Source organism: Oscillatoria salina IIICB1, from assembly GCF_020144665.1.
Lineage (GTDB): Bacteria > Cyanobacteriota > Cyanobacteriia > Cyanobacteriales > SIO1D9 > IIICB1.
This window is the reverse complement of sequence record NZ_JAAHBQ010000027.1, coordinates 1-57,671: the sequence shown is the minus strand read 5'-3', so window position 1 is coordinate 57,671 and position 57,671 is coordinate 1. Positions and strand designations below refer to the sequence as shown.

Annotated in this window: 52 protein-coding genes (1 of these 52 running past the window's edge); 25 read left to right on the top strand and 27 right to left on the bottom strand. The window is 42.0% G+C overall.

Annotated elements, in window-relative coordinates; translation table 11 throughout:
- The 4 genes in view from G3T18_RS10025 to G3T18_RS10010 are tightly spaced (at most 51 nt apart) and all read right to left on the bottom strand, a layout consistent with a single transcriptional unit that may run on beyond the window.
- Positions 1-2,542 carry the 5' portion of a tetratricopeptide repeat protein gene (locus G3T18_RS10025; RefSeq protein ID WP_224410412.1) on the bottom strand. The gene continues 26 nt to the left of window position 1, outside the view, so the window shows 2,542 of its 2,568 coding nt (coding positions 1-2,542); its start codon is at positions 2,540-2,542; its stop codon lies off the left edge, out of view.
- 18 nt (positions 2,543-2,560) lie between these two features.
- Positions 2,561-2,953, bottom strand: coding sequence for a hypothetical protein (locus G3T18_RS10020; protein WP_224410411.1), 393 nt, complete (start codon positions 2,951-2,953; stop codon positions 2,561-2,563).
- Positions 2,954-2,964: 11 nt separating this feature from the next.
- Entirely contained in the window at positions 2,965-5,202 is a 2,238-nt protein-coding gene (locus G3T18_RS10015; RefSeq protein WP_224410410.1) for an Hsp70 family protein, read from the bottom strand.
- Between the two features lie 51 nt (positions 5,203-5,253).
- A complete protein-coding gene (locus G3T18_RS10010; protein WP_224410409.1) occupies positions 5,254-5,772 on the bottom strand; it encodes a low molecular weight protein-tyrosine-phosphatase in 519 nt (172 codons plus the stop codon).
- A 353-nt stretch (positions 5,773-6,125) separates the two neighbouring features.
- Between G3T18_RS10010 and G3T18_RS10005 the strand changes: the two genes are divergently transcribed.
- Positions 6,126-7,493: an SGNH/GDSL hydrolase family protein gene (locus G3T18_RS10005; protein ID WP_224410408.1), complete on the top strand. Its 1,368-nt coding sequence runs from the start codon at positions 6,126-6,128 to the stop codon at positions 7,491-7,493.
- Positions 7,494-7,562: 69 nt separating this feature from the next.
- On the opposite strand, the gene G3T18_RS10000 is transcribed toward G3T18_RS10005, so the two are convergent.
- From G3T18_RS10000 to murC, 3 genes are all read right to left on the bottom strand, one after another.
- Complete coding sequence (locus tag G3T18_RS10000) at positions 7,563-7,907, bottom strand: YbaB/EbfC family nucleoid-associated protein (protein WP_224410407.1); 345 nt, start codon at positions 7,905-7,907, stop codon at positions 7,563-7,565.
- A 168-nt stretch (positions 7,908-8,075) separates the two neighbouring features.
- Positions 8,076-9,044, bottom strand: coding sequence for a UDP-N-acetylmuramate dehydrogenase (murB, locus tag G3T18_RS09995; protein WP_224410406.1), 969 nt, complete (start codon positions 9,042-9,044; stop codon positions 8,076-8,078).
- 123 nt (positions 9,045-9,167) lie between these two features.
- Positions 9,168-10,709: a UDP-N-acetylmuramate--L-alanine ligase gene (gene murC / locus G3T18_RS09990; protein ID WP_224410405.1), complete on the bottom strand. Its 1,542-nt coding sequence runs from the start codon at positions 10,707-10,709 to the stop codon at positions 9,168-9,170.
- A 583-nt stretch (positions 10,710-11,292) separates the two neighbouring features.
- Here murC and G3T18_RS09985 point away from each other — a divergent pair.
- Positions 11,293-12,306, top strand: coding sequence for a type I glyceraldehyde-3-phosphate dehydrogenase (locus G3T18_RS09985; RefSeq protein WP_224410404.1), 1,014 nt, complete (start codon positions 11,293-11,295; stop codon positions 12,304-12,306).
- Positions 12,307-12,527: 221 nt separating this feature from the next.
- Here the strand turns inward: G3T18_RS09985 and thiL are convergent, their stop codons facing one another.
- The 3 genes from thiL to G3T18_RS09970 form a co-directional block, all read right to left on the bottom strand.
- Positions 12,528-13,532 (bottom strand): thiamine-phosphate kinase, encoded by a 1,005-nt coding sequence (gene thiL, locus G3T18_RS09980; RefSeq protein WP_224410403.1) that lies wholly within the window; start codon positions 13,530-13,532, stop codon positions 12,528-12,530.
- Between the two features lie 186 nt (positions 13,533-13,718).
- Complete coding sequence (locus G3T18_RS09975) at positions 13,719-14,861, bottom strand: peptidylprolyl isomerase (RefSeq protein WP_224410402.1); 1,143 nt, start codon at positions 14,859-14,861, stop codon at positions 13,719-13,721.
- A 290-nt stretch (positions 14,862-15,151) separates the two neighbouring features.
- Positions 15,152-15,289: a hypothetical protein gene (locus G3T18_RS09970; RefSeq protein WP_224410401.1), complete on the bottom strand. Its 138-nt coding sequence runs from the start codon at positions 15,287-15,289 to the stop codon at positions 15,152-15,154.
- Between G3T18_RS09970 and efp the strand changes: the two genes are divergently transcribed.
- From efp to G3T18_RS09955, 3 genes are all read left to right on the top strand, one after another.
- Positions 15,288-15,848, top strand: a complete 561-nt coding sequence (gene efp, locus G3T18_RS09965; RefSeq protein ID WP_224410400.1) for an elongation factor P — start codon at positions 15,288-15,290, stop codon at positions 15,846-15,848. The two genes, G3T18_RS09970 and efp, sit on opposite strands and share 2 nt — an antisense overlap.
- Positions 15,849-15,948: 100 nt before the next feature.
- Positions 15,949-16,449, top strand: a complete 501-nt coding sequence (gene accB / locus G3T18_RS09960; RefSeq protein WP_224410421.1) for an acetyl-CoA carboxylase biotin carboxyl carrier protein — start codon at positions 15,949-15,951, stop codon at positions 16,447-16,449.
- Positions 16,450-16,514: 65 nt separating this feature from the next.
- Positions 16,515-16,868, top strand: a complete 354-nt coding sequence (locus G3T18_RS09955) for an ArsR/SmtB family transcription factor (protein ID WP_224410399.1) — start codon at positions 16,515-16,517, stop codon at positions 16,866-16,868.
- A 51-nt stretch (positions 16,869-16,919) separates the two neighbouring features.
- On the opposite strand, the gene G3T18_RS09950 is transcribed toward G3T18_RS09955, so the two are convergent.
- The 10 genes from G3T18_RS09950 to G3T18_RS09905 all read right to left on the bottom strand — a co-directional run bounded on the left by G3T18_RS09950 (position 16,920) and on the right by G3T18_RS09905 (position 27,801).
- Positions 16,920-17,525, bottom strand: a complete 606-nt coding sequence (locus G3T18_RS09950; protein ID WP_224410398.1) for a GerMN domain-containing protein — start codon at positions 17,523-17,525, stop codon at positions 16,920-16,922.
- Between the two features lie 124 nt (positions 17,526-17,649).
- Complete coding sequence (locus G3T18_RS09945) at positions 17,650-18,462, bottom strand: LmeA family phospholipid-binding protein (RefSeq protein ID WP_224410397.1); 813 nt, start codon at positions 18,460-18,462, stop codon at positions 17,650-17,652.
- A 53-nt stretch (positions 18,463-18,515) separates the two neighbouring features.
- Complete coding sequence (locus G3T18_RS09940; RefSeq protein WP_224410396.1) at positions 18,516-19,976, bottom strand: hypothetical protein; 1,461 nt, start codon at positions 19,974-19,976, stop codon at positions 18,516-18,518.
- Between the two features lie 251 nt (positions 19,977-20,227).
- Entirely contained in the window at positions 20,228-21,046 is an 819-nt protein-coding gene (locus G3T18_RS09935) for a class I SAM-dependent methyltransferase (protein ID WP_224410395.1), read from the bottom strand.
- Between the two features lie 68 nt (positions 21,047-21,114).
- Complete coding sequence (gene proS, locus G3T18_RS09930) at positions 21,115-22,923, bottom strand: proline--tRNA ligase (protein ID WP_224410394.1); 1,809 nt, start codon at positions 22,921-22,923, stop codon at positions 21,115-21,117.
- A gap of 233 nt (positions 22,924-23,156) precedes the next feature.
- A complete protein-coding gene (locus G3T18_RS09925; RefSeq protein ID WP_224410393.1) occupies positions 23,157-23,567 on the bottom strand; it encodes a PIN domain-containing protein in 411 nt (136 codons plus the stop codon).
- Complete coding sequence (locus G3T18_RS09920; RefSeq protein WP_224410392.1) at positions 23,564-23,842, bottom strand: hypothetical protein; 279 nt, start codon at positions 23,840-23,842, stop codon at positions 23,564-23,566. The genes G3T18_RS09925 and G3T18_RS09920 overlap by 4 nt, the downstream gene beginning before the upstream one ends.
- A gap of 100 nt (positions 23,843-23,942) precedes the next feature.
- Entirely contained in the window at positions 23,943-24,527 is a 585-nt protein-coding gene (locus G3T18_RS09915; RefSeq protein WP_224410420.1) for a Uma2 family endonuclease, read from the bottom strand.
- Between the two features lie 183 nt (positions 24,528-24,710).
- Positions 24,711-25,352 (bottom strand): acetoacetate decarboxylase family protein, encoded by a 642-nt coding sequence (locus G3T18_RS09910; protein WP_224410391.1) that lies wholly within the window; start codon positions 25,350-25,352, stop codon positions 24,711-24,713.
- Between the two features lie 370 nt (positions 25,353-25,722).
- Positions 25,723-27,801, bottom strand: coding sequence for a S8 family serine peptidase (locus G3T18_RS09905; RefSeq protein ID WP_224410390.1), 2,079 nt, complete (start codon positions 27,799-27,801; stop codon positions 25,723-25,725).
- A 143-nt stretch (positions 27,802-27,944) separates the two neighbouring features.
- Between G3T18_RS09905 and G3T18_RS09900 the strand changes: the two genes are divergently transcribed.
- The 3 genes from G3T18_RS09900 to grxD all read left to right on the top strand — a co-directional run bounded on the left by G3T18_RS09900 (position 27,945) and on the right by grxD (position 29,351).
- Entirely contained in the window at positions 27,945-28,568 is a 624-nt protein-coding gene (locus tag G3T18_RS09900) for a hypothetical protein (RefSeq protein WP_224410389.1), read from the top strand.
- Positions 28,569-28,714: 146 nt separating this feature from the next.
- Positions 28,715-28,972, top strand: a complete 258-nt coding sequence (locus G3T18_RS09895) for a BolA family protein (RefSeq protein ID WP_224410388.1) — start codon at positions 28,715-28,717, stop codon at positions 28,970-28,972.
- A gap of 55 nt (positions 28,973-29,027) precedes the next feature.
- Positions 29,028-29,351 (top strand): Grx4 family monothiol glutaredoxin, encoded by a 324-nt coding sequence (grxD, locus tag G3T18_RS09890; RefSeq protein WP_224410387.1) that lies wholly within the window; start codon positions 29,028-29,030, stop codon positions 29,349-29,351.
- A gap of 65 nt (positions 29,352-29,416) precedes the next feature.
- Here the strand turns inward: grxD and G3T18_RS09885 are convergent, their stop codons facing one another.
- A complete protein-coding gene (locus G3T18_RS09885) occupies positions 29,417-29,668 on the bottom strand; it encodes a DUF6761 family protein (RefSeq protein WP_224410386.1) in 252 nt (83 codons plus the stop codon).
- Positions 29,669-29,932: 264 nt separating this feature from the next.
- Between G3T18_RS09885 and G3T18_RS09880 the strand changes: the two genes are divergently transcribed.
- Positions 29,933-30,706, top strand: coding sequence for a response regulator transcription factor (locus G3T18_RS09880; RefSeq protein ID WP_224410385.1), 774 nt, complete (start codon positions 29,933-29,935; stop codon positions 30,704-30,706).
- A gap of 80 nt (positions 30,707-30,786) precedes the next feature.
- Here the strand turns inward: G3T18_RS09880 and G3T18_RS09875 are convergent, their stop codons facing one another.
- The 4 genes from G3T18_RS09875 to glpX all read right to left on the bottom strand — a co-directional run bounded on the left by G3T18_RS09875 (position 30,787) and on the right by glpX (position 39,064).
- Positions 30,787-33,009 (bottom strand): APC family permease, encoded by a 2,223-nt coding sequence (locus tag G3T18_RS09875; protein ID WP_224410384.1) that lies wholly within the window; start codon positions 33,007-33,009, stop codon positions 30,787-30,789.
- A 287-nt stretch (positions 33,010-33,296) separates the two neighbouring features.
- Complete coding sequence (locus G3T18_RS09870) at positions 33,297-36,293, bottom strand: UPF0182 family protein (RefSeq protein WP_224410383.1); 2,997 nt, start codon at positions 36,291-36,293, stop codon at positions 33,297-33,299.
- Positions 36,294-36,436: 143 nt separating this feature from the next.
- Positions 36,437-37,723 carry a glutamyl-tRNA reductase gene (locus tag G3T18_RS09865; protein WP_224410382.1) on the bottom strand — a complete coding sequence of 429 codons (1,287 nt, stop codon included), beginning with the start codon at positions 37,721-37,723 and terminating at the stop codon, positions 36,437-36,439.
- A gap of 303 nt (positions 37,724-38,026) precedes the next feature.
- The gene (glpX, locus tag G3T18_RS09860) at positions 38,027-39,064 is read right to left on the bottom strand and encodes a class II fructose-bisphosphatase (protein WP_224410381.1); all 1,038 of its coding nucleotides are present in this window, start codon (positions 39,062-39,064) and stop codon (positions 38,027-38,029) included.
- A 266-nt stretch (positions 39,065-39,330) separates the two neighbouring features.
- Between glpX and G3T18_RS09855 the strand changes: the two genes are divergently transcribed.
- From G3T18_RS09855 to G3T18_RS09795, 13 genes are all read left to right on the top strand, one after another.
- Positions 39,331-39,891, top strand: a complete 561-nt coding sequence (locus G3T18_RS09855; RefSeq protein WP_224410380.1) for a mechanosensitive ion channel family protein — start codon at positions 39,331-39,333, stop codon at positions 39,889-39,891.
- A 188-nt stretch (positions 39,892-40,079) separates the two neighbouring features.
- On the top strand, positions 40,080-40,397 hold the full coding sequence (gene grxC / locus G3T18_RS09850) for a glutaredoxin 3 (protein ID WP_224410379.1): 318 nt from the start codon (positions 40,080-40,082) through the stop codon (positions 40,395-40,397).
- Positions 40,398-40,492: 95 nt separating this feature from the next.
- Positions 40,493-40,834, top strand: a complete 342-nt coding sequence (locus tag G3T18_RS09845; protein ID WP_224410378.1) for a hypothetical protein — start codon at positions 40,493-40,495, stop codon at positions 40,832-40,834.
- A gap of 92 nt (positions 40,835-40,926) precedes the next feature.
- Positions 40,927-41,406, top strand: coding sequence for a nucleoside deaminase (locus tag G3T18_RS09840; protein WP_224410377.1), 480 nt, complete (start codon positions 40,927-40,929; stop codon positions 41,404-41,406).
- A 339-nt stretch (positions 41,407-41,745) separates the two neighbouring features.
- The gene (locus G3T18_RS09835; RefSeq protein WP_224410376.1) at positions 41,746-42,465 is read left to right on the top strand and encodes a lysophospholipid acyltransferase family protein; all 720 of its coding nucleotides are present in this window, start codon (positions 41,746-41,748) and stop codon (positions 42,463-42,465) included.
- Positions 42,466-42,533: 68 nt separating this feature from the next.
- Complete coding sequence (dxr, locus tag G3T18_RS09830) at positions 42,534-43,730, top strand: 1-deoxy-D-xylulose-5-phosphate reductoisomerase (protein ID WP_224410375.1); 1,197 nt, start codon at positions 42,534-42,536, stop codon at positions 43,728-43,730.
- 182 nt (positions 43,731-43,912) lie between these two features.
- Positions 43,913-44,128, top strand: a complete 216-nt coding sequence (locus G3T18_RS09825; protein ID WP_224410374.1) for a hypothetical protein — start codon at positions 43,913-43,915, stop codon at positions 44,126-44,128.
- A gap of 293 nt (positions 44,129-44,421) precedes the next feature.
- Complete coding sequence (gene ppsA / locus G3T18_RS09820) at positions 44,422-46,857, top strand: phosphoenolpyruvate synthase (protein WP_224410373.1); 2,436 nt, start codon at positions 44,422-44,424, stop codon at positions 46,855-46,857.
- 143 nt (positions 46,858-47,000) lie between these two features.
- A complete protein-coding gene (locus G3T18_RS09815) occupies positions 47,001-48,002 on the top strand; it encodes an L-lactate dehydrogenase (protein ID WP_224410372.1) in 1,002 nt (333 codons plus the stop codon).
- 106 nt (positions 48,003-48,108) lie between these two features.
- Entirely contained in the window at positions 48,109-48,252 is a 144-nt protein-coding gene (locus G3T18_RS09810; protein WP_224410371.1) for a hypothetical protein, read from the top strand.
- A 51-nt stretch (positions 48,253-48,303) separates the two neighbouring features.
- Positions 48,304-49,194 (top strand): mechanosensitive ion channel family protein, encoded by an 891-nt coding sequence (locus tag G3T18_RS09805; protein ID WP_224410370.1) that lies wholly within the window; start codon positions 48,304-48,306, stop codon positions 49,192-49,194.
- Between the two features lie 125 nt (positions 49,195-49,319).
- Positions 49,320-51,503, top strand: coding sequence for a serine/threonine phosphatase (locus G3T18_RS09800; protein WP_224410369.1), 2,184 nt, complete (start codon positions 49,320-49,322; stop codon positions 51,501-51,503).
- A gap of 110 nt (positions 51,504-51,613) precedes the next feature.
- Positions 51,614-52,819, top strand: a complete 1,206-nt coding sequence (locus tag G3T18_RS09795) for an FHA domain-containing serine/threonine-protein kinase (RefSeq protein ID WP_224410368.1) — start codon at positions 51,614-51,616, stop codon at positions 52,817-52,819.
- A gap of 278 nt (positions 52,820-53,097) precedes the next feature.
- On the opposite strand, the gene G3T18_RS09790 is transcribed toward G3T18_RS09795, so the two are convergent.
- Positions 53,098-53,322 (bottom strand): DUF4327 family protein, encoded by a 225-nt coding sequence (locus G3T18_RS09790; protein WP_224410367.1) that lies wholly within the window; start codon positions 53,320-53,322, stop codon positions 53,098-53,100.
- Between the two features lie 280 nt (positions 53,323-53,602).
- Positions 53,603-55,291, bottom strand: a complete 1,689-nt coding sequence (cimA, locus tag G3T18_RS09785) for a citramalate synthase (protein ID WP_224410366.1) — start codon at positions 55,289-55,291, stop codon at positions 53,603-53,605.
- 107 nt (positions 55,292-55,398) lie between these two features.
- On the opposite strand from cimA, the gene G3T18_RS09780 reads away from it, so the two are divergent.
- From G3T18_RS09780 to G3T18_RS09770, 3 genes are read left to right on the top strand one after another with little or no spacing between them, the layout of a single operon-like run.
- A complete protein-coding gene (locus G3T18_RS09780; RefSeq protein ID WP_224410365.1) occupies positions 55,399-55,977 on the top strand; it encodes a hypothetical protein in 579 nt (192 codons plus the stop codon).
- 43 nt (positions 55,978-56,020) lie between these two features.
- Positions 56,021-56,839, top strand: a complete 819-nt coding sequence (locus G3T18_RS09775; RefSeq protein WP_224410364.1) for a Uma2 family endonuclease — start codon at positions 56,021-56,023, stop codon at positions 56,837-56,839.
- A gap of 7 nt (positions 56,840-56,846) precedes the next feature.
- Positions 56,847-57,614 (top strand): ABC transporter ATP-binding protein, encoded by a 768-nt coding sequence (locus G3T18_RS09770; protein ID WP_224410363.1) that lies wholly within the window; start codon positions 56,847-56,849, stop codon positions 57,612-57,614.
- Positions 57,615-57,671 lie beyond the last annotated feature (57 nt).

The following is a 57,671-nucleotide window of genomic DNA, read 5'->3' as shown; positions in this document are numbered from 1 at the left end:
AAACTTGTTGAAAAGCTGGTTCGTGAGGACAAAGTTGGTAAGCCCAATTTGCTAGTTGCTGAACTGCTTCTTCTGATAAATGATTGTTTTGCGAACCATTAACTAAAATTGAAATGCAAATTTCGGCGACAATATAGGGAATTTGTTCATAATGAGATCTCGCAGCTAATTTAACAGCTTCTTCGAATTTATTTACTTTCATGAGTTGATGTAATTGTTCGGCTTCTCGCGCAAATTCCACTTTGGCGATCGCGTCGGTAATGGTAGGATGATCGGGAACTAATTTTGCTAATCCTGCTAATTCATTGAGAGCTTGAGTAGGTGTAATAATTTGATTAGTTAATTTTTGCTTAATTTGTTCTACTCTTAGTTGAGCTAAATAACTTCTCGCAGTTTCGCTTCCGGTTAAGTTACACCAAAACTGAGCAAAGTCTAAATGTTCGTAAAAATGCGAGATGATTTGACGCTGATTTTGGCAAAGTTTTTCTATTTCTGCATACCATTGAGGAGAAGCTTTAATTTCTACCTCTGCTTGTTGTAAAGGAGTTACTGCTAAACGCCAATGTTGGTTACTGAGGTGATAACATCCTTCGTAATAAGCAACTAATGATTCTGCAAATAAATTGGTGCTGTGTATGTCAAGTTCAGAAAAATTGTTGGTTTGGGTTAGCACAGAAGTTAAATTTTCCTGAAATAAATCAATTTCTGCTCGATCGTTATTAACTGGTTTAATTTGGATAGCGCGAAGAGTATCTCCTGCTAAACAAGCAGCAACTGCTAATCCCCAAGAGGAGTGTAATGCTTGTTGGATTTGGATCTCCCTAGCGGGAATGAAGCTGATATTTTTGAGTTTTTCTCGATAATTTTGATAAAAACTGGGAGTTAAAAAAAGTTCGTCTAATTTCAGTCCAAATTGAGGCGGTTTTCCCATAATTTCTAAGGAAGCTAATTCTAAGCGGTAGCGATCGCGTAATTGATAATATGTTTCTAAGTCTCGATCTTTAACTTCATCAATCGCTGTTTCTAGTAGTTGCAATAAGTTCGAGTATAAACTATCTCGATCTACTTTTGCCGCTCCTAGCCACGGGATATCATCGAGAAGAGGATTAATATAAAGATTAGCTAAATTAGAACACCAAATTGGAATTAATTTTGCTAAATATTTAGGATTAATTTGCGAGTAATAATAAGCGGCAATCATTAAGTTATGCAGAGAAATAATATCTTGTTGCTTTAACCAGTTATTTTCTGCTAATTCAACTAATTCTTGCCAAGCTAAATTCTGCCATAAATCTGTTTCAAAAGCAGGGCGAATATGTTCGTCTAAATTTCTTTGTACGATCGCACAAGTTCCGAATTGCTGCATAAATGAAAGACTGGCTGATTTGGCTTGCTCTAATTTTCTTTCCTGGACAAATTCTTGAATTTCTTTCATTGCTTGCAAGCGTTTTCGTCTGGCTAATATTTTTAGAGCTTTGCGCTCTTGTTTTACCTGACTACGATCGATAGTTTGCCATTCTAAATCGGCTTGTTGTAAATTATTTAATTGCACAAAAGCAAAGCCACGAATATAAGCTGCTCTTTCGCCATTAATACCTTGTAAATAGTCAATTACCTGCTCCCAATTGTTCATTTTAACTGCCACGATCGCAAGACGCAGATAAGCTTCTTGATATTCTGGTAAAATATTGATTGCTTCTTGATAATTGGCTTCGGCTCGTTCTAAATTACCTGCTTTTTCGGCTAATATTGCCGCACGAAAATACTTTTTCGCCTTGACAGTTTTCCTAAGTTGTGCATAGAGAATTTTGCCATCAGTGCGAGGAAATTTCGCCAAAGCAGGTTCGAGTAAGGCGATCGCCTGAGCGAATTTACCTGCCATTGCTATTTTACGCGCTGTGGTGAGTACCGCCTCAAAATTTTCCTCTGGCTGAATTTTCGCGGAGCAAGTCGCGATCGCTAAATCCAATTTTTTCGTTGCAAATAAAGTTTTTGCCTGTAAAAAATTGCTTAAAGCTTGTTTGAAAAAGCCTTGTTTTGCCTCTTCTTTTCCTTGAGTAATTAACAATTGAAATTGCTGTCGGCGATAAATTTCTTCTTGCAAACGAGCAATAGCTTCTAAATAAAGAGAATCATTAATTTGATAAGCACAATGTTGATAAAATTTCAACGCACTTGTTAATAGTTGAATAGCTAAAGGATTATTACTAGCTTGTTTTTCCAGAGAATCAGCATAAGCCGCCAAACGATCGATTTCTTCAATTTTTTGCTGCCATTCAGCTAACTGTTTACTCAGAGATTGAAGCGACGTTCCCATCGTCCAAAGATAAAATTGTCGCCGGAAAAAAGAATTGGGTGGAGACACCAAACTAATAATTTCTGAACCAACTCGCACCGCTTCGCGCAACTGTTTATTTCTTGCTAATTCTGCCATTTCCAAGGACATTTTTTTTGATTCAGCCCCTTGACAAAATAACAAAAATAAGCTGTTATTCCGAACAATTTTATTCAATTTATGCCACCCATCAACAATAACTTTCATTACTTTTTATCCTCCCAGTTACGCACTTTTTGCCAGAAAAGTTTGCTTTCCTGCCGGCATAATTTCAGTTTGATTACTCGCAGACAACCAAACTAACATTCGAGGAGAAACTGAAGGCGTTTGGGGTAAAAGTGGCATTTGTCGAGAGAAAAAAAAATTAGCAGTAAATCCTAAACTAATCCCGATAATTATTAAGAGAATAGCCAAACCAACTGCTAGCCAATTAAAACTAGTTATTTTTTTTGTATAAAAACGCCAAAAACTGCTTTTAGGAGAGTTCAAATTTTCCTCTTGAGCGGGCAATTCCATTAACATTCGGACTAACGATAAATTAGTTTCACAATTAGGACAAATATCGCCTTCAATATTCGGGCGATCGCAGACTGGACAAATTAGTTTTTCGTCGTTCATTTTTGATGTCCTCAGCGAGTCAACCCTGTAGAAATATTAACAGTAGGCAACTCCTGAGCCAAATAAGGGCGGAGAGTAGGTAGTAGCTCGCGTAAGAGTTTTTCAGATTCATAACTATTATCTTGTTCCAAGTAAGCTAAAATTTCTTCTAGCTTACCAGCCATAACTCTAGCTTGATTAGGATCGGTAATTTGCACGCGCGCGATCGCATCTTTACAGAATAAAATAGTTCTGACTTGTTCGGGAAGATTATCGGTCTCAGTTTTGGCATTTGCGGACAGTTTTTGCATTGCCACGAGATTATCAGTAGCGATCGCGTCACGCAATTGTTGTGCTGAATTTTGCAACCTCGTCTTTTGTGCGTGAGGAAGCAAAAAGTCACAGCGAGAGTTAATAAATTCAAATTCGCTGGCAAAAAACTCGGCTAAATCGTAATCTTCAGAAGCAAAAGCTTGTAATTTTCTTAGCTTCTCTTCAGCAAGCTTAAGTTGCTCTGGCTGTACTTTACCATCAAGACCGAGAATTTGATTAGCTGCGACAATTACTTCACTCGCCAGTCTGTTAGCTTCGGCAACCCCTTTATCAGTCAAGTTACCAGCTTGATTTAAATTTTGAATAATTTCTTCAACTTGCTTACAAATTTTCTCATCCAAACCCCCTCTAGAAAACAAACAACTAACTCGAATTGAAGGGTCATTTTTCAAAGTCGCCGTCGCTTGGAGATAGCCCATTTTTTCATCTAATTCCAGAGTAACCAACACCTCTGTTCCTTGAGGATAATATCGGTCCAAAGGCAGCCACATTTCGCCAATTAGCTCATCATGAGCAACAAGATCGAGAACTTCTTTCACGCGATCGGGACTAAAAAATTTAAAATGAATTAGCCTTTGTCCATTCGCTTCAGTTCTAAAAGTACGCAATTGTTTAACCGGAAGAATCGCTCCCCGTTCAATTAATTTGTATCTTGGTTCATCTACTAACTCAATACAATAATCGCGAGAAACCGTTTCCACTTTTTCCGTCAATCCCGCCGCCACAATTGCCGCCCCTTCAGCCACAGCATACAGGGGACGCGGATGAACAACCACCTTATGAGCGCCAAAAGTTTCGCGCATTTTCCGTTGTACCAGAGGAATTTGGGACGAACCCCCCACCAACAAGAAAACATCCACCATTTCCTCTGGATATTCCGAATACTTAATCGCATCCTGACAAATAGCGATCGCGCGATCCAGCAAAGGCGAAATCATCTGCTCAAACTCTTCTCGTCTCAACTCCACATCCACATAAACCGTCGCCCCAAACTCATCTAACAACGGCGTAGAAGGCAAAATATGAGCCACAGGAGCACTACTGAGTTGAATTTTGGCTTGTTCCACAGCCAACTTCAAATCCCCCTCAAAACGAACCCGTTGATAATAAGGCATTTTCGCGATCGCGCGATCGATATTCTCTAACCCTTCCTCAATCGCCACCTGCTCTTTAACAAAATCGATAATGCGATTATCCAAGTCATCGCCACCCAACCACAAATCTCCAGCCTTACCCGACTCAATAAATTGATTTCCACTGGTAGTAATAATCGAAGAATCAAAAGTGCCCCCACCAAAATCAAACACCAGAATCGTTTTCACATCATCAGCATCCGGCTTAAACCCATAAGAAATCGCCGCCGCAGTGGGTTCGGGTAAAAGTTCTGGTAGCGCCAATCCTGCCCTCGTTGCGGCGGTTTGGGTAGCGTGTCTTTGTTTATCGTTAAAATAAGCCGGAATCGTAATTACCGCTTGAGTAATCGTACTTTTTTGCCCTCTTTGGATTTGGAAATTTTGGGCATTTTCCACAACCTTCTTAATAATTGCCGCCGAAATATCTTCCGGTTGATACTCCTTACCTCCCAGCCACACCGAAATACTATTGTCTGTTCCCTGAGTCGATTTCGTCACCTTGTACAAATAACGAGAATGGTGTTCTTGCACCACCGGATCGCTAAAACCCCTCCCCATCAAACGTTTAATCGAAACGATCGCATTTTCCGGATCGTGTTTTAGCTGGTTATAAGCTTCTTGACCAACTACTTGTTGACCACAATCATCTCCCCCAAGACCAAGGCTAGTAGCTCCCACCACCGAACGAGTTAACTTCCGCTCCGGCGGCGTATTATCATCAGCAGTCACCACCTCAACTTCAGCAAACTTAAACGCCGCCACCGAATTTGTGGTTCCGAGGTCAATTCCGACTACATTTCCCATTTTTTTTCCTAATCTCCCTCAGTACGAGCTTAGTCTCCAAACCTCTGCCGCTTATTTGCTCTCAATTTGCTCTTGAACGACATAATCCAAAAGACCTTGACAAGCATCCAAAAGTAAATCAATTACGCGATCGAAACCTTGAGAACCGCCATAATAGGGATCGGGAACATCGCGATCGCCGCTTGCGGCGCTGGCGCTACCGCGCCAATCGCTATGCTCAGAAGCAAAATCACACATCAGTCGTACCTTATCTTGATATTTTCCTAAGCGATCCAACTCGAGAATATCCGCATAGTTTTCTCGATCCATCGCCAAAATTAAATCAAACTCAGCAAAATCAGACACATCAAACTGTCTAGCGCGACCTCGAAGTTCAATTCCCCGCTTTTTAGCCGCAGCCCTCATGCGTGAATCCGGAGGAGAACCCAGGTGATAACTAGAGGTTCCAGCAGAATCACAAACAATACTATCGCTCAAATCAGCTTGCTTTATCAGGTGATTCATAATATTCTCTGCTGATGGCGAGCGACAAATGTTACCTAAGCAAACAAAAAGTAATTTGTAAGGCATTGATTTTCGATCTAGGTTGTACTCAGTTCAGGCGAGCGAATCATTTGGATAGGGGTGGATCGTTCAGATCGCCCCTACTGTACCGCGATCGCGATCTGGACGCTGAGGATCGGTTACTCTTGAAGGTCGATCCTACCGATAATCTAGGTACAGTTGCACGCCATGTATCAGTTTCGCTCATTAATTTACCTTCTAGTTGGCTCTTGTGGAAAACAATCTAGTTGAGTTGCAAGGAAAAAATTGGCGAGATCCTGTGAGGGCGCGCTAAACCTAGCTTAATCGCTCGGTAAAAAGCGCGGGTGCGATTGTGGTGCGATCTACCACTGAAGATAAAAAGATGAGGAAAATACTTGATGTTTAAATCTCGGCGTAGTCCTTATTACAGCAAACGAAGGAGGCAAAGTCTTTCACCCCTTTGGATAATACTTTCAATTCCTTTGTCATTAATTATTTTGGAGCTACTGACCAGGATTTTTGTCGGAATTGCAGGAAAAGGTCAACAGTTGGCAGAATATCAAGGAGTGCCACCGATTGTTAGTGCTTATCGCTTGCAGTTTCTCTCGGAAAATAATCAACCCTACGACGGTCTTGCTTGGGAGGGAAATTTAATCGCTCGTCAGCATTTAGCTGGAGGTTATCAACTAGCAGGAGAACAAACCAGTGATTTTTGGTCAATTAACGAACAAGGTTTCCGAGACGAAGAACCTGTTCCTCTGGAAAAACCCCAAGGTGAAATGCGAATTTTTCTTTTGGGTGGTTCAACTGCTTTCGGTCAATGGAATCGAAGCAATCAGGTAACGATCGCCCACAAGCTCGAACAGCGACTGAATGAAAGAGTAGCTCAACAAAGGCGATCGCCAGAAAAATACCGTCCTGATGCACTTCCTTTTTATCGACCCGAACGAGTTAAAGCTTTGGCAAAACCCCCCAAAATTCGCGAAGGTAAGTATCGGGTGATTAATGCCGCCGTTCCTGGCTATACTTCAGGCAATGAATTGGCTCAATTAGCACTGCAAATCTTACCTTATCAGCCGGATCTAATTATTGTTTTGAACGGCTATGGCGATTTGATGCTACCCAGCAGCGAAGCGGAAACAGAAATTCCTAAACTGGAAGATTTTCTCAACAATGCTCCGGGACATTTCTGGGCTTACTTAACTCAGCCTTTCCAAAACTGGCTTCGAGATACCTACTTGGTTAAATCGGTACAACATTGGGTGTTGAACCCCGAACCTTCACTCGCACAAATGAGCTTAGTTGTGACAGAAGACATGAAATCTCTAGCCGAACATCTACCCGCCGATGAAACTGAATTAGAGCGTCGAGTCGCACGCTACTTTAACCATCAAAAACAAATGGTGCGTCTCTCAGCCGGAGCAGGAATTCCTTTCGTTGTCGCAGTGCAACCGGAAATTACTGGTCGTCCCAGCGACCAACTTTTGCCCTCAGAGGAGGAGATTATTCAACAATTAAGCCCCGATTACATTCAGAGGGTCAAACAAGGTTACAGCCAGTTAATCGAAACTAGCGAGATCCTCGAAAAAGCTTTTCCCAATAATGTCAAAACGATGAATTTGTACAATCTCTATGAAGATTTTCCCAATCTAGCTTTTACAGATACAGTTCACCTGAGCGAGGAAGCCAATCAGGAAATGGCTAAGAGCCTTTACTATACAGTGACAGCTTTACCCAAAATGCAGGTTATTCCCGATAATCTGTAAACGATCGAAAAATCCCCGATAATACCGTTTTTGAGATTATCAGGGATTTTTCTTGACTGGGAGGTAAAGTTACATACCCGGAATATTCAAACCACTAGTGAGTTCTTCCATACGGCTACGCATGGTTTCTGTCGATTTATCATAAGCGTCTTTCATCGCCAGAGTCACCAATTGAGAAAGAGATTCTGCTCCTTGGGCGATCGCGTCAGGAGATATTTCCACCCGACGAGGTTCTTGGTTCCCACTAACTACTACTTTGACCAGTCCATCGGGGCTTTGTCCTTCAATTTCCATTTGCTCCAATTCTTGTTGGAGTTGTTGCGCCCCTTGTTGAACTTGTTGCGCTTTTTTAAATGCTTCGGTAAGTTCTTTCATTTTCCCCAAACCGAAACCGAATCCTTTTCCTTCACTCATATCTAAAATTAATTAACTGTGTTTAACTTGAATGCGTATTTAGGCGCTGATGTTTAAGCGAAAGTCTTGCTCGCTTGTTGCCAATGGGCAGCATACTCCCAAACTGAGAGTCTCGACTTTAACCATCTAGTATTAAACGCCCAGCGTTTAACAGTGGAAGTACGTCAATTAAAACTCACCTATTAGTCTAACCTCTGGCTTCAAAGTTAGAGACCAATGATGTTCTACTTGCTCCTGAACGTGACGAATTACCTTAAAAATATCGTCAGCTTTCGCATTGCCACAGTTAAGGATAAAGTTAGCATGGCGGTGAGAGACTTGAGCGCCTCCGATTTGATAGCCTTTCAATCCAGTTTGTTCGATTAACCATCCCGCAGTACGTTCTTGGGGATTGCGGAAGACGCTACCGCAACTTGGCAAGTGATAAGGTTGAGAGCTTTTACGCTGCCTCAAGTTTTGGTTAGTAGTTGCCATCACTTCTGCTTTGGTTGACCCTGGAGTTAGTTGGAACCTTGCCTGAGTAACTAAACGCCGGGATTTTTGCAAAATAGAAGTGCGATAGCTATATTGCAAATCTTCTTTAGTCAACTGTTCGATCGTGCCATCAGCCGAAATCGCTTCAGCCTTAACCAAAATATCGGCGATGCAACTGGTATGCGCTCCTGCATTCATTACTACTGCACCACCCACTGTACCCGGAATACCTACAGCCCATTCTAGTCCTTGCCAACCACGTTTAGCTGCTTGCCAAGCGAGACGGGCGATCGGTTCGCCAGCACCAGCAGTTACTTGACCTGTTTCGGGGTCAAAATCGTAATGGCGGTAATGACGGGTACTAAGGACTAAACCAGGTATACCGCGATCGCTGACTAACAAGTTTGAACCTGCTCCTAATAAAGTTAAGGGTAAATTTTGGGCTTGCGCCCATTCAAAACTTGCTTGCAGTTGTTCGCTGTTACGAGGGGCTACATACCACTCGGCGGGTCCTCCAACACGAAATGAGGTCAGGTTTGCCAACGAAATATCGGGTAGTATTTGGCAGTTGCTCCCAGGTAAATAAATTGGATTTCGCTGAATTTTCGCTGGCACTGATAAGACATTTTTCGTTACGCTGGGAGGGTCCAAGGAAAGTGTCATAGGAAGTCTGAGGTTTTAAGTTTTTAGTCTGAAGCAAGTTTGAAGTCTGAAGTAACCCAAAAATTTGTCGATTTTTGGCGACAAAGCAACTTTTTTATGCACCCCGAATGAAGATTTTTTCCTTCACACTTCAGTTTTGAGAGTTGTTTGCGAACAAAGAGCGGCGATCGCTTCGGGAATAATTTGATTAAGATTACCTGCTCCTAAAAACAAAGCGAGATCGCCCGGTTGCAGAATTGAAGGTAAGAAACTGCTCAAGTCGGAAACAGAGGCTTGGTAAAACACTTGTGGATGATGTGCCGCGATCGCTTCAACAACATCTTTGCCACTAACTTCGCCTAAGTCTGGTTCACCAGCACTGTAAATGTCTGTAACAACTACCACATCAGCATCGCTAAATGCTTCACCAAACTCGGACAAAAATGCCCAAGTACGGCTGTAACGATGAGGTTGAAAAATTGCCACCACTCGCTGTCTCGATTCTGGTTGATTTTTTTCTACTTGTAAACGAGCCGCCGCCAAAGTTGCCCTAATTTCACTAGGATGGTGAGCATAATCATCAATGAAGGTAACGCCACCAGACTTACCTTTCAACTCAAAACGCCGTTTAGCTCCTTCAAATGTAGCGATCGCTGCCGCAATTTCGGCAAACTCTAAACCTATTTTCCGTCCGACCGCGATCGCTGCTAAAGCGTTACTTAAATTATGAGTTCCCAGTAAGGGGAGTTCCAACTCACCCAAAACTTTGCCTCTTTCGATAATTTCTGCTTTTGTCCCGCTAGCGCCATAATTAACTTTACTTACCGTATAATCTGCTTGGCTTTCTGGATTCAGACTGTAGGTAATTGAAGGATTTAGTTTTTCCCGCACTATGTCGCAATCGAGGCATCCTACCAAAGTTTCGCATTTACCAGCAAAGATCTGAAAAATACCTACTACTTCTGCCAAACTCTGATAGTGATCTGGATGGTCGAGTTCAATATTGGTGACTACACCAATATTGGCAGCTAACTTGGATAACGAACCATCCGATTCATCAGCTTCAGCAACTATATACCTACCCTCGCCTAAACGAGCATTTCCTTGCCAAGCATTAACTTCACCACCAACTACTACTGTCGGATCTAAACCTGCCTTAAGCAAAACATATCCTATTAAACTACTGGTTGTAGTTTTACCATGAGTTCCAGCGACAGCGATACTGTAGTAATCCTGTATCAAAGCAGCTAACAAATCCGAGCGATGAAAAATCGGACAGCCTAAGCCTCTAGCTGCCAAATACTCTGAATTCGTTGGGCTAATTGCTGTCGAACAAATAACTTGAGGCAAACCCGGTTCAAATTTGAGTTTGCTTGCATAACTATTGGATTGGGAACCGGTAACACTCGTCGGTGCAACTTTAGTTCCACCCACAGTCACTGTTGGTAAAGCAACCTTCTGTGACTCAAACTTTGCTTGAAAGAATTCTAAATTACTCCCTTCTTGAGAGCTAAAAATATGAGCGCCTGCGGAATGCAAGCGTTCGGTAATGTGCGTCGAACGAAGATCGGAACCCGATACAGGTAGCTGACGCTGGGCTAAAATGTAGGCTAATGCCGACATTCCAATTCCGCCAATACCGATGAAATGAAATGGCTTACCGCTAAAATCAACAGTCTTTGACATCAAATCTCCTTACACACCACACCACACACGCCGAATTTACGCATTAATACGCGCTTATAATATCAAGAATTGATTTGGCAAGATATAGCGAATAAAAATTTACTTGGCTAGAGTTTGCTAGGTTTGTAGGTTATGTTACATTCAACTCAATCTCATCTTCCCTGAGATGGTTTTAACTTATAATCGCGGAATTTTCCAGTAAATCGGGAAACTTTACGCTAACCACTACCGTCAACTAGCAACTTGCCAAGAAGCCCTTTGCTAGAGATGAGACGATCTGCTGAGTGCAACTAAGACAAGTTGTGGCATTCAGATTGCTCCCCAAGTAACCAGAATTTTGACGAAAAGACTTTCAGGAGGAAGCGCTTACGGCAACGTCGGCGCAGCTACCAAACTTTACCAGACTAACGAGTCAATTATATCTGGTGAAAGTAAAAGTTGTTGGGTGACAAACAAAAGCCTTGAGAGGATTTTCTGCCACGTCGAATTAAAAAACTCATTTTTAATGGGCAAGCTTTGCGATATGATCGGGGACATTAAGAATAAATAATTTATTGAACTTGAACACAGAGGGCAAGACGCAGTGATTAGAGTAGCGATCAACGGGTTTGGACGCATCGGACGTAACTTCCTGAGATGCTGGCTGACTAGAGAAGACAGTCAGTTGGAGATTGTGGGTATTAATGATACTTCTGACCCCAAAACTAATGCCCACTTGCTGAAATATGATTCGATGCTGGGTACGCTGGATGCTGAGATAGGGGCGGATGAAAATTCTCTGACTGTCAATGGCAAAACAATTAAGTGCGTGTCCGATCGCAACCCATTAAACTTGCCCTGGGAAGCCTGGGGAATTGACTTAGTTGTAGAATCTACAGGGGTCTTTGTCACTGAAGAAGGTGCTTCTAAGCATTTAGCCGCAGGTGCGAAGCAAGTTTTGATTACAGCTCCTGGTAAGGGCGGAGATATCGGCACTTACGTGATGGGGGTTAATCACGACCAATACGAACATGGTAAGCAGAAAATTGTTAGCAATGCTAGTTGTACGACTAACTGTCTCGCTCCTATTGCTAAGGTAATTCACGAAGAGTTTGGCATTGTTAAGGGGACGATGACGACGACTCACAGCTATACTGGCGACCAACGTTTACTGGATGCTAGCCACCGCGATTTGCGACGTGCAAGAGCGGCTGCAATTAATATCGTTCCGACAACCACTGGTGCAGCTAAGGCTGTGGCTTTGGTTTTACCGGATTTGAAGGGGAAACTCAATGGTATTGCTTTGCGCGTACCAACTCCTAATGTTTCTGTTGTGGATTTGGTTGTGGAAGTTGAGAAAAGTGCGATCGCCGAACAGGTTAATGATGTTTTGAAAGAGGCTGCTGAAGGTTCTCTCAAAGGCATTCTTGCTTATAATGAAGATCCTTTGGTTTCTTGTGACTATCGTAAAAGCGATGCTTCTTCGATCGCTGATGGTAGCCTGACTATGGTTATGGGCGGTAATATGGTTAAGGTTGTTGGCTGGTATGACAATGAGTGGGGTTACTCGCAACGAGTTGTCGATCTGGCAGAATTAATCGCTCAGAAGTGGCAGTAAAATCAATTTAGAAGGCAAGTGAAAGGCAATTTGTGCTTCTCTAAATTGGATTAAGACTTAGGAGGTCAGAAATAAGGTTCAAAATTAAGCCGTTAGCCTGGTTTTGCCTTATTTCTGACTTCTATGTTTTCGGTTCTGGTTGGCAATTGGGGGCGATTTTACTTAGTGTTGTCAAGATTTTGTTAATCAAAAATTACCTTAATTTGCTGGGTTTCATTGGCTCAAAAGTGTGGGAATCTTTCGTTGATGTTGATTGATTGCTGAGGATATTTACCTTGGCTGTCTGTTAAGATGACCGGTTTTTCGGTAGTTATTTTGCCGATAATTGCCGCACAATCCCCTAATTTTGCCACTAAAGCTACTGCTTGAGGATGAGGAAGGCAAATCACTAATTCAAAGTCTTCACCGCCGTATAAAGCCCATTCTAGAGCTTTTTCGGGGGATACTAGTTCGAGTAGTGCCGGGTGCATGGGAATTTTGGCAAGGTCGATTTGGGCGCTGAGATTGCTGAATTGACAAATTTGAATTACTGCGTCTGCTAATCCGTCGCTGCTGTCCATCCCCGCCACCGAAAATTTTTTCTTGACAATATTAAATAAATGTGGTAATAAATCAAGCCGTGGTTGAGGACGTTGATGCGCCCGGAGCAAAAACTCGCGAGATTGAGGATCGAGATGCTGAGCTGTTTGCGGGTGGAGGAGTAATTCCAAACCTGCTCGCGAATTACCGTGGTAGCCAGTAACGACAATTGCGTCTCCAGGTTGCGCTGCTGACCTAGTAATGGCTTGCGATCGCCGAACTTGACCAAAAGCTGTAATTGAGACTGTAACCACCTCAGAACGGCAAATATCGCCACCAAGGATAGGAGTATCATACTGTCCCAAGCAATCAGCAAGACCTTGGTAGAAACGCTCTACCCAATCTAAGGAAACATCTGCTCGAAGAGCCAAACCCACAGTAATCCCAACCGGAGAAGCTCCCATAGCCGCTAAATCAGACAAATTAGCAGCAGCAGCACGCCAACCAGCATCTTCAGGAGAAGTAGTGCGATCGCTAAAATGCACCTTATCGACTAACAGATCGGTCGTTACCACCAGAGAGCGATCGCTAGCCAAATCGATTACTGCTGCATCATCACCCACGATTTCCGGAGGACAAAAGCGTTTCAGGCGTTGTAGAAGACCTTGTTCTCCCACATCTTTTACTGTCTGTGGCAATTGATTCATGATGGGATTGGGGAGGAGGGGATTGGGGAGGAGGGTTCAGTTATCAGTAAACAGTGAACAGTTAGCACGTAGCCGCATTTATCAGTTTATCTTCTTATCTTCCAAGTTCTCGCCCTCTCTCCACTGTCCCCAGTCTCTCTTGTCTCCAATCTCTACTGACAACTGATAACTGGTAACAGTTAACTGTTAACTGTTAAGTTGTGGTTGAACCAAATTGTCACTACCCTTAACAACTTTGGCACTAATAATCTTGTCTCCTGGTGCCAGTTTTTCAATAACTTCTGCACCATCGACCACATAACCAAAGACAGAATAACGTCCGTCCATCAGATTAAAACCTGGAGGAGTCAGTTCCGTATCGAATTTGAAGAAGAAAAACTGAGAAGAACCGCCATTAGGGTCATTACCCGGACGTGCTAAAGCCACTGCACCATAAGCGTTAAAAGGTAGAACAGGTTGAGCCAGGTAAAGTCCAGCCGCTTCGAGAGTCATACCGTAAAGTGGCTCATCTTCGCCTTTAACTAGCACTTCCAAAGGAATAGCGCGGTATTCTCCAGTTGCGGGATCGATAAAACCGTATTCAGGTCCCGGTGGGTCGCCAGTTTGGACAATAAAATCTTGGGAAGGCATAATCTCCATGCCATCGTAAAATCCTCTTTGTACCAAATCGACAAAATTACCAGCATTAACAGGAGCGCTGTAACCATCAACGACAATGGTAAGAGAGCCTTTTTCGGTTTCCATTTCTACAGTAGCGCGACCCTTGAGTTGAGGCAGATGAGAATATTCAGCAGGTACTTCAAAGGGAAATTCTGTCACCATCATCGCTTCGAGATCGTTAAGCTCGTTGAGAATTGCCCTTCTTTGCTGCCAAACTGCATCTAGATCTTGAGAATCAACAGCTTCTCGGAGTTGACTGACTTTCTCCTTCATTCGAGCAATGAGAGACTCAGCATCCGTTTGGCGATCGCTATTGATGCTGGCTAACAATTTGTCAGCATTGAGGTTTAAAATCTTGGAAGCTTCTTTAACATCTCGGCTAATTGGGCTCCAGCGTTTGCTTCGTAAATGAGTGGAAATATCTTCAATGCTACGTTGTAAATCGCGCACCGTTTGGTTATCAAGAGGAAGGGCATAGCGTAAAATTGCCGTCGGATCGGTGATTGCATCTCCTTGAGCCAAACTACTCTTACGGGCAGTTTCGTTGCTGCCAAAGTTCCACCAAGCCCCACTCAGAGAGATAGAAAGTGCTACCAGCAGGACAACTGTCACGCTAGTTTTGAGTAAGCGCTTGCACCAATTAAACAAATTAAGTTTTTCAAGTGGCATAAATTTATATTGCAATTCAATTTTTACTATTTGGGTTGTTATTGGGTAGCGAACAGTGACCAGTTATCAGTTATCAGTAGAGATTGGAGACAAAAGAGACTGGGGACAGTTGAGAGAGGGGGAGGACTGAGAAGATAAACTGATAAATGCGGCTACGTGCTAACTGTTCACTGTTTACTGATAACTGAACCCAATCCCCAATCCCCTCCTCCCTAATCCCCCAATTCCCCTTTTCGATCTTGCCATAGGGTGGTACCAGAAAATAGCCTAACTTGAAGAGAGAGAAAGAGCTATTGAGCGGTAAAATGTATTCCGGTTCCTCCTTCCTGGGGTAGATCGGTGCTAGCTAAGCGATCGATTTCTGGGAGAATAAAAGGACAACAGAAGCAGAAAGTGCGTTGGCTGTGATTTTGGTGAAAGAGCTTCATGATTTCTAGTAACGACTTTAGAACTGGTGTTTCGATAGAGTTAGATGGTGCGGTCTGGAGAGTGATCGAATTTCTCCATGTCAAACCTGGTAAAGGATCGGCTTTTGTCCGAACCAAGCTAAAAAATGTGCAGACGGGTAGTGTTGTCGAGCGTACCTTCCGCGCTGGAGAAACAGTTCCCCAAGCGATCTTGGAGAAAAGAACAATGCAGTATACCTATCCTGAGGGCGATCGCCTAGTGTTTATGGACATGGAAACCTTTGAAGAGACAAGGTTAACTCCCGAACAAATTGGCGATCGCGTCAAATATATCAAAGAAGGTATGGAAATTAACGTTGTCCAGTGGGAAGGACAAGTGCTGGAAGTAGAATTACCCACCTCAGTTACTTTAGAAGTAATTGAAACCGATCCGGGAGTTAAAGGCGATACGGCTACTGGTGGCTCGAAACCAGCTACAGTAGAGACTGGCGCTCAAGTAATGGTTCCTTTGTTTATCTCCGTGGGAGAAAAGATTAAGATTGATACCCGCAACGATTCTTATCTGGGTAGAGAAAGCTAAACAACAAATTGTCATTACTTATTCAGTCAGAGTTGCTCTTGTCTGGATGCAACTGAAGGCTGACAATGGAAAATTAACAAACTTTTGGGATGCACGATCTGTGCCTGTAGACTTTAACGAAATTCGCGAACTTCTTGCCGCGATCGCGCAAACTGATATTGCGGAACTAACTCTGAAAAGTGAAGAGTTTGAATTAACTTTGCGCCGGGGTGTACCTGCTCTACCCACCACTAATGGGGGGGCAGACAGTTCGGCGGGGTTGGCAGTTGCCCCTGTTCCTAGTTCCTCGCTCAAGTCGCCTGCTCCTAATAGCACGGCTTCTGAAACTGCTTCTCCATCTACTCCTGACAGTAGTAAATGGGTGGAAATTACTTCACCAATGGTGGGAACTTTTTATCGCGCACCCGGACCTGATGAACCGCCTTTTGTTGAGGTTGGTCAAACTATTCGCCCGGGTGAAACCGTCTGTATTATCGAAGCGATGAAGCTAATGAATGAAATTGAAGCAGAAATTTCTGGACAAGTGATGGAAATTGTCGTCAAAAACGGAGAACCTGTTGAGTACGGTCAAACTTTGATGCGGATCGATCCCGAATCATAATCACTAGATTGTTATTGACGGATGAGACTGTTAAAATTTGGGGATCGAGTAGTTAGCTTAGTTTAATGCAACTAGCAAAACCCGTACCTCAAGAAGTTGTCCAACAAGTTGCTGAGTATTTCAGCATCTTGAGCGAACCAATGCGTCTGCGTATTTTAAATTTACTGCGCGACGGTGAAAAGTGCGTTCAAGAGCTAGTTGAGGCAACTCAAACTTCCCAAGCCAATGTCAGCAAGCACTTAAAAGTTATGCTGCAAGCTGGCATTCTTAGTCGTCGCAGTGAAGGCACTTCTGCTTACTATAGCGTTGCCGATCCCTTGATTTACGAGTTATGCACCTTGGTTTGCAATCGCCTCGCCACGCGCATCGAACAGCAAGCTCGTCACTTCCGCGATTTTAGTCTTGCTAATCGAGAATAGTTGAGTTAACAACAGCAGGTGAGGCGTGAGATTTGAGCTTTTCAGGTAACTTTAAAGGTCAAAATCTTTTTCAAAGCCTTTGCGGGTTAGAGGTTGATCGAGGAGAAGTCCTTCGCCTCCTAAAACTTCTAGTGTTTTTCCTTCGACTTCAATCCAAACTTGGGCATTAGGGTCTAAGCTTGTGGCTGTATAAATTACTTGTGCCACACGCCCTGTCATGGAAGCAGTTCCTCCACCTGTGGTAAATTCTTCTGAGAGATTGACGTGAACTCCGTCATTCTCTAGGGTTAAGCTACGCAATGTAGTTCCATCGGGAATGGTGGTGCTGAAATTTTTGTCACTCGGTCCTGCTAAAAGGCGCTTGAAAGCACTTTCGAGGATTTGCTCTGGTTGAGCAGTATTTTCGATCGTAATCGCGTTCGGAACGACTTCAATGTCATTGCTGGTAGCCCCAATCCAATAAACTTCTGCTTTTTGAGTTTCTGTTTGTCTGACAGAGGTGGGTGCTTGTTCAGTTGGGGAACTAGCTGGTGGTGAGGAAGTTCTTAGGGAATGCCAAGCCCACCAACCGCCACCAGCAACTGCGATGACTACGGCTGCTGAGACGCCCGCAATGACTCCAAGCCCTACTCGACGATTTTTTTCTTGATTTTGCATAAATTTGCCCTCCTTTAGGGTTCGACATGAGCAGCCAGAGGAGGTTTTGCACCCACACTACTCTCAAGGGCGATCGCGATTTCCGCTCCGGAAACATCCAGGAAATGCTACTGTTACTCTTGATTTACTCAATGGGGTTAGTAGTTACGGATGATGCTGCCTCTACTCTGAGAAATGCTGCTAGTTGAATCGCGTCTGTTTCTAGCTTTAATTGTAAGATCCGTGCTGTAATCTCTGGCGGTAAGATTTTGCTCAGATCGAGGTTTTCTTTGGCTCGATTTGCTAAACCGTTGACGAAGACAGCAGGAATCGATCTATCGTTGAGAGACACTCCTGGTTCGATTAGCTCTAGACGTTTTCCTGCTAACACTTTTAATCCTGATTCGAGATCGATTTTAAGCTCTTCTTCTGCTTGACGCAATCTCAGTTGCAAACGAAAGCGATCGCTGCCTAAAAATTCTATTTCTAGATTGCTTAATTCGTAACCTTCGGCGGTCGTTCCTGGAAAATTCTTCAGCGCTCTATTGACAGCTTGCTCTATTCGTGCTTTTATTCTCGGCGATTTTAAAGCTCGATTGAGATCGGCTTCGGTTAAAACTAAGCGCACTCCGGCTTGTATTGGTTTCCGGAAATATTGGGGAAATTTACCTTCTCTTGTTCGTAAAGTCCGCCAATCTACATCGAGTGGATCTGTTTCTAATTCTAAGACATCGAGCCGAATATCTGGTGTGAGTTGTACTCCTCTACTAGCCAGACGCACTCGCTCTATTTTTCCTTGAATAATTTGATAACTGGGAGCATTATCGATCCGAATTTGAAACTCTTCTACTGCTTCAAACCGAGAGCGAAAGGCGTTTTCAATGTTACTATCAATAATTACACCGCCTGGAGTAAAAATGCTCAGTAAGCTAGCTAGAAAAATAGTCAGAAATTCCATAATCTTTACCCATATTTATTAGCAATTGACTGTCAGCGAACGGTCGCTCTTGATTATTTTAAAGCCGTATCAATTTCTGGTAACTTAAGCATTACCCCGACAAAAAACCAATAATAAACTGCTACTGGATCGACCGCAAGTGGGTAGTAATAGGTGTTATAACCAACTAAAAATACAAATACCCAAAGACAAATTGCTAGGTCGCGTAAGGATGGCTCTTTGAGCGATCTATAGGCATTGTAAGTCAGTAAAATTAAAACTGAAATTACACTCAAAAATGCTAAAACTCCTACTGGTCCAATTTCGTAAAGTAAACCGGCATAATAAGTTTCGATTAGTTTAGTATTAGCTAAAATCCGAGCGGAATTTGTAGCTTTACCTAAGCCATTTCCTAACCATCCTGATTGTTCGGCAATTACCCAGTCAAATTGATCGACAATAAAATAGTGGGGTGGGGAAGCATTCCAACGAAAGATAAAACTTCTTAAGCGCTGTTGAACTTTTTCTGAGTTACTAGCAATTAAGGTGGCTATGAGCAAAACTCCACCTAATTTTACAGGTAGCCAATGCTTGTGTTTATCTGTTAATAATGTTAGAATTATTAAGGTGGCAGGAACTAAAGCAAGGGCGATTCTTTGACCAGAAATTACTGCCATAACTACGATCGCGGCGAGTGCAATCCAACTAAGAATTCGCCAATGAATTTGGCGATCGCTGATGCTTGTAGCATAGCTGAAAAAGCTACTGGATATCAAAAACCAGCCCCATTGCCAAGGTGCGACAAAGGTGCCTGGTAAGCGAATTAACTTCCATTCTGGATAATACAATAAAGAGCCGCCGACTAAACATCGGGCTTCTAAGGTGGCTTTGTGGATGGCTTCTCCACTTAAGTTAGTACTACCAGGACATACGCCTGTTACTAAGAGAATATATTGTAATAAACCTAAACTGCAACAAATTATAATTAAAATTACGTGGAGACGCATTAAGAAGAATAAGTCGGATTTGGAGCGAATTAAATAGTAGGCGCAAAAAATTAAGGGTATATACCCTAATAATACTTTTAAACCAAGTATTCCTACTAAAACTGAATTATCATTTGCTCCTGCTTCGATTTGCTGGGGGACATTGACAAACAGAAGAGTTATTAAGCAAACTGCGACTAGCAAAAAAAGTGCTGGAATTAAAGGTTTGATTTTGGGATGGGGTTGGGGAATTTGGGCTGCGGAGTCGATTAAGGCGAAAAGTGGGGGAATATAGAAAGCGTCTTTGATTAAGTGGTAGAGTGGATTGCCAGCACCAATGGAATAGGTTATGCTGCCACTGATGGGTAAGTAAATTAGGAAAATCCATAAGCCTGTGCGAGGATATTGGTAGGAAAAAAAGCTACTAAGCAAAATTATCGCGATCGCCACTCCTGTTGATACGTCGCTAAGTAAGCTTAAACCAAATCCGACTGTAACAGCTAGAGCTACTGCTACAATTGTGTATCTAGTCAGTTTTTGCCTCTTCATTTTTTCAGTATAGTCAGCAGTTCTGGCGATCGTCTCTAGTTTCTTTAACGAGAATTAATCGTCACTGCTGAGATCTACCACTGCAAAGGAGTATCTTAGCGATCGCTACTACTAGATTTTTTTCTTGACTTTTTCACAAGATCGTGCTATTCATCCTTTTTCAAAAGAAAAACTGATTTTGTTCAATTGAGCAAGATACGGGATAAAGCTTAACAACGAAATTAGATTAATCTAAGCATAAAGCTATTTTTCTACTTCCGACCGAAAACCAAAAAAGTAGTAATATCGTTCCAAATTCCTTGATTTGTTGACAATGCTTTTAGTTCGCTAAAATAATCTTGTTTTAATTTTTCTAATTGTCGATCGTCTAATTTAAGGAATTGAAAATATAAAGGATTTTTTAAGATTTTCGACCAACTTGTTACTAAATTTTCCCAAGCCAAATAATTCCCAACTTGTTTAGTTATTACTTCAATATCCTGAAAACCTGCTGCTGCTAAAAGTGTCTTACATTTTTGTTCGTTACCAGTTATTTCGTTCCAATTTGGTAGTTCTAAACCATATTTTTTAGCAACTTTCTGCAAAACTATTCCTGCGATAAAAGACGTTTCGGAAAATACACACAAGCCAATTTCTCCACCAGATTTAAGGAGAGAATACCAGTGATACAAAGCATTAGGAATATTAGTGAAATATGGTAAAGCCGAACAACAAAGCACAAGTTCGAAACTATTTTGGGAGAAGTTTAAAGCTTCTGCATCAGCTTCTATTAGTTCAATATTTTTAAGTCCTAATTGAGCAATTTTGCTTCTACCCTGTTTAAGCATTCCTGGAGAAATATCTACTCCAATCACGCCACCTTGACACCCAACTAATTGGGCTGCTTCGATCGCAACTAAACCCGTCCCTGTAGCAATATCTAAAACTTTTTTTCCTTTAGTTATTTGCGTATATTCGAGCAGCAAATGAGCTATTTGGGGGTGAAACTCACCTCGATCGTAATTAGTGCGAGAATCGAAATAAGCTGCTACTTGTTGTTTATAGCGATCGACTTCAAGAAAATTACTCATAATTTTTTATGGCATCAATGAGCGAATAACTAATCAATTAAAGACGCGACAAAGCGCGTCTCTAGTAATTAAGATGTTACTGCTTCTGTAACTGCTTTCTGCAACGTAGAAACAACTTTATCGAGGGGTATTTCCTGAGAATTTTTAGTTGCTCGTTCGACAAGTTCGACTTTGCCTTGTTTGAGACTGCGTCCGGTTACAATACGGTAGGGGATGCCGATCAAATCTGCATCTTTAAATTTTACCCCGGCTCGTTCGGATCGATCGTCGAGTAAAGTTTCTACCCCGGCTGCATTCAATTCGTCGTACAATTTTTCCGCAGCATTCATCGCTTTTTCGTCAGAAATATTGGGGACAACAATAATTACATGATAAGGCGCGATCGCCACTGGCCAAATTATGCCATCTTTGTCATAAGATTGTTCTACTGCGGCTTGGGCTAATCGCGAAACTCCTACACCATAACAGCCCATTTGTAAAGGAATTTCTTCCCCAGCTTCATTAGTATAAGTTGCGCCCATTGCTTGTGAATATTTGTTACCGAGTTGGAAAATATGTCCAACTTCGATACCTCTAGCCGATTTTAACGTTTGGGTAGAGTCATGAGAAGCGCGATCGCCGATCGTCGCTTTTCTGATATCTACTACCAAATTCGGTAAAGGAAATTCTTTACTCCAATTTGCCCCAACCACGTGATAACCTATTTCGTTAGCACCCGTAACAAAATTTTTCAACTCCACAGCAGTTTTATCGATGATGCGGACAAATTTAGGCGCAACCTCTTTATTTGGACTGATATAATCATCAGCAAGATCCGGAGCAATATAACCTAAAGGTAATGATTTTGCCGCCCATTTTTTCTGGGCAATTTCGTCAGGAACATTTAGTGCCAAAAGTGTTTTAGCATGATATTGAGGAGCTAATTTTACCAACTCATTTTGTAGCTTCACTTCATTAATATCGCGATCGCCTCGGATACTAACTAACACCAAAACCATCATCCCATTGTCATAAACTGCTTCATAAAGTACATTTTTTACTACCACAGTCGGCGAACATTCAAGTAACTCGCATAAAGACGCGATCGTTGGAGTATTTGGAGTTTCTCGTTTTTCGTAACTCGTAAACGGTGAAACTTCTGCATCCGGAGGAAGAGAAACAGCCTTTTCCACATTAGCCGCATATTTCCCATCTTCCGTGTAAAGAACTTCATCTTCACCCGCCTCTGCTAGAATCATAAACTCTTGAGAACCAGATCCGCCGATCGCACCAGAATCAGCTTCCACCGCGCGAAATTCCAAACCACAGCGAGTAAACATATTGCTATAAGCTTGATTCATATCCTGATAAGTTTTTTTCAAGCTTTCAGTGTCAGCATGAAACGAGTAACCATCCTTCATAATAAATTCTCGTCCCCGCATCAAACCAAATCTAGGGCGAATTTCGTCGCGAAACTTCGTTTGAATTTGATACAAATGGAGAGGTAACTGACGGTAAGATCGGATCGTATCCCGCGCAATATAAGTAATTATCTCTTCATGAGTCGGTCCCAATCCTAATTCTCGCTCTTGTCGGTCACTTAAGGCAAACATAATTCCCTCAGCCTTAGTATAAGTATCCCAACGTCCCGACTCTTTCCACAAATCTGAAGGCTGAAGTTGCGGTAACAAGCATTCCATCGCCCCCGTAGCATTCATTTCTTCGCGCACAATTTGAGATACTTTTTGCAATACTCGCCACATCAAGGGTAAATAAGCATAAATTCCGCTACCAATTCGACGAATATACCCCGCCCGCAGCAATAGTTTATGACTAGGAATTTCTGCTTCTGCGGGATCTTCGCGCAAGGTAACGAAAAGCATTTGAGATAAGCGCATTCTGATTTTAGCCTCTGGAGTTAATAATCATTTTTCAGTCTAGAGCATTTGTGGGTTTGGTTTCTAATATTGATGTTTTTTTCTCGCATTCGGCGGAGCCGTTCTCGAAGAGTAGGCGCTAAGGCGCAAAGAAGGCGCGCAAAATGTTAGTTGTTAGTGGTATTTGTTCTTTAAGTGATATTTTTTTCTCGCAAAGTCGCAAAGTCGCAAAGAAGGCGCGCAAAAGCTAGTTGTTAAGGATAATTTTCTATTAACTGTCCAGGGGTGAAAATGTTAATTGTTGAATTGGGGTAATCTTGGGGGTTGCGAGTGACAATTGCTTCTAATTCGTTAACTGTTGCTGCACCATATTGAATAGCATCTTCAAAGTCTGGTAAGTTCGCAGTAAGCGCTATTGTAATTACTGTTTCATCAACAGTAGCTACTTGACAGAAGCTAGCCAAAGTTTGTAAATATCTTAATGTCCACTCTCTACCTTGAACGCGACGAATAATGTAGTATAAATCGCTAAAAGTTGATGCAGAAATATATCCGGTAAATTGTTTTTCTTCAGCCAACTGTAACACGCGATCGCTTTCGGCGCGAAAAGGTTCTCGCTGTAAAGCAACATCAACAATAATGTTAGTGTCTATTAAAACTTTCAAAGGTTGTATTTCTCCTTCATCGCTTCCCATCTAGCTGCTTCTGGATCAAAATCAGGAGGAGTTGGTTGCCAGTTTTTCCGCAAATCTTGAAATGCTTTTACTTTAGTTTGAAAATGAGGTTGATCGGTAATTGACTGTAACTCCTCTACATCGGATTTTGTCTCGGTTTTCTCTAAGATTATCACTTCTACTTCACCTGGAGGTAAATTTACTGGTTCGCTGGCGATTAAATGACCGTTTGTGTCTATTTTTGCTTGAATTTTAGCTGCTTTCATACAATTTATTCAACAAGGTTATCTTTGGTTATTTTCTATTATAGAATATTTGCGAAATAGCGATCGCATCGCCAAGCCACAACCATAAGTAGTTTTTCTCTTAGTTATTTACTGGTGGGAAAACTTTGGCTAAGTTTAAGGATAACTCTGGAAAATTTGGTAAAATCACACCTTCGTTAGCTAGATAAATGCGCTTCATTCGATAACCGTAGTTACCTTGTTCGTCTTGATAGGTTTCTTGGTAAGTTTCTAGGTTGTTTGCGACTAGGTTGAAAATCCAGTAATTAGAAATTACCGCTTCAGCATAAAGCGTTAATTTTGTCGTTCGGTCATAATTTAAGGTGGAATCTGCAACTTCAATTACTAATAATATATCATCGGGTTCCGGATGATGAGAAAGGTAATCGTCAGGACTATTTTTGGCAATAACTCGATCTGGTTCTGGTTCGCTATTGTTAGGAATAATAATTGATTGTTGACCTCGTAGTGTAGCTTTTTCACCTAGTAATTTATATAACTCTCTTTCTAAACGAGTTTCGCATACTGAATGGGCTGTACCTTTTGGTGACATTTCAATAATTTCTCCCCTGATTAATTCTACTCGTTCGTCTTCTCTGAAAAATCCTATTTCAGCGAGACGATGGTATTCAGTGATGGTGAATTTTTTGGTTTTGACTGTTGTCATTTGAATAATTTCTCCTCTGATTAATTCTACTCGTTCGTCTTCTCTCAAAAATCCTATTTCAGCGAGACGATGGTATTCAGTGATGGTGAATTTTTTGGCTTTGACTGTTGACATTGGCGACACAGATTATAATCCTATTAAAATTATAGCCAAAAAAGTTATGTAAGATAGTTTTTCTGTCTCTTAAACTCTGCCGACAATTTCTGGTGCATCGACGTTTAAGTTAAGTTTTTCGCAGGAAAAGCTTAAGCCTTTTTCTGTTAATTCTAAACTCGAAAAAGGACTTTCAGTAGGGATTTGTAATTGACTTTCTATTAAACCAATTTGCGTTTGACAATTCCCCAGGAATAACAGAATTTTCTCGTTTAATCTCCCGAAACTAGGAAAAGGAAACCACACAGGTACAGTCAACCCTTGAAAATTGTATTTCAATGTGCATAATTGGCGACTTCCTTGAGTAATCGAAACTTGTTTTTCGTACTTGTTTCCTGTTTCCCAACTAAATTCTGCTATTTCTTTTGGTAATCCCCAAATTTCTCTTCCTCCGGCTACGGAATCAGGATTATCTACATAAATATGGGACACCCAGCCGCCAAGTTTGTTAGCGTAATTAACTATTCCTGCAATGACAATTAACTCGCTGTATTTTAAGCTGGAATCGCCACTATAATTAGAAATATAAACCCCACTGAGAGTTTTTCCTGGTAAAATGGAAATGATCTCAAAATTATCGGGAATTAGGGGACGTGCTTTGGCTACATCTATTAGTTGTAAATTAGCTAAAGCGTAGCCTTTGAGTTGCCAAGGTGCTGTAGGGTAAGTCATAATGGGGATTGGGGATTGGGGATTGGGGATTAGGGATTGGGTATTGGGAATTCTTAGATATCAATTATTAGCTAATAGTTGAGCTTAATCTTTCTTTAAAACTTTCTCTAAATAGAGATGATTTTAGAGAATTTTACTTGCTTCTTGAAATTAGGAGATTGTCTTGTTCAGAAAGATAAAAAAACGAACTGTCTGCTAGCAATTATCACCTTGTAGGGATGTGGTAGACTAGGCAACGTCTCCACATAACAATTGTAGTATTTTGTTTGCCATTTTATGTCAAATAATTTCCTGTGAATAAACTAGCTGTTTGGGGATTTGCAAATGGGAAAATTATAGAGACGTTGCCGAAGATAACGTCTCTAGGAAATTAAAAGCCTAATCTTAACTCCCAACTTTTTATTTTTCCTGTATCTTCAGGGGAAAAATCGACAACTTTTAAACGCCAATTTCCGGCTGCGGATTTATTTAAGACTTGTTTCAGGGCTGGTGCAGTTTCGAGAAAATATGTAGCTTTTAACTTGGTTTGTGCGCCTAAAGTACGATTTTGGAGTAAGATTTTCTCACCACTAGGAGCAAGCAAAGTAATTGTAATGTCTCCTAAAAATTCATGTTCAATATCGACATTAACTTGAATTTCGCGCAGGAGGGCTTTTTCGGTAATCCGAATTGTGCTAGTAACTCCTTGAAGATTGTTGTCAGGAATTGCTAAACTGGTGTTGTTGCGATCGCGTATTCGCCGAGTAACTGTTTGAGTGAGGCGAGTTTTCTCTTTGGCGGCTTGCACGGCTTTGAAAGCATTAACTTTACCGTAGCCAAACCATTGCGAGTGACCGTTTTTGTCGTAAGTACCTAAGCGCAAGCCTAACTGCGGATCGGTATCTTGGTCAACAATTTTATCGGCGGTTTGTTGGAGAATTAATTTAACTTCTTGAGCGGTAAGATCGGGGTTGACAGAAAGCACTAAAGCTGCTAAGCCAGCGACGACGGGAGTAGCACTAGAAGTGCCGCCAAAGTCGCGAGTAAAGTCACCAGCAGCATAGCCTAATTGTCCTAATAAATCGGTGGTCAAAATACCTCGTCCCGGCAAATATCCTCTAATTTCTGGGGCAGTGAAAATGTAACCTGTTTCGGGAAACCAAGTTCCTGGTGGTGCATTGTTACTAGGGGCGCAGACAGAAATATTGGTTCCCCAGTTGCTATAGGCAGATTTTTTGCTCAAACTGGTGGACGCAGAAACGGTAATAACGTCGGGATGAACGGCAAATCCACTTAACCATTGGGTGGGACCGTTTACGACGTTTTGCACCCAGCCACGCTCGTAAATTGTGCCGTTGGTGGGACGATTGGCGTTCCCCGCAGCAAAAACGATGATGCAACCTTTACCGTTTCTTCCTTTAGTGGCAGCATTGGCGATCGCGGCACTTTGTCGCAGGGAAAGGGGAAAATGTACTGCTGCCGCCCCCCAACTACAAGAAATGACGCTAGCACCCTTTTCTACCGCCCAATTAAACAAGTCTTCGATTGATTCGTCATCGAGAAAACCTGTGGTGCGTAAGGGCATTAAAGCACAGCCAGGGGCGACTCCGACAACTCCTGTACCATTTTCTTCGGCAACAGCGACTCCAGCGCAAGCAGTGCCGTGACTTTCATCGTCGGTTTCGGGTAAAGGTAAAAAATCTTGTCCTTGAAAGTCTCTCGGTGCAACGATTTTCCCTTCTCCTTGAAAGTCAGGATGATCGATATCAAAAGCATCGTCGGTGACAGCAACAACTATCGATCGCACGCCGCGAGTAATTTCCCAAGCTTTTTCGGCATCGATGTGAGAATTAATGTCTAAAAGATAGCCGCCTTCGTGGTGAAGATACCATTGTTCGGGATAGAAGTTATCCAGAGGACGGTAAAATGATTCTCGATGCAAAATGATATTAGCTTCGGCAACGAGGATTCCTGGTTTTCCGACTAAGCGATTAGCAATTTTCAGAGGATTTTCGGAAGCTGCTGGGGTGAGTTGATAGACGAAAGCGTTATCAATACCAGTTATTGGTTTTACCTGTTGCAAACCAAATTCAGTAGCGAGATTGGTTTTCGTTTCTTCGTCTAAATCTGGTGTAAATTGAATGGTAATTTCGTTAGTTAGGTAAACTCTCGCATCAGCATTGTTCGCTAATTGATAAACATGACTGGCAAAAGCGACATTTTCTAACTCTCTGGCTGTCTGCATTGTGGCTTCTAATTCTGCTGGGGCGACACTGACAACAAAGAGATTAGTCCGAGGAATTTGCTGGTTAGGTAAATTAGCAATTTGAGGAGGAAATTCCCCATCCGACGGCTGAAGAGATAAAGTAAAGCGATCGCTAACTTTCGAGAGTGCTAATTCCTCTCCTCCCCTTTGTAAAATTATGCCGACACTTGCTTCGGGAACACCCGATCCTGGTAGTTGCGTCATCGAATTATTTCCTCCTCTCTCATCCTGACAACTGACAACTAACAATTGCCAACTGACAATTAAACAATAACAAATAACAAATGCTAAGATACCTGAAGTTTAGATCGGTTGTGTTCAGCAACGTTCCCCCAGAGAATTATTCAATGCTAATTCTGTCTAACTTTCGCAATCTCGGTATAGCTTGTTTATCTGGCTTCAGCTTATCGGTTGCCACTGTAATAAGTTTAAGCGCTCAAGCTCAAGAAGTACCCGTTCCCGCCTTGCCAGAAGGAGGTACGCAACAAATACAGCAAGAAGATTTGAGCGATCCGAATAATCTTCGTCCCCTAACGCAAGCGGATAGCCTTCTCAGCTTCCAGGGTGGGGAAAGATTAATGACAGAAGGAGATCGAGCCGTAGCGGGACAAAATTATGCCTTGGCAGCGAGAAAATATCAAGAAGCTCGCCAAATTTTCAATCAATTGTCTAATTTTTACCAGCAGTTATCAAGTAGCTTTTCTGGGATAGATAATCGGATTTCGGAAAGATTAAGGCAGCAAGCACTAGAAACAGCTTTAAAACGCGACGAAGCCACTTATCAACTAGCTTTAGTACACCGGGCGCAAAGTCAACCAGAATTAGCTGTACCTTTGTTAATTCAAATTGTGCGATCGCAAAGTCCGACGACAGACCAAGGGAAAAAAGCTTACCAGCAATTATTTGAGTTAGGATTTGTTGATGCGCCCTATCCACGTTCGGGCGATCGCGAAACTAGCTCGAATAATTAAAGTTGAGCATTGACGGTAAAATCGAGATAATCTTTCGGTAAAATAAAGACTGTAGGCGCAAAACCGGAGCAAGTAAGATTTTGCTTGGCAGTAGGGAAGCGCCACTATTATTTTATTAATCAAGTAACGATCTCGCGGGAGTTTCAATGGTTAGCTTAGAACAAGTTGAAGCAATGATTAAAGCCCAGCTACCTGATGCTAAAGTCAAGGTAGAAGATTTAGGAGGCGGCGATCATCTTCAGGCAATAGTAGTGTCTGGAGAATTTGCAGGAAAAACTAAAGTTAAACAACACCAAATGGTTTATGCGGCGGTACAAGAGGCGATGGCAACCGAAGAAATTCACGCCTTAGCTTTGAAAACTTATACACCTGAAGCTTGGCAAGCGGCGGGTCAAGTTGTTTAAACTAAGTTAGCAAGTAAAAAATCTTCAAATAACCCACAATTATCACTGAAAAATTATGGATTCAAAAGTTAAAGAACGGATTGAAAATTTAGTAAACCAGCACAAAATTGTCGTTTTCATGAAGGGCAACAAGTTGATGCCAATGTGCGGTTTTTCTAATAATGTTGTGCAAATTCTTAATACTTTGGGAGTTCCCTACGAAACCGTTGATGTGTTAGAAGACGCGGCAATTCGGCAGGGAATTAAAGAGTATTCTAGCTGGCCGACAATTCCTCAACTTTATATTGATGGTGAATTTATCGGTGGTTCTGATATTGCCATCGAACTTTATCAAAGTGGCGAATTGCAAGAAAAAGTTCAAGTTGCTTTAGCTTCTTAGAACTAAAAATTAAGTCGGATGCGTTTGGTTTGGCAACGCATCCGACTAGCAAAAATTAATGATTACTAGCGATAGTAGTCGGTTTCCGGTTCGGGCATTGCCAGTTCAAAATTAGAAGGATCGCGCAAAAAACGGAAAGCTTCCTCTTCTAAACGATGAATCAAATAAGGTTCGATCGCGTTACTATGTCTGAGTGCGGAAATGTAGCCGTCCAGATAAAGCCGCAATTCGTCAAAACGATGTCCCCTACGCCAAGAGTCAACCAAAGCATCAGTAAGTCTTTGGTAGTATCTGATCGTGTTTGTGTCAGTAAGCATAATTTTAAATCCTTTTGTTGAGGGCGATTTGAGCGATCTGACTGAAGTTGGTCTCGGCAATGGCGAAGCTGAGATAATTCAGTTTTACTCAAAATAGCGTGAATATTTATCTCGGGATTAAGTTCATTTTAACTGGGAATCTCTTGACCTCCGGCAAAAGAGTAGCCTCAATCGCCTCGAACTCTTCTCCGTAGCAGGTGTTACAAAATCTTGACAATAGCTCTGTTAGCCTGAAATCAATAGTTGTAAATAGGCTAGGGAAAGGTGGGTTCGGTAAACATCTTAATTGTCGAAGGTAATCATAATTTGCGATCGCTGTTGAGTTGGCACTTGCAGCAAGCAGGTTATGGGGTTCAACAAGCGGCGACTATCGAGCAAGCGAGAACGAAATTTTCTCGCCGTCAACCAACTCTCGTGGTTGTAGACTCCGATTTGCCTGACGGCGATGGGATCGAGTTTTGTCGTTGGTTGTATCAACAACGACAATCGCTAGTTTTTGTGCTTTCTGCCCGGAATACGGAAAAGGATGTGGTTGCGGGTTTAAAAGCTGGTGCGGATGATTATCTCGCCAAACCGTTTGGAATGCAAGAGTTTATGGCACGAGTTGAGGCGCTAATTCGGCGAATGCGAGTGACAGCAGTGCCTTTGTGGTTAGATTATGGCTCTCTCAAAATCGATTTGGTACAGCGTCGGGTTCAGTTTCGAGGCGAATTTATCGATTTAACTCCTCAAGAGTTTAGTTTAATTTATGTTCTCGCTCAAGCCGAAGGTAGTCCTTTGAGTCGCAGCGAATTATTACGCCGCGCTTGGCCCAATGCGATCGATAATCCGCGTACGATTGATACTCACGTGCTGTCTCTACGCAAAAAAATTGAAACAGATCCTCGACAACCAAGTTTGATTCAAACAGTGCGTAATGTTGGTTATCGCTTCAATCCTGATGTGTTAAAAGGGGAAACGCTAATTCCTCCAAGTAATGCTCTGACAGCAACCAATGGATATCATCACGGAAATCGGGTTTCTGTCGATGTGGGATAGGCGACGACATCAATAAAGCCCGAAAATAAGGTTCACTTGGATAATACCAAAAAGAAAACTATCTCTAAACTCCACGCTAGTTAAACGCTATCGCTGAGAACTTCTTCAAAAGCAAAGCCAGGGGCGGCAAGAACGAAAATTGTCGTTGGTAAGTCGGCAGCTTTTGCTTGTAAACTTTCATAATATTCGGTGTAATTTTCGTGAGGTGCAGCCATTCCTAAGAAAATTAAATCGGCGTTTTCCGATGAAGAATGTAAGATTTCCTCGAAGGAACGAGATCCAGCGACAATTACTTGGGGAATTGCTTTGATGCGGACTTGTTTCACGAGGCGATCGAGATTTGCTCTTGCTGCTGCTGCCGCAGTTTCGTCAGCAACGACTAATTTGAGATAAATTCCGGCATTGCGCCAGTCGATATCGGTACGCAATAAGTAAGCCAGAAGTAACATTAAACCGCCGTTGGCTTGGATTCCGCCCCACCAAACATCAATACGACGACGTAAGCCAAAACCGCGTTCGGGATTTTCTCGGAGAATAACGATATTGCGTTTAGCTTGGTGAATTTGGGCGATCGTTTCGCAGTAGCGATCGCGCCGCGATGGTTCTTCACTATCTCCTAATAAAATCGTATTGGGAACTAAGGAACCTAAACCGTAAGTTTCGACTAATTTTCGCGCTCCGTCAAAAGGATCGGAAGCGGTGACTAAACGAACTAAAGCCTTGACTCCGCGACGTTCGAGGTAATCTCGGATCGTTTGTTCGGATTTGGTTTGTTGGGCGACGTTGCGGGAACCACTGGGTAAAACGCTCGAAACGGTAATTAAACCTCGGTTGTGACTAAAAGCATCAGCTAGTTCGATTAATGACCAACGCTTGGTTGGTGCGCCGGAAAGTACGAGAATATGAGGTCGCCAGTTTTTCGTATCGTCAGCGTGATCGATTTGATGAATTCCTTCACTAATTACTGACATCCAAATTCCTCGTCGCACGTCTCCCCAAGTAGTAATTAATTCTCGCTGTTGTAACCAAAAATAAATAGCGAGAACGATAATTGCGGCGACGACAGTAGCCACGGGATTAATTAAAAACATCACCGCAATACAACCCAGCGCCCCTAGTAAAGATAAGGACCAATGAACGCGGAATGTGGGGCGAAAAGAAGGACTTTGCAGGAAACCTTCTACACCTGCGGAGACATTTAAAACTAAATAGGTAGTAAGAAAGAACATTGTCAGCACCGGAGCGATTAAATTTAAGTCACCGATATACACAGCCGCGATCGCTACTGCTAGCGTCACGGCGGTACCGATTCTCGGTTCGTCATCTCGCCCGCTACCTTGTCCTAAAAAGCTCATCCACCTCGGCAAAACTCCATCTCTAGCTAAAGCTTGTAACACTCGCGGTGCGCCTAAAATACTCCCGATCGCACTACTTAAGGTTGCTCCCCAAACTCCTAATAAAATTGCCGGACCCCAGAAAGCAATTTCTCTCATGATCAAAGGTTCGGCGATCAGTGTAGTCGCATCCGCCCGCATTGCCAGTAAAATCGGCAGTAACATATAAATCAAGTATCCCGTCCCCACTGCGGCTAAAGTTCCCGTCGGAATCGCCCGGATTGGATCGCGCAAATCGCCCGACATATTCACCCCAGCCATAATCCCCGTTACCGCCGGGAAAAACACTGCAAACACAGTCCAAAATGGTTCGCTGAGACGTTCTGGTGCGCCCCACATTTCGATATTAGTGTTTTCCAGAGGATGTCCAAAAGCAAAGGAAATGAGCGATAAGGCGATCGCTGCCATGATGAAATATTGAGCGCGAATCGCAATACTGGCTGAAGTTAGCGCTAAAATTGCCACCGAAATTGTCACGATCAGCGCTACATACAACTGATTTAGTTGGGGAAACGCCTGCACCACACTTTCAGCAAAACCAATCGTATACAGCGCCACTGATAGCGCCTGAGCGAAGTAAAGCGGAATTCCCACCGCTCCCCCAGTTTCAATCCCCAAAGAGCGAGAAATCATATAATACGCCCCACCAGCCCGCACCACGCGATCGGTAGCGATCGCACAAATCGACAAAGCTGTTAATAAAGTTATTGAAGTTGAGAGCGTAACAATAATTAGCGTTCCCAGCAAGCCCACATTACCCACTACCCAACCAAAGCGCAAATACATAATGACGCCCAGGATAGTCAGAATCGAAGGCGTATAAACACCCCCGAATGTACCTAAACCAGATTTTGCTGAATTAGGTTCCGGTGAATTTGGAGGAGTTACGCGATTAAATGGTAATTTCACTGTAAATTTTTCAAAATATAAATTATTGGGGACTGGGGACTGGGGATTAGCAGTTATCAGTGACCAGTTAGCAGTTAGCAGTTACCAGTTAGCAGTTTATAGTTTAAGCTAACAGGCATTTAAATTGGATATGGGTAGCGACCAAGATCGGATCGTTACAACCGTTTCGCAATTGCTGATATTTTGGTTTAAATGGCGAACCGCTTATCTTCCCCCTCCTCCCCCTCTCCCCCCTCTTCCTTGTCTCCAATTTCTACTGATAACTGGTCACTGTTCACTGCTAACTGCTAATCCCCAATCCCTTCTTGTTCCTCCACAGTCGGAGCGATACCCTCCAAATCGCGGATAATCGTCGGAGCTTCCGAAGGTTGAGGAGCAAAAATCCCTTCTAATGCTTCTTCTAAGGTTTCTGCCATGATAATGCGATTTTCGTAAACCACGATTACTCTTACCAAAGTTGGCAGACTATTTTCTTCTGCTTCTAGGTAGAGAGGTTCCACATAGAGCAAAGATTGTTCGATCGGAATTACCAATAGATTACCTTGAATTGCCCGCGATCCTTGGCGATTCCAGAGAGAAATACGTTGAGAAATCACTGGATCTTGATTAATTAAAGCCTCAATCTGTTCGGGACCGTAAACCAGTTTTTGCTTCGGAAACTGATAGAGTAATAGCTTACCGTAATTTTCCCCATCCGATCGCCCAGCTAACCAAGCAATTAAATTATTGCGCTGGGTGGGAGTATAAGGGTGAAGCAAAATAAATTCTTCGGAGGTTTCCGTCGGAAGTTTCATGATTAAGTAGTAAGGTTCTATTGGTTGAGATTCAGTACCATAAATTTCTTCAGGAATTTGCCACTGGTCTTCGCGGTTATAAAATACTTGGGGATCTCTCATGTGGTAAATTAGTAATCGCTCGGATTGAACGCTAAATAAATCCAGTGGATAGCGGATATGTCGGAGCAAAGTTACAGGCATTTCCGTTAATGGTTTAAAGGTATTGGGAAAAATTTTGCTCCAAGTATTAATAATTGGATCGTCAGGATCGGCGACATAAAAGTCAATATCGCCATCGTAAGCATCGATAACTATTTTTACCGAATTACGGATGTAGTTAAATTCATTTTTACCGGGATCGGAGTAGGGATAATAGTTAGAAGTGGTATAAGCATCAATAATCCAGTAAAGATAATTAGGGGGTATCCAATAATTATCGTCACCAGTTTTAGCAGTGACTAAATAAGGATCGCGATCGTAACGGAGAAAAGGCGCGATCGCACGCACTCTCTCATTAATATTGCGGCGAAATAACAACCGAGTTTGAGATGTAAAGTTGTCGGTAAATAACATTCGCCAGTCTTTGAGATATTCCGCAAATATCAACCTCCGCCAAATACTACCAATCTCGATCCCGCCAGTGCCATCGTAGGTATTATAAACGTTATCCTCGCCGCTAGGAAAATCAAACTCTTTAACTTTTGTTGAAGTCATCACATAAGTATTAGTTAGTTCTCCATAATAAATGCGGGGTTTGCCAATTGGAATACTGCGGCGAATTAAATCGCTAGATGTGTTGAGAATTCCTTCTTCACCTTCATCTGCACCTGTACCAATATCTTTAACAAAATAATCTGGTAGTCCTCCTTCACCTACTTGGTTGACGGGACTTAGGGTAAAACCATAACCATGAGTATAAATTAGATGTTTATTAATCCAGGTTTGGGCTTCTTGGGGAACCGCCGCATAATTGAGTTCGCGAGCTGCAATAATTACTTGTTGTTTTTCACTTTCAATTATGTCTGGTTGGGTACGCGATTCTCTTTGAATTCGATAGCGATCGATATCCGCATCGGGAAATTCATAATAAAGTCGAATTCGTTGTAATTGACGATTAGTTTGTAGCAGAGGACGAGTATCCCAAAGACGAATATTTTCAATAGTTAATTCATTTTCTTCGATATCAGCCGCACTAAGTTGACCTCTGGGATCGAAGGTTTTTGCTTCAATATCGTTCAGAGCAAATGCTGCTCGGGTAAAAGTAATGCTACGTTCGATGTAAGGTCTTTCTAATTCTAATTCGTTAGGTTGAACTTCTAAACGTTGGATAGCAGCAGGTAAGAGAAAACAGAAAAGTACCGCCGCGATCGCGTAAAATCCTAGAGCATATAATGGCACTAAAGTAGTTCTTTTAATCCGAAAGGACACGATCGCCCGAAATAGCAACCAAAAGGCGATCGCGCCACAAATTACGGTAAAGGTTGTTTCTACAGGTAACTGAACGTTAATATCTGTAAAACTTGCTCCATAATTTACACCACGCCTCGAATAAAGTAACTCATATCTAGATAGCCAATGACGCAAAGCTTGTGCCAGCATTACTGTACTCCCTAAAGCATATAAATGCCTCAGTTGAGGACGATTAAAGCCAGGAAATTTGCCTTCGGAAATACTATTTGCTGATAAAATATAAATTAATAACACAGCTAGGAAAGCAGATAAAAACATTGCCCCTAGCCAAAAATCTGCGAGTTGCCAAAAAGGTAAACGAAAAACTTCAAAACTAATATCTAGTCCAAATACTGGATCTTTTTCATTAAATATAGTAGGATTAAAGAATAAGAGAATTTTCGCCCAATTACCTGATAAAATTAAACCAAAGAGCAAGCTAAAGCCTACAGCGATCGCGCCCAACCAAAACTCAGTATTTATTAACAGTAAAATTACCGCTACTACTAAGAACCCAACTTGCCAAATATGCTCCGACAATTGCTGCCAAAGTTGGGGTGCTTGAGCAAGTTCAAAAGGTTCAGGTAGCAAGGGCGTAACGCTAGGTAAAGTTAAATCTGGTTGCCAAAAAACTACGGCTTCTTTACTCAAATGCAGTAGCATTAAAGCAATTAAAATCGATATTCCTACGACTAAAGGCAACAGCAGGATTAAATTCATCCTGCCTTGATAATTTCCTCTTTCTTCCTCATTTATTAATCGCTCGGATAAAACCAAATTTGCTTTTACTTCTCGATTAATTTTTTGGGGTTGAAAATACTTATTCCGCCTTGCTAAAAGAATATTTCCTAGTAAATAAAACCCACTAATACCGCCAACAATTACCCAGACTACAAGCTGAGTTTGAAAGCGTTTCAAGAAAACTGGTAAATGTTGAACTTCTAAAAACCACAGCACTTCTACCAATAAGTGTGAGGCAAGATCGTAAACTAAATACACGCCTAAAAAGACAACAATAAGGCGAAATAATTTACTTAAAGGGTTTTTAGATAGTTCCATGATCGAGTATTAGTATTTACCAATTGACGATTGGTATTAGGTAATTGGTAGTAATCAGTTAGCACGTAGCCGCATCTACCAGTTCCCAATCCCTAATCGCCAATCCTCAGTCACCGATCGTCAATCGCCAATCGCCAATTACTTTAACTAAACTGCTCTTCTATCTCTAGGTTAAACAACATTTGTAAAGATTGAAGCGCGAGACGACGAGCTTCGATATCTTGTTGCGATCGCAGTTGTACCATAGGCTCGTGAAGAATTTTGTTCACAATACCTCTAGTTAAAGCTTCGATTGTTTCCTGATGTTTTTCAGCAAATTCCGTACCCAGACGAGATAAAGCTTTTTCTAACTCTTGAGCGCGAATAGTTTCCACTTTTTCCCGCAAACAGCTAATCGTCGGGACTGTTTCAAGGGAGCGACACCAAACTTCAAAAGAAGCTATTTCTTCTTCCAACAATACTTCCGCTTCTTGCGCCATTTTGCGACGAGTTTCTTTATTTTGCGCGACTACTTCTTTGAGATCGTCAACATTATAAGCTTGGATATTTTCTAACTCAGCCACATCAGCCGCAATGTTACGCGGCACAGAAATATCAAACAGCATTAAATTTTGGTGCGGCGCGAGATTCATTTCTAGTTTAGCGCGGTCTAAAATAGGTTCAGTTGCACCAGTGCTAGTAAAGACTAAATCTGCTGCCGCGATCGCCTGCATCATTTCCGAAAGGGGATAAATTTGGATTTCTGTATCTGGGAATTTTCTCGCTAATTCTTCAGCACGTTTTGAAGAGCGATTGACAATCGAAATTGTTGCAGCACCTTTTGCTAACAAATGCTGTACGAGCAAGCGAGACATTTTTCCCGCACCAATAATTGTAACTCGCACTGCGGCTAAATTTTGCACCTTCATTTGGGCTAATTCTACCGCAGCCGAAGAAATTGACACCGCACCAGTCCCAATACTGGTTTCGCTACGCACTCGCTTACCCGCCGAAATTGCTTGCTTAAATAAGCGATCGAGCAATCTACCAATTCCTTGATGTTTTTGTGCTAATTTGTGCGTCGTTTTCACCTGGGCTAAAATTTGTCCTTCCCCTAGCACCATACTTTCTAAACCAGCAGCTACGCGCATTAAATGCCGCAAAGCATCTTGGTGGAGCAAAATGTATAAATGTCGGCGCAAATGATGCAAGCAAATTTTGCCAGATTCGCATAAAAATTGACAAATTTCTCGCACTCCTGACTCAGTATCGCTCACAACCGCATAAATTTCCAAACGATTGCAAGTGCTGAGAATCGCTACTTCCTCAATATGAGGATAGCTTTTCATCTGCGCGATCGCGGCTTCGATTTTCGTCTCAGTTATACTTAGTTTTTCTCTGATTTCTACTGGTGCTGTTTTGTGTGAAAGACCGATAACTACAATATTCATTTGTTCTCCCACTTTTTTTCGTTGTCGCTTGAAGTTCTCGTTTGCTGTTTTCTTTACCACAACCCCAAAAATAGCAGATTGTAGTTTCTCTAATTTTGGTAATTTATACTTAATTTTTTAGCGTCAATAAAGTCTTTGAAAAAAAAGTTTGTCTTTTGCTTGTCGGCGCTGGGCAAAAGTTAGCGTTTGACCATTACCTCAGCCCCAGCGCCTAGTCATCCTCGTTCTTAGCTTAACAACCCATTCCCACCAAAGTAGATTAGATCGCCATCACGATGAATCTTACTCCGAAAATGTTATTTCTTATTTGAGTTGGATTGTTCTGGGTTGCTCGAACATATGTACCGTATCTACAAACCGAGCAGTTTTCGACTGAGAAGAAATTACCAAACTTTGTGTCCTTGCACCGCCGTGGAAAAAGCGCACGCCTGCCATCAAAGTTCCCGGAGTAATACCGCAAGCAGCAAACAAGACTGTTTCTCCACTGGCTAACTCTTCTGCATTGTAAACCTTATCGGGATTTTCAATACCCATTTCTTGCAGTCGAGCAATATTGCCTTCTTTGCTTTCACCAATTAAACCTGTTTTCACCACTTCGGGATCGTAAATTAATTGTCCTTGGAAGTGACCCCCCAAGCAACGCATTGCGGCGGCGGAAATTACTCCCTCTGGTGCAGCACCAATTCCCATTAAAGCGTGAATATTAGTTCCCGCAAAAGCACAAGAAATTGCCGCCGAAACGTCACCATCGCTAATTAATCTTACTCTCGCTCCTGCATTACGAATTTCTTGAATTAATTCTTTATGCCGAGAACGATCCATCACCACTACTACTAATTCCTCAACCGAGCGATCTAAACACTCAGAAAGGATTTTTAGGTTTTCTGTGGCAGATTTATTAATATCGACATGACCGTTAGCCGCAGGTGGTGCAGCCAATTTTTTCATGTAGAAATCTGGTGCAGCAAATAAACCGCCTTTCTCGGAAATTGCTAATACTGCCATTGAACCTGGTTGTCCATAAGCAACCAAGTTTGTACCTTCACAAGGATCGACGGCAATGTCAATTTCTACCAATTCATCTGGGTTACAGTAGGTTTTAGCATCATCGCGAGTACAGATGCCGACTTCTTCGCCAATATAAAGCATTGGTGCGTCATCTCGTTCACCTTCCCCGATCACGATTCGACCCCGCATATATATTTTATTCATGCGTTCGCGCATTGCTTCCACTGCTACTTGGTCGGCGGTGTTCTTTTCGCCTTTACCCATCCACTTCGCAGAGGCGATCGCTGCTTGTTCGACTACCTCAATAATTTCTAAACCAAGGGTATTTTCCACTTATTTTATCCTTTCAACTTGCCTACTCCACCTCAAAAGTCTATCAGAAGCAGGCGTACCGTCGAACTTTCCTTAGCTACCGTTTTTGTTAAGTTTTGCTGCAACCGCTTCCCCTAGCTACTGTAACCGCTTGTTTTCGTGGAGGTAAGCTAGCTATCCCGAAAGGATCTCCCTTGACTCAAATAAAATAAAGTCACAATGGGGGTCATCTTACTACGCTCTTACCCCATTTTGAACGCAAACTCTCTAAATTGTCAAGAAATCCGATGAATGATGCCTTTGAAAAACTCATTGCTCAAGCCTTACTTTTCCTTCCCAAACTAGGAGCAAGTCTGTTAATTTTTGTCGGTTTTTGGTTCAGCGCTGAGATATTCTACAAAGTAATTCTCCGCTTAGGAATGAAAAGTAATTTGAATCCAGACTTGACAAAATTAAGTGCCAGAGTTAGTAAATTAACCCTTCTAGTTTTGGGGATAGTAACGGCATTAGGTACAGTTGGTATTGATATTTCTGCCTTAGTCGCTGGCTTAGGTTTAACTGGCTTTGCTGTTGGTTTAGCCTTAAAAGATATTTTATCCAACTTAGTTGCGGGCATCCTGATTTTACTTTACAAACCTTTTCGCCGTCACGAAATTATTTCTGTAGAAGGATTTGAAGGACAAGTAATCGATATTGACTTACGTTACACCACAATTCAAGCCAAAGGAAAAAAAGTTTTGATTCCCAACTCAGCCTTATTTACCAACACAATTTGCATCCTCGAACCAGAAAAAGAGCAAATTGATTTCCCTGAAGACGAAACCATCTCAAAAATGAAACAAGAATAAATTTTATCCTCTTTCCCCGATTGAGAACCAGAAGTTCTTCACTCTTGCAATAATTTATTGACGCGATCGCTGCACCAACCTTGCCGTAGTCGCTTTTTACCGGACAAGCAAAATTTCCCACTATCGGCTCATACAATCTCAGCCACGAATCACCTAAAATCTAGATGTAGAGTTGAGAAATAACTCCCATGTTTGACTTTCTTAATCCCATCCTCGGCAGACACCCAGAACAAGTAAAAGCCAACGTCGAAATTTACACCTGGCAACTTTGTCCCTATTGCGTCCGCGCGAAACTACTTCTTTGGTGGAAAGGAGTTAATTACACTGAGTATAAAATTGACGGCGATGAAGCAGCAAGAAATCAAATGGCACAACGCGCCAACGGACGCAGAACTGTACCTCAAATATTTATCAATAATCAACATATTGGTGGTTGTGACGACCTCTATCAATTAGACAGTCAGGGAAACTTAGATCCCTTACTTACTCAACCAGCAACAGCTTAAAAAGGGATAAAAATATTGTCATCCACAAATAAGTAGAGACGTTGCTTTTGCTGGTTTTAACGTCTCTACAAGTAGTACAGATTTAGGTTTAGGTAATGCGATTTGCTCTTATATCACTTTTAATTATTTTATCTGGCTGTAATTTTACCGATTCCGATTCCGAGCCTCCGGTTATTAAAGAATTCGATCCGGAAACCATACCAACAACCACTTCAGAACCGAAAACCGATTATCAACAATATGAGCAAATTGAGATGGGCATGAGTTTAGAACAAGTGCAAGAAATAATGGAAAATCCACCAACAAGCTCCGAACAAGTTTCTGACAACTCTACCGTCGCAGTTTGGCAACATTCAAGTGGCAATTATAATATTTATGTGGAAGTAACTGACAATCAAGTTCAACGTAAATGGTTAAGATATAACGCATCCAAATGAATTGGAAAAATGGTTTTTAGCTTTTTTCACTCTTGGGCTTTGCTCAAGTTTTTAGATCGTTCCTAATTTAGGATTGCTAGATAAAATCAGTCATGACGATTAACGACCCAAGCTATCTAATCCACAAAAAATGGATGAGTCAGGCGATTAAATTGGCTGAAATAGCAGGAAATGCCGGAGACGTACCCGTAGGCGCAGTAATAGTAGACAAAAATAATAACTTAATTTCTCAAGCAGCTAATCGGAAAGAAAGAGATCGAGACCCCACTGCCCACGCCGAAATTATTGCCATTCGTAATGCGAGTCGAGCTTTACAAACAAGGCATTTACAAGAGTGTACTTTGTACGTTACTTTAGAGCCTTGTGCGATGTGTACGGGGGCAATTATTCAAGCCCGAATTGGTTTGTTAGTTTACGGTGCAGACGATCCGAAAACTGGAACAATTCGGACTGTCGCTAATCTTCCTGATAGTGCTGCTTCTAATCACAAATTGTCTGTAATTGCGGGAATTATGGAATCTCCTTGTCGCCAACAATTACAATCTTGGTTTGCGGGGATTAGGAATTGGTGATTGGGGTATTCAGTTACCAGTTATCAGTTACCAGGGAACAGCCGGAATTGCCAATGGAAGAGATTAAAAAAGGTGGAATTAGAAGAACCACAGATTCGAGGGTCAACTGTTCCCTGTTAATTGGGATTGGTGATTTGGAGACAAGGGGGATAAAGCTGATAACTGATTACTGTGAACTGTGAACTGTGAACTGGTAACTGGTAATGACAGCCAAATAAGTGTCCTTTTGGGAGAAGACAGGAACTATGGGGAATCATAAGCTAAGAATGTAACGAGCAAAAGGATGTAATTTTTCTACCCCCAATGATGCAACTAGATTTTTCTCAAGGTAACTTAACTATGACAAAAGCAAACCAGACAGTTTCGGTTTCCTCACGTATTTCACCCTGGTTAGCTAGTATTGTTTATCCGTTAGGCTGTAAAGTTTTGCTCCCCTTTTATTTTGGGAACTTAGAAGTTACAGGACAGGAAAATATTCCTCAGAGTGGACCTGTAATTGTGACTCCTACTCATAGGTCGCGTTGGGATGCGTTAATTGTACCTTATGCGGCGGGGAGATACGCTAGCGATCGCGACTTACGTTTTATGGTATCCGAAGATGAAGTTAAAGGGCTTCAAGGCTGGTTTATCAAGCGTATGGGTGGTTTTCCCGTGAATACTAGACATCCTCACGCTAGCAGTTTACGTCATGCTAGCCAACTACTCTGTCAAGGTGAGGCGGTAGTTATTTTTCCTGAAGGAAATATCTATCGCGAAAAGGAAGTACAACCCCTCAAGCGTGGTGTGGCTTTGCTGGCTTTGCAGGCGCAAGCTAAAAGCCAGGTCGGTGATGTTAGAATTGTGCCAGTCAGTATTAATTACTCTCAGCCTTATCCTGACTGGGGAACTGATGTTAAGGTGAAAATTGGTAAAGCTTTGAATATTGGGGAATACAATACCGCTACAGTGAAAAAAAGTTCCCAACAGCTAACTAATGACTTACAAGTTGCTCTGGAAAGTATCCACGAAGAAAATTTAACTCCAGAACGCTTACCTGTAATGAGTGCTTGCAACAAATAAAGGTTCCCTAGTGAGTCGTACCCATTTTATAGTGGAGAGGAATCGATCCCAAGTAGGAAGGACAACTCGTGAAACCTATTTCTCTCCTCGGCTCAACTGGTTCTATTGGTACGCAAACTTTAGATATAGTTAAACAGTATCCAGATAAATTCCGCATTGTTGGACTTGCTACTGGTAGGAATGCGAAAATGCTCGCCGAGCAAATTCGCGAATTTCAACCGGAAATAGCCGCTATCTGTGATGAAGAAAAATTATCGGAATTAAAAGAATATCTTGCTAATTTAGATCGTCTTCCTATTCTCTTGGCTGGAGAAGCAGGTGTGGCTGAAGTCGCCCGTTACGGAGATGCGGAAAGTGTGGTAACAGGTATTGTTGGTTGTGCGGGTTTGCTACCGACAATTGCGGCGATTGAAGCTGGAAAAAATATCGCTTTGGCTAATAAAGAAACTTTAATTGCTGGTGCGCCTGTGGTACTTCCTTTGCTAGAAAAATATCAGGTAAAGTTGTTTCCGGCTGACTCAGAACATTCGGCAATTTTTCAATGTCTCCAAGGTGTCCCCGCAAATGGTTTGCGACGCATAATTTTAACGGCTTCTGGTGGCGCTTTCCGCGATTTACCTGTGGAAAAGTTACCTTCGGTGACAGTAAAAGATGCTTTAAAACATCCGAATTGGTCGATGGGTCGTAAAATTACTGTGGATTCTGCTACCCTGATGAATAAGGGTTTGGAAGTAATTGAAGCTCATTTTCTTTTTGGTTTGGATTACGATGATATTGATATTGTGATTCATCCCCAAAGTATTATTCATTCTTTGATTGAATTACAAGATACTTCGGTTTTGGCTCAATTAGGTTGGCCCGATATGCGTTTACCTTTGTTATATTCTCTTTCTTATCCGGAGCGAATTTATACTAATTGGGAACAATTAGATTTAGTTAAAGCGGGAAGTTTGACTTTTAAAGAACCTGACCATCAAAAGTATCCTTGTATGCAGTTGGCTTATGCGGCGGGAAGGGCTGGGGGCGCAATGCCAGCAGTTTTAAATGCTGCTAATGAACAAGCTGTGGCTTTGTTTTTAGAGGAAAAAATTGGTTATTTGGATATTGCTTGTTTAATTGAACTTGTCTGCGATCGCTTTACTGCTGATAATAATCTTACTCCTAGTTTGGCAGAAATTATGGCTGCCGATCGCTGGGCGAGAAATGAAGTTTTGGTTGCTAGTAAAAAGTTGGTGCAGGGCGATAAGTTGATTTCTACTTTTTAGTTTGGCTTTGGCGATGAGAGGTGAATTGACAGCAATTTTTTAGTGTTTTGGTAACTAAAATCATTGGGCGATCGCTAGATTTTTTTGCTTTCTGCTGTTTTTTTACCTCTCTTTCCGGAATTAAGCTGTTGGGAAGAGAAAAATTTAAGCTAATATCGAATTATTGAATTTAAATAATAATTATGTCTGTAGATTTAGTGGTTGTTATTGCTGCTTTAGTCGTGACTTGGCTGGTTTTTACTTGGTTAGTCAAGGTGTTGAAAGCTAGCTTCGGGACGGCGATCTCGATTGCAATTATTATTTTGATTTTACAACTTGTTTTCGGGATTGGCCCCCAAGATTTATGGGAGCAAATTATTCATCTTCCTCAAAGTATTCAGGACGTATTTACTAATTGAAAAATTTACCATTCTGCGATAAAATAGATAGTGAATTCTCTCAGATTTCCTGGACTTCTCTATCCCCGGCTATTACTTCCAAAAAGTAACTAGTTGTTGGCACAAATTTATCGAGCTAAATTAGTTGCATATCTAAATTAAACTGTCAAGAAATAGCAAAAAAAATTTACAAAAGCAGGAAGTTTAAAGATCGTTAAAAAGAGCGAAGGGTTGTAAACAAAGTAAGCAAAAGTACAGCCACGAAGAAAAGCGATCGCTAAACTAGAAATGTCGGGGAATAGGAGGAAGAAATTATGGTAGCGACCACCGCAGAAAAATCGGCACAAAGCTCGAGGGAAACCGCTTTCATTCTCTGGTTTGACGAAGTAAAAAGCGAAGATGTCCACCTCGTAGGAGGAAAAAACTCATCCCTCGGTGAAATGATTCAACAACTAGAACCGAAGGGAATAAAAGTACCTACAGGATTTGCGACCACAGCCTATGCCTATCGTTACTATATTAAATCGGCAGGCTTAGAAACCAAATTGCGCGAGTTATTTGCCGATCTAGATGTAGACGACGTAAATAGCCTGCAAAAATGCGGAAAAAAAGCGCGATCGCTAATCTTACACACCCCATTTCCCCAAGACTTACAAGACGCGATCGCCGCAGCTTACAAACAATTATGTACTCGTTACGGTGAAGAATTAGACGTTGCCGTGCGTTCCTCTGCTACCGCCGAAGACCTCCCGGAAGCAAGTTTTGCCGGACAACAAGAAACTTATCTTAACGTTCAAGGGGTAAAAAACGTCCTCGAATGTTGTCACAAATGCTTCGCCTCCTTATTTACCAACCGCGCTATTTCCTATCGTCAAAATAACGGCTTTGACCATTTTGAAGTCGCCCTTTCCGTAGGGGTACAAAAAATGGTACGTTCCGACTTAGCTTGTTCCGGTGTGATGTTCTCCATCGACACCGAAAGTGGCTTCAAAAATGCCGCCTTAATTACCGCCGCTTATGGTTTAGGAGAAAACGTCGTTCAAGGTGCAGTCAATCCCGACGAATACTTCGTTTTTAAACCAACCTTAAAAGATGGCTACCGTCCAATTTTACGCAAACGACTCGGTAGCAAAGAAATCAAAATGGTTTATGACGTAGGCGGTTCTAAACTAACCAAAAACGTCCGCGTCCCAGTCAAAGAACAAGAAAAATTTTCCCTCACCGAAGAAGAAGTTCTCCAACTAGCCCGTTGGACAGTAACAATCGAAGAACACTACTCCCAAGTCAGAGGTCGTTATACGCCAATGGACATCGAATGGGCAAAAGATGGTCATACAGGCGAATTATTCGTCGTCCAAGCCCGTCCAGAAACCGTACAATCGCAAAAAAGCGCCCAAGTTCTCCAAACCTACCGACTCAAAGAAACAGGCGAACTGTTGTGTACGGGGCGTAGCGTCGGTTCCGCGATCGGACAAGGAGATGCCCACGTTATTCTCGATGTCAGTAAAATTCATTTGTTCCAACCAGGAGAAGTGCTAGTTACCAATCGTACCGATCCTGACTGGGAACCAATCATGAAAAAAGCTAGCGCGATCGTTACCAATCAAGGCGGACGCACTTGCCACGCGGCAATTATTGCCCGAGAATTAGGCATACCAGCGATCGTCGGTAGCGGTAACGCCACAGAAATTTTACTTACAGGTCAAGAAGTTACCGTATCTTGCGCCGAAGGTGAAGAAGGTAATGTTTACAAAGGCTTATTACCCTTTGAAGTCGAAGAAATTCCTCTCGACAACTTACCTCAGACTCGCACCAAAATTTTGATGAATGTGGGCAACCCCGAACAAGCATTCTCCCTCGCAGCTATCCCCTGTGAAGGTGTAGGATTAGCTCGTTTAGAATTTATTATCGCCAACTTTATTAAGGCACATCCTCTAGCTTTAATTCATTTTGACGAACTGAAAGACGAAGCAGTCAAACAGCAAATTGAAGAACGTACCAAGCAGTACAAAAACAAACCAGAGTTCTTCATTGATTGGCTAGCGCGAGGAATAGGTTCGATCGCCGCAGCATTCTATCCCAAACCTGTAATCGTTCGTCTCTCGGACTTCAAAACTAACGAATACGCTAACCTCCTTGGCGGTAAACAGTTTGAACCGAAAGAAGAAAATCCGATGTTGGGTTGGCGTGGCGCATCTCGCTATTATGACGAACACTACCGGGAAGCTTTCGCCCTCGAATGTCTCGCTTTCAGAAAAGTCCGTGACGAAATGGGCTTGACGAACGTGATTCCGATGATTCCTTTCTGTCGTACCCCAGACGAAGGACGACGGGTATTAGCAGAAATGGCAAAACACGGTTTAGAACGTGGTGTTAATGATTTACAAGTCTACGTGATGTGCGAGTTACCCAGTAACGTGATTATGGCTGAAGAATTCGCTGATGTGTTTGACGGTTTCTCGATTGGTTCCAATGACTTAACTCAGTTAACTTTGGGGCTAGATCGCGACTCGGCTTTAGTATCTCATCTTTTTGACGAACGTAGTGAAGCTGTGAAGCGTGTCGTGAAAATGGTCATTGAGACAGCGAAGGAAAAAGGTTGTAAAATTGGTATCTGTGGTCAAGCACCGAGTGATTATACCGAATTTGCTCGTTTCTTGGTTGAGGCGGGAATTGATTCGATGAGTCTTAACCCTGATTCTGTCCTCAAAACTTTGTTGATGGTTGCAGATGCCGAACAAGGTAAGTAAGCTGTCAGATGAGAGAGAAAAAGCGATCGCGTAATAACTTTTTCTCTCTCTGGGGATAGCGATCGAGTGTTAATTCACTGATAGTTTGGATAAGATAGGCTGGGTTTTTGCCAGCCTTTTTGGTCAGTCGTTCTGCTTCTGTTATGCTTGAATCGATATTTCAGACTACGAGTGAAATAAATTTTAACTTTAGTCGCGAGATTCGCCCTCGCAAAGGTGTCATTATTGGTGCAGGTCAAGTGGGAATGGCTTGCGCTTACTCGATGGTGATTCAAAATACCTTCGATGAAATGGTCATTGTCGATATTAACCAGGAAAAGCTTGAAGGTGAAGTGATGGATTTGGTTCACGGTTTACCTTTTGTTGAACCAAGTACCGTCAAAGCTGGAACTCTCGCTCAAGATGGCAAAGATGCTGATCTTGTAATTATCACTGCGGGAGCCAAGCAAAAACCAGGAGAAACTCGTTTGGATTTAGTACAGCGCAATCTGTCTATTTTTAAAAGTTTAATTCCAGATGTGGTTGAAAATTGTCCCCAAGCAATTTTACTGATTGTTACTAATCCCGTCGATGTAATGACCTATATTTCTTGGAAACTTTCTGGGTTGCCTAGTTCTTTGGTTTTCGGGTCTGGTACAGTTTTAGATACCGCACGTTTTCGCTATCTTTTAGCTAATAAATTCCAACTCGATCCGCGCAGCTTCCACGCTTATATTATTGGCGAACATGGTGATAGTGAAGTTCCCGTCTGGAGTAAAGTTAATATTTCTGGAATGCACTTGTTTGACGATAATTTTCCGGAAAATAGTTCATCGGCAGAGGAGAAGATTCAAAATATTTTTGCCCAAGTTAAAAACGCTGCTTATGAAATTATTCAGCGTAAAGGCGCAACTTGTTACGCAATTGGTTTGGGTGTTACTGATATTGTGAAAGCAATTCTCCGCGATCAAAACCGCGTTTTGACAGTGAGTTCTCTAATTAATGGTTTTGCTGGAATTAACGATCTTTGCTTGAGTTTACCTGCGGTAGTAAATCGTCAAGGTGTCAGCCGAGTTTTAAATTTGTCACTTTCGCCAACAGAAAAACAACAGCTACAAAAATCAGCTCGAGTTTTACATCAAACAATTGAAAAATTGGATTTTTAATTGTTATCTTGGGGAAAATTATTAAACTGAAAATAGCTTTTTGGGGTTACTCGACCACAAAAATACCGCTATAGTGCAAGATTTTTTTTGACAAAGTAGGTTAAATATGGTAATAAAAATCTGGCGATCGCGAAAGTATTTCCCAACGCTGATGCCGAGGGAAGAAAGCGTGTGGTATACCTCCGGTAAGGGTAACACCTGGAAAACGCTTGGAGCAGACAAAGGAGATATTTATCCCTCAAATCTGTAACCATATTGAGAATAATTTACCAAAGCAACAAGTTTTTGCAACACATTGTCTATGAGTGACATAGTCCAAACAATTTATGATAGCTTGAAAGAAGTGCTAGGTAGTACTGTCAAAGTAATTCCAGCACTAGTAACAGCAGCAATTTTACTGGCTTTAACTCGCTTTTTCGCCGAGTTAGCCAAAAATGTTTCTAGCCGTATCGGAGAGCGCGCGATCCGCAGCCGCTCTTTACAATTGTTACTGAGTAAGACAGCTTATGTCACCGCTTGGGTAATAGGAGTGTTAGTCGCAGCAGTAATTGCCTTTCCAGGGTTGGAGTTAGGAGATATTATTGCTACCCTAGGATTAGGATCGGTAGCGATTGGTTTTGCTTTCCAGGACATCTTCAAAAATTTCTTAGCCGGGGTGCTATTACTACTACAAGAACCTTTCAGTATTGGCGACCAAATCATCGTTGACAATTATGAAGGCACTGTCGAGCAAATTGATATCCGCACGACTAAAATTCGCACCTACCAAGGAGAACGAGTAATTTTGCCTAACGCTACAGTTTTTACTTCGGCGGTACAAGTACGGACGGCATTTGTAAGCCGACGTACTGATTTGGCAGTAGGAGTGGACTATAATACCCCTCTAGCTCAAGCAAAGCAAATTTTGCAAAATTTGCTTACCAAAGTGGAAGGAATATTGGAACATCCCACCCCAGAGATAGATTTAGTTGGTTTTGGTGATAGCTCAATTGATTTTGTCGTCCGTTACTGGACAAAACCGCAACAAGCGGAGGTGCGCCGAGTTCAAACTCAAGCAATTCTCGCTATTAAAAAAGCTTTCGACAAGGCAGATATCAGTATCCCTTACCCAATTCGCACGCTTTACTACTATAACCAAGAAAAGTTCAACGATTATTTGCCAGCATCACCCGATCGCGAAAGCGAAAACTAACCGCCCTCTAAGACTAACTTTTACGTTGGCAGAAAAATGCTCCATTGGGGTAATTTTACTAGAAAATGTTAAGTTAGCAACAAGGCACTATATACAAATTGGATGGAAATTGAGGAAGTTCCACTATGCTTGTCTGTCCCAACTGCCAGTCTGAAAATCCCAATACCAATAATTTTTGCCAAAAGTGTGGAACTTCTTTGAGATACAAAAATTGTCACAAGTGTCACAAAGAAGTTAAGTGGAGTGACGAAAACTGTCCCCACTGCGGTACTTTGACGGGAACTGTCTGGTGGGCGATAATTTCTCAACCAAGTACGGAAGTAAGCTCAACTAAAGAGGAAAATGTAGCTCAATCTTCTGTAACTGAGGAGATCGATTTAAAAGTTGTTCCAGAAAATTCGGTTGCGGGGACAGGTCGTCCAATTACAGTATTGAAAGTAGATGAAGAGGAAGAAGAAACCGATGAGGTTGATGATTCTTCAGATTTAGTCACCACAAAAGTGGAAGATGAAATCCAAGCTGTAGAGGAAAAGGTCGAAATTTCTCCGACTGAGGAAAGAGAAATAAATCAGCAGCCAGTATATTTAGACTCGCAGCAGCGTTACCGGGTGCTAAATAAGATAGAGGAAGTAAAAGCTTGGTTTGCAGGTCAGCCTACTTTAGATAAATTTTTACAGCTCAAAGTTTTAGATGAAAATCCCCTGGAAAAATCACTTCTGGATGTAGTCTTGGAGCAAAATGCCGATCCGTCAGAATTGCTTGAGGGACATGAGTCGCAGTTAGCTTCAGAACTGTTACCAAAAATGGGTCTGAACGAGTTGGCAGTTCCTTATATTTTATTGCAAAATTCTTTTGTTCACATTGTCCCAGAAGTACATGATGCGTGGCAAGACGAACAAGGGACGGTAGTTTTACTAGAAGATCGTTCCGAATGGGAATTAGTCACTTCAATATGGGGTAAAGAAGATTTGCCAATTTTGCAGATTTTGTTCTGGCTGGATGAAATGGCTTGCTTGTGGAAAGCACTGTTAGAAGTTGGCTGTGGTGAAAGCTTGTTAGTAGAAAAAAATCTCCGGGTGGATGAAGATCAAAACCTCGGTTTGCAACAATTATATTTCGATGCTCGCGATCGCCAAGGGAATCTTCAAGATTTAGGCAAAATGTGGCAGAAGCTATTTCATCAGTCAGGAAAGACACAATACGGTCCGTTAGTAACAGTCCTCAAACAGTTGAGTGAGGGAGAGATCCCCACAGTGGAAGAATTACGAACAAAGATAGCCGCGATCGCTCGCCAAGAACAAGAAGTTGATTTTGAGCCTGATGAGGTGACTGACGAACTTGAAGATCCCGAATGGGTTTTAGATGAAGAAGATTTAGAATTGGAAAATCTTGCCGAACATGATGAACAGATGGATAGCGAACATCTCTTCTACAATAGCCCGGATAATGATACGCCCACAGTAGTGTTGCCGATGCAACTACTCAGTCTTGACGATGCAGGTTGTACCGATATTGGTCGTCAACGGCAACATAATGAAGATTATTTTGGCATTACTACTCAACTGAAAAAGCAAGAAAATGTTTTAGGCAAAAGTATGGAAGCTCGCGGCTTGTATATTGTTTGCGATGGAATGGGAGGACATGCAGCAGGAGAAGTTGCTAGTGCGATGGCGGTAGAAACTCTCCAACGCTATTTTGAAGCTAATTGGGTTGAAGATCGGGAATTGCCGGAGCGAGAAGTTATTTTACAGGGAATCCTGGCAGCTAACCAAGCTATTTACGATGTGAATCAGCAAAATGCTCGTTCTGGTAGCGGACGTATGGGTACGACCTTGGTTATGGCTTTAATTAAAGATACCAATGTGGCGATCGCCCATGTGGGTGATAGTCGCATCTACACTTATACCCGCAAGCGCGGTTTAGAACAAATCACTATCGATCATGAAGTTGGTCAACGGGAAATCGAGCGCGGTGTCGAACCGGAGATTGCCTACTCTCGTCCCGACGCTTACCAGCTTACTCAAGCTCTCGGACCGCGAGATGGCAATATCCTTAAACCGGATATTACCTTTACTGAGGTCAATGAAGATACGTTATTTATTCTTTGCTCGGATGGTCTTTCCGATAATCAATTGTTAGAAAATAACTGGGAAAGTTATATTGCACCTTTAATTAGTTCTAAAGCTAATTTGGAGCAAGGATTATTAAAATTAATCGAGTTTGCCAATCACCATAATGGTCACGATAATATTACTGTCGCGATCGCTAAATTAAAGGTTCGTCCTAATCTGGAGCATCAAAGGCTCTAAATTTGGTAAAGGAGGTTTACTTTTTTCTTCTGGATAATTAAATATATTGAACTGTCTAAAAAATAATCTTCATCTTCGCACAATTTATATTTGGTTAGTTAGACAAACTTATGGTCACTCTGACCCTCCTCGACCCCCAGGAGCAGAAAGCACTCCAACAATGGAACTTTCCCGATGGCGCAATTATCCGCATTGGTCGCGCTCCCGATAATGATGTGGTTCTCAAAAATTTTCCGGAGGTCTCGCGCTATCACCTAGAACTTGTGCCTAGTGAGAGTTCTCACTGGCGGCTAATTAATAAAGGTACGAATGGAACTTTTCTTAACGGTGTTCTTGTCTCTCAAGGCTTAGTTAGAGATGAGTCGATTTTTCAGTTAGCTAAAGCAGGACCGAAGCTAAAATTTCAACTTAACTCTTTTTCCGTTGCCGAAAAGGCTCATCCTGCTACTCCAGGTTGTTCTCATTCGGGTAACTCAGCCAATAATTTATTTTGCATTCACTGCGGTCAACCTTTAGTAGAAAAAGAGCGTTTCGTTCGCCAGTATCAGGTATTAAAGCCTCTCGGACAAGGTGGTATGGGTACTACTTATCTGGCTTGGGATCGCCAAGGAACGATTTCTGGACAGCCTCAGTTGCTGGTATTGAAGGAAATGAATGCCGATATGGCACAAATTAAGAAAGCTAAAGAACTTTTTGAGCGAGAGGCTCGCATCCTCAAAACTTTGAACCATCCTGGTATTCCTAAATACTATGACTTTTTTATTGAAGGAGATAAAAAATATCTGGCAATGGAGTTAATCCACGGGCAAAATTTGGAGCAACGCATCTATCAAACTGGACCTGTGACTCCAGAACAAGCTGTTGAGTGGATGATTCAAACTTGCGATCTTCTCAGTTATCTTCACTCTCTAGATCCACCTTTAGTCCACCGAGATGTGAAACCGGCTAATTTGATCGTGCGCCATTTGGATAATAAAGTAGTTTTACTCGACTTTGGTGCAGTAAAAGAAGTTGGTACGCCTTTGATGACGCGCATTGGTGCTGAGGGCTATAGCGCACCCGAACAAAATCGGGGTCGTCCCTGTACTCAGTCAGATATTTATGCGATCGGTCCGACGCTGATCTTTTTACTGACTGGACAACAACCACTCAACTTTTATCAGCGTCAAGGAGATGGTTATCAGTTTGCGATTAAAAATGTTCCCACTATTACTCGCCAGTTAAGGCAAGCGATCGAACGAGCTTGCGAGCCTAAGTTGAATAAGCGCTATCAAACCGCACGCGAGTTGTCTGAGGCACTTAGTAAGTGCATTTGATGACTTTGCAGAAGCGGTTATTGACGCCTTTTCTGAGGCAAACGATCGGGATTTAGGTTGAGTTTTGATTTGAGATTGTCTTTGAGCTAGCTCGCTGCTCCCTACTTGGGAAATGATTTTGAGCTGGGGAGCTTGCTGATTGGGGAATCGGAAATTTCCGCCTTAAAGAGTTTGAGATTTATTAACCTTATGCTATGTTGCTAAACTCCTACCAAATAGGAGGAGCGCGATCGCTAGCCCAAGAGCTTCATCTCAAATCTAACTTGATACAGTTTTGCTTATGAGTCATCTTCATCCCAAGCTTCTACTAGAAGCAATTCGCTGACTGGATCTTGCATCGAAAAACCAAAATCGAGCAATTCTTGTTTCCAGTAAGACCATTCCTCCCCATAGAGCAGGGCTATTTTCCAGATACTGTCGTTAGGTCGGAGGATTTTCGACTCGACAAGTGAGCGCACTTGGCGCTGCAACTTCACCATTGGGTGAGCTACTTGATTAGTCATACACTCAATTCGCTGTTAAATTACATTTTGCAAATGCTTTTGCTTGAAAAGCGGAAAAAACCCGGTTGCGATTTTAAACTTAGCGTAGAGTCGTACTCGTCCGGGAATTTATCTTTACTACTTATAACCCAAAGTCAAAGGTTTTTGCAAGTAGTTTTCTCAAAAAGTTCGGTAATTACTACTCGCTTTACGGTGGTTAGGAGCTTCAACTGCTTATTTTTCGTTAATCTGTTCGGAAAAATTGACAAAAACCATCAAATATTCCTATAGATAAGTAAAACTATGATAGTTTTTGCTGAAAGATTTCGTTTGAGATTCGGGATTGAGATTTAAATGAGGATGTTACTGTGCTTGTCGCGGCAGAATTCAACAGCAAACCGTACTCAATACCCTCAACAACTGCTCGATAAGAAGCATCGATAATATTTGTGGAAACGCCGACAGTTGTCCAGCGTTGTTTGCCATTGCTAGATTCAACTAAAACGCGCGTTTTTGCGGAAGTTCCCGCTCCACTATCGAGAATTCTGACTTTATAATCAGTCAGATGAAATTCGGCAATTTCCGGATAGAAGTTGACTAAAGCCTTGCGCAGTGCTGCATCTAAAGCAGAAACAGGTCCATTTCCTTCGGCTACTTCCAGCAAATCCTGACCATTAACTGCTAATTTGATCGTGGCTAGAGCATTACTTTCGGAATTAACTTGACTTTGCCAAATATCGCAATGAACTTGAAAGCCTCTCAGTTCAAACATTTCCTGTCGTTGTCCGAGGGCGGAACGCATTAGCAATTCAAAACTAGCTTCGGCGGCTTCAAATTGATAGCCTTGATTTTCCAAATCTTTGAGACGTTGGAGGATGTGACGACAGGTAGGGTCTTTTTTGTTTAAGTCAATGCCAAAATTACGGGCTTTGGCGAGAACATTACTCAAGCCAGATTGGTCAGAAATAACGATTCGGCGTTGGTTTCCCACTGCTTCTGGTTGAATGTGTTCGTAGGTGAGTGGGTTGCGTTGTACTGCGGAAACATGGATCCCGCCTTTGTGAGCAAATGCAGAACGTCCGACAAAGGGTGCGTGTTCGTCAGGGGCGAGATTGACAATTTCGCTGATTAAACGGCTAACAGTTGTTAATTGTTGGAGTTGGCGATCGCCGATACATTGATAACCTAGTTTTAGTTGTAAATTGGGGATCAATGAGCAAAGGTTAGCATTACCGCAGCGTTCGCCATAACCATTGATCGTTCCTTGTACCATTCTCGCACCTTCCCTCACGGCTGCGATCGCGTTTGCTACTGCGGTATCGCCATCGTTATGAGTATGGATTCCTAGTTGCGGCGAGCAAGAATCTTGGCAATTAATCTTTAATTTTGTAACAACTTCCTTGACAATTTGGGTTATTTCATGAGGCAAAGTCCCACCATTAGTATCGCAAAAAACGAGCCATTCCGCGCCAGCAGCGATCGCTACTGCCAATGTTTCTAAAGCATAAGCAGGATTATTTTTATAACCGTCAAACCAATGTTCGGCATCGTAAATTACTCGTCGTCCCTGACTGCGAAGATACTCAATTGTCTCCCCAATCATCGCCAGATTTTCGGCTAAAGTCGTGTTTAAACCTTCGGTAACGTGCAAATCCCAGGATTTCCCGAAAATCGTCACCCAGCGCGTTCCAGCCGCTAAAATCGCTTGCAGCATCGGATCTTCAGCCACATTTTTCTGGGGACGGCGGGTTGAACAAAAAGCCACCACTTCCGCTTGTTTGAGAGGTTCTTCCTTCAGCTTCCAGAAAAATTGTACATCTTTCGGATTCGCTCCGGGCCACCCTCCCTCAATGAAAGGAATACCCATTTCATCAAGCTTATGGGCGATTCTTAATTTATCTTCCAATGATAAAGATAGCCCTTCGCGTTGAGAACCATCTCTGAGAGTTGTATCGTAGAGCCAAATTTGATTAGAAGTATCTTCGTTCATTTATCTCGGCTAATCGTGAATAAATATAAACTTAAATTAGGTCAAGACGAAATTCTTTAAGCAAATAAGTCTTTAAGTCAAGCCAGATTTAATAAAAATTATTAATCATGTCACTAAATCAAGCTGAATCAAATTTATCAAATTCTGCGAGCTTTCGCATTTCTCCTTTAATTTGCCTTACTTTATTAAGTTTATACATCGCGCTGACAATTCCCTTACCATTTTTAGCTAAAGTTGTTGCTAGTCCTGTACCACCAGCTTTACTTTGGCTAGGGATTAGCATTGGTTTAATCTTATTGTCTGGTGCTTTAAGCGAACGAGTAATTTTAACTGACGACCAAATTAAAGTAACTTATCCGCGTTGGTTTCCTAAATTTTTTCGTCAAGGTTGGGAGTTAAATTGGTCGGAAATCAAAGATTTAAAAATGCGTACCACTGGACAAGGTGGGTTAGTTTATTATTTTACGAGTAAGTCTCAAGAAAAGGCTTATTTATTGCCAATGCGAGTGGTAGGATTTGCTCGTTTGCTAAAATTAGTGGAAATCAAAACAGGAATTGATACCAGCGATATTCGTCCTTTATCTCAACCTTGGATGTACTTAATTTTGTTAGTATTTACTATCTTTTTGTTATTTGTTGATGCCTGGACAATTGTCAATGCTTTGACAACAAATTTAATAACTTAAACGCCGATAATAATCGCCTAAAATCAGAGAAGAGGTTAATTTTATGAGTGTCGAAACTAATCCCGAAAAAATCTCTCTTACTACTCCAGAAAATATTTGGGTAGAAGATGATTGGGAACCCCCAATGCCTCCTACAGATTTAATTTTTGATGATGGAGAACCCTTGGAAAGTAACCGCCACCGCATTGCCATGAATGTCCTCATTCGATCGCTACAACAAGGATATAGCGATATCAGTAATTTTTTCACTGGGGGCAATATGTTTATTTACTATAGCAGCAGCCAAGCTCGTAATCGGGATTTCAAAGGACCTGATTTTTTTGCTGTGTTAAACGTTGATGGAAGAAACGATCGCCAAGGTTGGGTTGTTTGGGAAGAAAATGGTCGTTACCCAGATGTAATCGTGGAACTAATGTCACCAAGTACCGCTAGAATTGACAAAGGTCCGAAAAAGGATATTTACGAACAAGTATTTCGTACTCCAAATTATTTTATTTACGATCCGTTCGATCCTGACTCCTTACAAGGTTGGCATTTAGATCCTGGTAATGGTTATCAAGAATTACAGCCAAATGAACGAGGTTGGCTTTGGTGTCAGCGTCTTGGTTATTGGTTGGGAACTTGGGAAGGAACGATCGACCGCGAAACTGCTGTTTGGCTGAGGTTTTATGATGAGTCAGGTAATTTAGTTCCTTTACCAGAAGAAGCCGCGCAACGCGAAGCGGAAATGGCGCAACAGGAAGCCCAAGCCGCCCAGCAGCAAGCCCAAGCCGCCCAGCAGCAAGCCCAAGCCGCCCAGCAGCAAGCCCAAGCCTTGGCAGCTAAATTAAGAGAAATGGGGATAGATCCTGATAACTTATAACTAAATTATGCGCGATCGCCAGACATCGAACAATTTTCCGCTTTTACAGCTAGAACAAGTATCTTTGGCTGCTTCAATTGGTTCTGCTTATCTTTTGCACGATCTTTCTTTGGCAATTGACAAAGGAAAATTTTTGACAATTGTTGGCGCTTCTGGTAGTGGAAAAACTTCTTTATTGCGCCTTTTAAATCGATTGAACGAACCCACTACAGGCAAAATTTATCTGGAAAACCAAGATTATCAAAAAATACCTGTGACCCAACTACGTCAACAAATAGTTTTAGTGCTGCAAGAACCAAAACTACTAGGAATGAGAATTGACGAAGCCTTAGCTTATCCCTTGATTTTACAACAGCTAGGAAAAGAAGAAATCAAGGAACGAGTAAGATATTGGGTAGGGCGGTTAAATATACCCGAAGAATGGTTAGATCGTCACGAACTACAACTTTCTTTAGGACAAAGACAATTAGTAGCGATCGCCCGAGGCTTAATTATGCAACCCAAAATACTCTTGCTTGACGAACCAACTTCCGCATTAGATTTTGGTCGAGCAAATCATCTGCTAGAAATATTAACCGATTTAACTCTAACTAGTGAAATGACAGTAATAATGGTCAATCATCAGTTAGAGTTAATCGAAAGCAAGAGCGATCGCGTCCTTTATCTCCAAGAAGGAAAATTACTTCAAGATTTACCCGCAAAAGAAATAGATTGGGTTTCCTTACGAGAAGAGTTAGTTAGCCTTCAAAAGCAAACCGCCGCAGAATGGCTTTAATTCACGTAGCCGCATTTACCACCAGCGATCGATAATTTTCGACAAAGAAAGCGTAAT

Excerpts from the sequence above, each read along its gene's own strand:
- efp (WP_224410400.1), top strand. The coding sequence starts at position 15,288 with ATGATTTCTAGTAACGACTTTAGAACTGGTGTTTCGATAGAGTTAGAT.
- G3T18_RS09770 (WP_224410363.1), top strand. The coding sequence starts at position 56,847 with ATGCGCGATCGCCAGACATCGAACAATTTTCCGCTTTTACAGCTAGAA.
- G3T18_RS09905 (WP_224410390.1), bottom strand. The coding sequence starts at position 27,801 with ATGACGCAACTACCAGGATCGGGTGTTCCCGAAGCAAGTGTCGGCATA.
- G3T18_RS09795 (WP_224410368.1), top strand. The coding sequence starts at position 51,614 with ATGGTCACTCTGACCCTCCTCGACCCCCAGGAGCAGAAAGCACTCCAA.
- G3T18_RS09900 (WP_224410389.1), top strand. The coding sequence starts at position 27,945 with ATGCTAATTCTGTCTAACTTTCGCAATCTCGGTATAGCTTGTTTATCT.
- G3T18_RS09840 (WP_224410377.1), top strand. The coding sequence starts at position 40,927 with ATGACGATTAACGACCCAAGCTATCTAATCCACAAAAAATGGATGAGT.
- G3T18_RS09775 (WP_224410364.1), top strand. The coding sequence starts at position 56,021 with ATGAGTGTCGAAACTAATCCCGAAAAAATCTCTCTTACTACTCCAGAA.
- thiL (WP_224410403.1), bottom strand. The coding sequence starts at position 13,532 with ATGAATCAATTGCCACAGACAGTAAAAGATGTGGGAGAACAAGGTCTT.
- G3T18_RS10005 (WP_224410408.1), top strand. The coding sequence starts at position 6,126 with ATGTTTAAATCTCGGCGTAGTCCTTATTACAGCAAACGAAGGAGGCAA.
- G3T18_RS09975 (WP_224410402.1), bottom strand. The coding sequence starts at position 14,861 with ATGCCACTTGAAAAACTTAATTTGTTTAATTGGTGCAAGCGCTTACTC.
- G3T18_RS10000 (WP_224410407.1), bottom strand. The coding sequence starts at position 7,907 with ATGAGTGAAGGAAAAGGATTCGGTTTCGGTTTGGGGAAAATGAAAGAA.
- G3T18_RS09940 (WP_224410396.1), bottom strand. The coding sequence starts at position 19,976 with ATGAAGAGGCAAAAACTGACTAGATACACAATTGTAGCAGTAGCTCTA.
- G3T18_RS10015 (WP_224410410.1), bottom strand. The coding sequence starts at position 5,202 with ATGGGAAATGTAGTCGGAATTGACCTCGGAACCACAAATTCGGTGGCG.
- G3T18_RS09790 (WP_224410367.1), bottom strand. The coding sequence starts at position 53,322 with ATGACTAATCAAGTAGCTCACCCAATGGTGAAGTTGCAGCGCCAAGTG.
- G3T18_RS09780 (WP_224410365.1), top strand. The coding sequence starts at position 55,399 with ATGTCACTAAATCAAGCTGAATCAAATTTATCAAATTCTGCGAGCTTT.
- G3T18_RS09865 (WP_224410382.1), bottom strand. The coding sequence starts at position 37,723 with ATGAATATTGTAGTTATCGGTCTTTCACACAAAACAGCACCAGTAGAA.
- G3T18_RS09950 (WP_224410398.1), bottom strand. The coding sequence starts at position 17,525 with ATGCAAAATCAAGAAAAAAATCGTCGAGTAGGGCTTGGAGTCATTGCG.
- G3T18_RS09895 (WP_224410388.1), top strand. The coding sequence starts at position 28,715 with ATGGTTAGCTTAGAACAAGTTGAAGCAATGATTAAAGCCCAGCTACCT.
- proS (WP_224410394.1), bottom strand. The coding sequence starts at position 22,923 with ATGCGCTTATCTCAAATGCTTTTCGTTACCTTGCGCGAAGATCCCGCA.
- G3T18_RS10010 (WP_224410409.1), bottom strand. The coding sequence starts at position 5,772 with ATGCCTTACAAATTACTTTTTGTTTGCTTAGGTAACATTTGTCGCTCG.
- murC (WP_224410405.1), bottom strand. The coding sequence starts at position 10,709 with ATGTCAAAGACTGTTGATTTTAGCGGTAAGCCATTTCATTTCATCGGT.
- G3T18_RS09855 (WP_224410380.1), top strand. The coding sequence starts at position 39,331 with ATGAATGATGCCTTTGAAAAACTCATTGCTCAAGCCTTACTTTTCCTT.
- G3T18_RS09935 (WP_224410395.1), bottom strand. The coding sequence starts at position 21,046 with ATGAGTAATTTTCTTGAAGTCGATCGCTATAAACAACAAGTAGCAGCT.
- G3T18_RS09870 (WP_224410383.1), bottom strand. The coding sequence starts at position 36,293 with ATGGAACTATCTAAAAACCCTTTAAGTAAATTATTTCGCCTTATTGTT.
- G3T18_RS10020 (WP_224410411.1), bottom strand. The coding sequence starts at position 2,953 with ATGAACGACGAAAAACTAATTTGTCCAGTCTGCGATCGCCCGAATATT.
- G3T18_RS09835 (WP_224410376.1), top strand. The coding sequence starts at position 41,746 with ATGACAAAAGCAAACCAGACAGTTTCGGTTTCCTCACGTATTTCACCC.
- G3T18_RS09845 (WP_224410378.1), top strand. The coding sequence starts at position 40,493 with ATGCGATTTGCTCTTATATCACTTTTAATTATTTTATCTGGCTGTAAT.
- G3T18_RS09825 (WP_224410374.1), top strand. The coding sequence starts at position 43,913 with ATGTCTGTAGATTTAGTGGTTGTTATTGCTGCTTTAGTCGTGACTTGG.
- cimA (WP_224410366.1), bottom strand. The coding sequence starts at position 55,291 with ATGAACGAAGATACTTCTAATCAAATTTGGCTCTACGATACAACTCTC.
- G3T18_RS09810 (WP_224410371.1), top strand. The coding sequence starts at position 48,109 with ATGGTAATAAAAATCTGGCGATCGCGAAAGTATTTCCCAACGCTGATG.
- G3T18_RS09970 (WP_224410401.1), bottom strand. The coding sequence starts at position 15,289 with ATGAAGCTCTTTCACCAAAATCACAGCCAACGCACTTTCTGCTTCTGT.
- G3T18_RS09805 (WP_224410370.1), top strand. The coding sequence starts at position 48,304 with ATGAGTGACATAGTCCAAACAATTTATGATAGCTTGAAAGAAGTGCTA.
- G3T18_RS09945 (WP_224410397.1), bottom strand. The coding sequence starts at position 18,462 with ATGGAATTTCTGACTATTTTTCTAGCTAGCTTACTGAGCATTTTTACT.
- G3T18_RS09885 (WP_224410386.1), bottom strand. The coding sequence starts at position 29,668 with ATGCTTACTGACACAAACACGATCAGATACTACCAAAGACTTACTGAT.
- G3T18_RS09815 (WP_224410372.1), top strand. The coding sequence starts at position 47,001 with ATGCTTGAATCGATATTTCAGACTACGAGTGAAATAAATTTTAACTTT.
- G3T18_RS09955 (WP_224410399.1), top strand. The coding sequence starts at position 16,515 with ATGCAACTAGCAAAACCCGTACCTCAAGAAGTTGTCCAACAAGTTGCT.
- G3T18_RS09910 (WP_224410391.1), bottom strand. The coding sequence starts at position 25,352 with ATGACTTACCCTACAGCACCTTGGCAACTCAAAGGCTACGCTTTAGCT.
- G3T18_RS09920 (WP_224410392.1), bottom strand. The coding sequence starts at position 23,842 with ATGAAAGCAGCTAAAATTCAAGCAAAAATAGACACAAACGGTCATTTA.
- G3T18_RS09915 (WP_224410420.1), bottom strand. The coding sequence starts at position 24,527 with ATGACAACAGTCAAAACCAAAAAATTCACCATCACTGAATACCATCGT.
- ppsA (WP_224410373.1), top strand. The coding sequence starts at position 44,422 with ATGGTAGCGACCACCGCAGAAAAATCGGCACAAAGCTCGAGGGAAACC.
- grxC (WP_224410379.1), top strand. The coding sequence starts at position 40,080 with ATGTTTGACTTTCTTAATCCCATCCTCGGCAGACACCCAGAACAAGTA.
- grxD (WP_224410387.1), top strand. The coding sequence starts at position 29,028 with ATGGATTCAAAAGTTAAAGAACGGATTGAAAATTTAGTAAACCAGCAC.
- G3T18_RS09800 (WP_224410369.1), top strand. The coding sequence starts at position 49,320 with ATGCTTGTCTGTCCCAACTGCCAGTCTGAAAATCCCAATACCAATAAT.
- murB (WP_224410406.1), bottom strand. The coding sequence starts at position 9,044 with ATGACACTTTCCTTGGACCCTCCCAGCGTAACGAAAAATGTCTTATCA.